The organism is Neptunomonas qingdaonensis (genome assembly GCF_900113275.1).
Classification (GTDB): Bacteria; Pseudomonadota; Gammaproteobacteria; order Pseudomonadales; family Balneatricaceae; genus Neptunomonas; species Neptunomonas qingdaonensis.
The window spans coordinates 57,672-115,342 of record NZ_FOOU01000003.1 but is presented as its reverse complement, the minus strand read 5'-3'; the positions used below and the strand labels follow the sequence as shown (position 1 = coordinate 115,342).

Here is a 57,671-nt window from a genome sequence, read left to right as displayed (position 1 = left end):
TCACCCATTTTAGTCGCTGCACTTAATCCCAACAGGTCATAAACCAGCCAATTTGCTAATAAGGTAAAAACTTCCAGCATGTCGTTTCCTCAAAAATTCGTACAACGATACCCCGCAAACCAGAACACCCCGGGGTGTCCATGTAGGTATCAATACATCCGATAAATATTTACTTAATTAGCATAACCTGATTCACAACCGCTCAACATTGACTCAAGCCAATCTAAGGTTAATAAATGTAACAACTAAACCAGAGAGAAATTTTTCGTCTTTTATCAACCAAAACAATGTATTTCATTCAAAGATTGCGCTAATGGGAAAATTATTCTTTGTCTTTCGGCCCTGCTCGAATAAAATACAGTTCGCCTTCACTCCTATTACGGAGTTGAATTTCATTCAATGCGTTATTTACGCGGTCTGCAACGGTTGGAGAATTACGACGTTGTCATCGAACGGTAAAATCACATTACAAGGGTTTAACAACCTAACCAAAAGCCTGAGTTTCTGCATCTACGATGTTTGCTATGCGCAGACAGCAGAGCAGAAAGCCGAATATATTGAATACATTGACGAGCAATACAATGCTGATCGTCTCACTGAAATTTTAAGTGAGGTTTGCGATATCATTGGTGCTAACATCCTCAATATTGCACGCCAGGATTATGAACCTCAAGGCGCCAGCGTTACCATCCTGGTTGCAGAAGAGCCTCTTAAAGACTCAGAATATGTTGATAAAACAGAGCAGCCCGGGCCGCTTCTACCTGACTCTGTTGTAGCTCATTTGGATAAGAGCCATATCTGTGTGCATACTTATCCGGAAAGTCACCCCGATGATGGTATTTGCACCTTCCGTGCTGATATTGAAGTATCTACCTGTGGCATCATCTCGCCACTAAAAGCGCTGAACTATCTGATCCACAAACTGGAATCCGATATTGTCACCATTGACTACCGTGTACGGGGCTTCACCCGCGACATTAAAGGTGTGAAGCACTATATTGACCACGACATCAACTCTATCCAGAATTTCATCACTCAGGATATCCGTGACCAATATCAGATGCTGGATGTAAATGTCTATCAGGAAAATATTTTTCATACCAAAATGATGCTGAATGACTACGATCTGGACCAGTATCTATTTGGTACAACACGTAATAACTTAGCGGAAGCTGAAGCGGAAGAAGTGTCTGAGCGTCTTTTCAAAGAAATGAACGAGATTTTCTACGGCCGAAACATGCCGGATATGAAAAATCATAAACATTGACGCTCTCATTGAGCACAATCCTTAATTAAACCACATATTAAAACTACACAATAAGGCCAGTTGCAAAACAACTGGCCTTTTTATATAAGATCATAACCCCGATCAGAATCTTCCCTACTCCTTTCCTCGCACAAAAAAATGCAGCCAATGCCAGAAAACACCATATTCCAAATTAATATATGGTTATAATGAAATGCATTTATGGATTATCAATAACGGTGTTTTGTAGTGACCCGGCGAACACAACACCCAGACACAAGGACTAGCAGCATGCTGAAACGTTATTTGCCGATTCTGGAATGGGCGAAAATTTACGATCGCAACATGCTCAGCAGCGACCTGATTGCCGCGCTGATCGTAACCATTATGTTAATCCCGCAATCACTGGCCTATGCTTTACTGGCCGGTTTACCCGCAGAAGTCGGCTTATATGCCAGCATTTTACCTTTGATTGCTTATACTGTTTTTGGCACCAGCCGCACGCTGGCCGTAGGGCCGGTAGCCGTCGTGTCATTAATGACAGCCGCCGCCGTTGGAAATATCGCTCAGCAAGGGACAGACGCCTATGTACTCGCTGCAATAACACTCGCCTTTATCTCTGGGGTGATACTGATCTTGATGGGAGTTTTCCGACTGGGATTGCTGGCAAATTTTCTCAGCCATCCAGTCATATCCGGTTTTATTAGCGCCTCCGCTATTATTATAGCCGCCAGCCAGTTAAAACATATCTTCGGCGTAGAAGTGAGCGGCCACAATTTATTAGATATTCTGCTCGGACTGAGCAAGCAACCGGAACATATCAACATACCCACACTTATCATTGGCATCAGCGCTATCACCTTTCTATTCTGCAGCCGCACATACCTTAAAACCATCCTGTTGCGCATGGGAGTTAAAGCACGACTTGCCGACATTATCACTAAAACGGGCCCTGTACTGGTCGTTATAATCACAATACTAGCCACCTGGATCGGTGATTTAGAAAATCAGGGAGTCAAGGTAATTGGAGATATCCCGCAAGGCCTGCCTTCACTGGCGCTCCCTCAGTTTGATGCAGAGATCTGGCAACAACTCTTCATCTCGGCCTTGCTGATCAGCATCGTGGGGTTTGTCGAGTCGGTATCGGTTGCGCAAACATTAGCCGCTAAACGGCGTCAGAGAATTTCACCTGATCAGGAATTAATCGGTCTTGGTGCATCCAATATCGCCTCTTCTGTCTCTGGTGGCTTCCCCGTTACCGGCGGCTTTTCTCGCTCCGTTGTCAACTTTGAAGCAGGGGCAGAAACCCCGGCAGCAGGCGCTTTTACAGCGGCGGGCATTGCTTTAGTAACACTATTTTTAACACCCCTGATTTTTTTCCTGCCTAAGGCTACGCTCGCCGCTACCATTATCGTTGCTGTCTTATCACTGGTCGATCTCGCTGCACTCAAACGCACCTGGATATATTCCCGGAAAGATTTTTCTGCGATGCTGGTCACCCTGATAATGACGCTGCTTCAAGGCGTAGAGATCGGCATTATTGCCGGTGTAGGCCTCTCCATTTTTCTTCATCTGTATCGAACCAGCACACCGCATAGCGCACTGGTCGGCAGAGTCCCTGGAACGGAGCATTTTCGGAATATAGATCGGCATAAAGTCGACACGCAAAAACATATGTTAACCTTACGTATCGACGAAAGCCTTTACTTCGCCAATGCACGCTATCTGGAAGACAGGATATATGCATTAGTTTCGCTCAACCCCGCCGTAAAACACCTGATCCTGATGTGCCCTGCCGTCAATCTCATAGACGCCTCAGCTTTAGAAAGTCTTGAGGCCATCAATGCTCGCCTAAAAGACAGCGGGGTAACCTTCCACCTTTCCGAAGTAAAAGGTCCTGTCATGGATAAATTAAAACGCAGTCATTTTCTTAATGACCTGACAGGCCAAGTCTTTCTCAGTCAATATGATGCGTGGCAAGCATTACGCAACACAGCAGGAACTGCGTCTTTAGATGTATAAAAACACACCTTTTAGCGCATTGTTTACGACAGCATAAAGGCTCACATTATCTTGTCATACCTTGATCCTGAAGGCTGGGGCAGATGCGGTTTTATATATCAGCAGTCGACAAAAACTTAATCACAATATTAAGCGTATTCCTTACTCTGTTACTCAGCGTGTATGTCCAACTGACGCATGCCGCCACTCATACTGATAACCAAAGCACAGCCGCCGCCTCCACAGGCGAGCAAAGTACGCTGAATAAAGATACGCTGCCCATCACCGCCCTCTTCCCAAAAAACACTCGCATAGGCGACAAGCAAACAGACCTTCCGGTATACCCGGTATATCAATTAGACCAGCTACTGGGATATGCATGGCTCTCTGATGAGATCAACGATCTTGCCGGATTCTCAGGCCGCCCAATCAGGCTTCTCATTGGCCTGCAAGCCGATGGAACCTTCAGTAAAGTGATTGTGATAGAGCACCACGAGCCCGTGTTTTTACATGGACTTGGCAATGAAGCACTGGATCAATTTGTCGCGCAATACTCAGGACACTCGATCAAACAGCAGGTGATCATATCCAGCGCGCAAAAAAACAAAGCAGGTAGCGGTTCTGCAGGGGCGGTTTTTTTCGACGGCGTCACCAAAGCGACTATCTCAGTTTTGATTGTCAATGATGTCGTGCTGTCCACCGCACTGCAGGTAGCACGTGACAAACTGGAAGGCTTTTCCCTTCCTGCACAATCAGCGCTGCTGGAAAAGGATGTCGAAATAATGGACTGGCCAGCACTGCTCTCATCAGGACTGGTTCATCAGTGGTTAGTCTCCAGCGACGAAGCCTTTACGTCACTTGGGCGTAAATATTCAGATTATAAGCATCTGTTTGATAGCAATGATGATCCTGACTCTTTTACTGAGCTCTATTACGCTTACCTAAATGCGCCCGATGTCGGCATAAGCCTGTTAGGAGAGTCCGCCTATGCCAGCCTTATGGCGGACCTGGCAGATGGCGATCATTTAATCTGGATTGCTTCCAATGGGCTATATCGTCATATTTCAGACGACTTCATGCCAGGCACGGTACCTTCGCGTATATCAATGAGCCAAGGGGGCCTGAATACTGAAATAAAAGACACAAATACATCGGCGGAACTAAAAAACATAGTCGCTAAAAATGCACCTGAGTTTTCAGAAAGCTCCATTTTCAGAATCAAAGGTATCTCTAATTTTAATTTAGGGGGCGAAACAGCGATAAAACTGAACATTAATCTACCACGTAACCATCTGATTACCGACTCACTCGCCTTAACAGATCACTACCAACTCCCTAAGTCACACTGGACAGCCATCGAAGTTAAGCAGCAAACAGCCACCCCGCTCTGGTTAAGAATCTGGCTGGACCGAATCCCGCAAATTCTCACCTTAGTGATATCACTCATCATTCTGATAACCGTTTTTATTAAACAAGATAAACTCAGTCGTAACGCGGTACGTATGCATCAGTTTCGCTGGGGTTATCTATGGTTTACACTGTTATTCACCGGCTATTACGCTCAAGGGCAACTATCCGTTGTTAATATTTTCACTCTGCTACACGCCATAAAAGACGGTTTTGATCTCACTATATTCCTGCTTGATCCGGTTATTTTCATTCTCTGGATCGTCACTTTTGTTAGTCTGTTTATCTGGGGACGAGGGCTGTTCTGCGGCTGGCTATGCCCGTTTGGCGCACTTCAGGAAATGGCATCCTGGTGCGGAAAAAAACTCGGAATAAAACAAATTCGCATTGCTGAAAATAAGCACAGAAAATTAATCTACCTGAAATACCCGATACTGCTGGGATTAATAGCCGTGTCATTTTATGAGCTAAGTCTGGCGGAAAGACTGGCTGAAGTGGAGCCCTTCAAAACCAGCATCACGTTAGTCTTTGTCAGGCACTGGCCATTTGTGCTGTATGCGCTTGCGCTACTCGTAGGCGGAATGTTTATCCACAAATTCTACTGCCGTTACCTGTGTGCATTAGGCGCAGGATTAGCCATCATTGGCGCGTTAAGACGCTTTGAATGGTTAAAACGTATCCCCTTCTGCGGTACTCCCTGCCAAACCTGCCATCACCGCTGTGAAATCAAAGCGATAAAACGCGACGGTGAGATTGATTACAACGAGTGTATACAGTGTCTGGAGTGTATTGTGATTTTGAACAGTGAAGATCAATGTGCCGATACGTTATTGAAACGTAAAAAACAAAACCTGATCAACAGCGTCAATGTTTGATGTTTTCGTAGGATATGAGTAAAGCGGTTAGTATATTGGTCGGAATGATAGGATTCGAACCTACGACCCCTTCACCCCCAGCGAAGTGCGCTACCAGGCTGCGCTACATTCCGACAAAAGTACTAACTCTTTACTTGAAAGAGGAGCGATATATTACCCTAAGGTAATGATTTTGTGAAGTTTTATTAACGCCCGGATTTCAAAGTTTTTAAAATATCTTCTAAGCCGGTAATCGTCTGTCTTAGCAATTGCCGATAACGAAGGTTTTCATCATTGCCTTGCTGACTACCAAACCATTGCTTGGCACCGCTAATAGTGTAACCCTGCTCATGCAGTAAGCTTTTAATCTGGCGTATGAGCAATATATCCTGCTGTTGATAATAACGCCGGTTATTGCGTTTTACCGGGTGTATCTGCTCAAACTCCTGCTCCCAGTATCTCAGCACATGTGCTTTTACGTCACACAATAGAGCCACTTCACCTATGGTGAAATAGCGTTTGCTGGGTATGGCAGGCAGATCAGGCTGGTTCGGACCTAGTGTCTGCATAGGCGTCTACACGGTCCTTAAGTTTTTGTCCTGGACGAAAAGTAACAACCCGACGGGCTGAAATCGCGACTTCATCACCCGTTTTTGGATTCCGGCCAGGACGCTGGCGTTTATCGCGCAGGTCGAAGTTACCAAAACCCGATAACTTCACCTGCTCGTTGGTTGCGAGGCTTTCACGTATTTCATCAAAAAAGGATTCCACCATATCCTTGGCTTCGCGCTTGTTAAGACCTAGCTCATCACACAAACGTTCTGCCATGTCTGCCTTTGTTAAAGAACTCATGAACTTTACCTTTGCTATTTAATCTCTTAATGTTGCTCCTGCACCGATATTCAGTGCTGAAACGACAGACTGTACAGCCGAATTAATTTCTTCTTCATTAAGAGTGCGCGATGGATGCTGCCAGGTCAAGCCCAAAGCCAGACTTTTTCGTCCCACTTCAATACCTTGGCCCTGGTATACATCAAACAGCGTTACCTGTTTCAGATATTCCCCTGCGTTTTCGACTGTAATTTGGCGTACTGTGTCATAAGCAGTTGCTTCATCAACGATCAGTGCCAAATCACGTCTGGATTCAGGGAATTTAGACAATTCAGAAAAACGTGCCACATGCCCCTGCAACAAGCTTTCCAGGCTCAACTCAAACAGAAAAACCGGGCCGTTCAGATCCAGCTTTTTAATTAACGAGGGATGCAATGCGCCGACAAAACCAACCACTTCTCCTGCCCGATCTATGCGTGCCGTCTGCCCCGGATGCAAAGCGACATGCTTATCTGCCACAAAGCGATATTGATCACCGGCACCGCCAAGGTTAAGAATCGCTTCGATATCCCGTTTTATGTCGAAGAAATCGACCGGTGATGATTTGCCAGTCCATGATTCAGGATCACGGGCACCTGACAACAAACCAGCCAGTACATTTTCCTGAACAAGCTCATCATTAATCGGCAGAAAACGCTGCCCGGTTTCAAATAAGCGCACTCGCGATTGCTGACGATTCTGGTTATATTGCAGTGCTTTTACCAAGCCCGGCCAGATCGTTGTTCGCATCACAGCCATTTCAGCAGAAATAGGATTCGCTAATGCCAGTGCTTCATACTGATCATCAAAGAGCTTCTGCAATCCAGATTCGATAAAGCTATAAGTGATCGCTTCCTGATAGCCAAAAGAGATCAGGGTTCGGCGCAGATCATGAATGCCAACTTGCGATTCATCATTGGGCGTAAAAGGCAGCGCCGATGTCGGCAATTTAACCGGCAGATTGTTATAACCGTAAACACGAGCCAATTCTTCGATCAGATCAACTTCGATACTGATATCAAAACGATATGATGGAATAGCAACCGTCCAACTTGCATCGGCGGCTTTTTCTATCTGCATGCCTAAGCGGATTAAGATCTCTTCAATTTCAGCTGCAGGCATGTCAAAGGCCAGCATCGCATTGACCTTGCTATGACGTAAAGTCACTGTGCGTGCTTCAGGCAGAAATTCTTCGCTGACCGCCTCAGTAACCGGACCCGCATCACCACCCACGATATCCAGCAGTAACTGAGTCGTCCGCTCAATTGCCTGATGCTGCAATTGCCAGTCTACGCCACGCTCGTAACGATGCGATGCATCCGTATGCAACCCGTATGCGCGCGCTTTACCCGCAATAGCGATCTGATCAAAGAATGCACATTCTAGGAAAATATCTTGCGACTCCGTCGTTACACCCGTGCTATCGCCACCAAAGATTCCCGCCATAGCGACCGGACCGTTGTCATCAGCGATAACCAGTGTATCGGTGTTTAATGCGACTTCATTACCATCAAGCAATGTCAGCTTCTCGCCGGCTTCAGGCATACGCACCTGAATGCTGCCCGCTAGCTTATTAAGGTCAAACGCGTGCAGTGGCTGGCCTAACTCAAGCAGAACATAGTTAGTGACATCCACAACAGGATCGATAGAACGTATACCTGAACGGCGTAACTTTTCCACCATCCATAACGGAGATGCTGCGGCCATGTTTACATTACGAATCACACGCCCCAGATAACGAGGACAAGCCGCAGGAGCTTCCAACGTCACGGAGAAGGTATCATCGATGGTTGGCGCGACAGGCTGTATATCAACAAAAGTAACGGGTGCCTTATTCAGCACACCTACCTCACGCGCAAGCCCTTTAAGACTCAGGCAGTCGCCACGGTTAGGCGTCAGATCAACATCAATAACTTTATCGTTTAAATTCAGATAATCACGTATGCAGGTGCCGACTGGCGCATCCGCCGCCAGCTCCATAATACCGCCGTGATCCTCAGAAATACCCAGCTCGTCTTCAGCACACAGCATGCCGAAGGACTCAACGCCACGCAGCTTAGCTTTTTTAATCTTAAACTCACCACCTTCTGGTGTTGGCAGCAATGCACCGACGGTTGCATAGGCTGTTTTCAAGCCTGCACGCGCATTGGGCGCGCCACAAACAACCTGATAAATCTCGTTACCATCAGTAACGGTACATACCTGCAGTTTATCCGCATCGGGATGCTGTTCTGCGGTGAGAATTTCACCGACGATAACACCGGAGAAGTCACGAGCGACTGACTCAACATCGTCGACTTCCAGCCCTGCCATAGTAATTTGATCGACCAGCGCCTGTGTATTGATGGCTGGATTAACCAGTTCACGTAACCATTTTTCACTGAATTTCATGCTACTGTCCTGAAAATCTTTATTTCACTGCCTACCATTGAAATTAACCGCCCAAAATCAGTTAAACTGACCGAGGAAACGCAGATCATTTTCAAAGAAAAGACGTAAATCGTTCACGCCATAGCGCAGCATCGCTAATCGCTCAACACCCATACCAAATGCAAATCCGGTATATTCTTCAGGATCGATACCCGACATTTCAAATACTTTAGGGTGTACCATTCCGCAGCCTAAAACCTCAAGCCACTTACCATCACCGCGATCAATATCGACTTCAATCGATGGCTCGGTAAACGGGAAATACGACGGACGGAAACGCACCTTCACATCTTCCTCAAAGAACTCACGTAAAAACTGCTCCAACGTGCCTTTAAGGTCAGCAAAGCTGATATTTTTATCAATCAGCAAGCCTTCAACCTGATGGAACATAGGTGAATGCGTCTGGTCATAATCGCAACGATAAACACGTCCCGGGCAGATAATACGAATCGGTGGTTGCTGAGTTTCCATCGTGCGCACCTGCACGCCGGAGGTATGCGTACGCAGCAACGTATTCGCATTAAAATAGAAAGTATCATGCATCGCACGTGCCGGATGGTGCGAAGGAATATTTAACGCTTCAAAGTTATGATAGTCGTCTTCAATCTCAGGGCCTTCAGCAACGCTGTAACCAATACCGGCAAAGAAAGATTCGATACGCTCAAGCGTTTTAGTCACCGGGTGCAACCCACCCAAATGCTGACCACGCCCCGGCATAGTGACATCAATCGTTTCCGATGCCAGCTTCATCTCCAGTGCGGCCGCTTCAAGCAGCGCTTTACGCGCATTGATCTGATCAGATACCTGCTGCACGACTTCATTGATTTTGGCACCTGCTGCAGGGCGTTCTTCAGCCGTCAGCTTGCCTAAACCTTTACGCAGCGCCGTTAACGGACCTTTTTTACCCAGGTAATCAACACGTACCTGATCCAGCTCCTGAACACTGTTAGCGGCAGCAACAGCGGCACCCGCTTGTTCCAGAAGACTTATCATGTTTTCCATTTCCGGCTCCAATTGATTGGGAGGAAGATGAGCGCTATAGACTCTTTATAAGTTATATATACAGTTATTCTGCTGAATTATTGTCACCAGATGATCACACAGAATTCAGCGCAATAACCGAAAAAATAGGGGAAGAGTTTGCACCCGTCCCCTATTTAAAATAACACTGCTATCTCAATGAATAGCGACCTCAATAAAGAGGTGGGTGCATTACGCTAAAGCAGCTTTCGCTTGCTCAACAACAGCAGTAAATGCAGCCTGTTCGTGAACAGCCAGATCAGCCAGTACTTTACGGTCGATTTCAACGCTGGCTTTTTTCATTCCAGCGATCAAACGGCTGTAAGACAGACCATTCAAGCGTGCCGCAGCATTGATACGTGCAATCCACAGCGCGCGGAATTGACGTTTTCTTTGGCGACGGTCACGATACGCATATTGACCTGCTTTGATAACAGCCTGTTTAGCTACACGGAATACACGGCTACGAGCACCATAGTAACCTTTAGCTTGTTTTAATATCTTTTTGTGACGGCGACGAGCCTGAACACCACGTTTTACACGAGCCATTCTTTACCTTCCTATATTCAATTCTGTTAGTGAAAAAACGACTAGATGTACGGCAACATACGACGGATCAGAGCCTGATCTGCAGCATGAACCTGTAGCATCGGACGAAGCTGACGCTTACGCTTAGTGCTTTTCTTGGTCAGAATGTGACTTTTGAAGGCCTGCTTGTGCTTGAAGCCATTTGCAGTTTTTCTAAAACGCTTTGCCGCACCGCGGCAAGATTTAATCTTAGGCATTACAACTCTCCACGCATTCGTTAGTTTTTTAATCCGAAAAAACGACAAAACCCGTTACTACCTGAAAGGCAGATACGGGTTAAGCTGCTTTACAAATTACTTTTTCTTCTTCGGGGCGATCACCATGATCATCTGACGGCCTTCCATCTTTGGACGCTGTTCAACAACCCCCTGTTCTTCCAGATCTTTTTCGATCCGCAACAACAAGTTCATGCCCAGTTCCTGATGAGCCATCTCACGGCCGCGGAAACGTAAAGTCACCTTAGCCTTATCCCCTGCTTCTAGGAAACGTACCAGGTTGCGTAGCTTTACCTGATAATCCCCATCTTCCGTCGCAGGACGGAATTTCATTTCCTTAACCTGAGTCTGATGCTGTTTCTTCTTAGCTTCAGCATCTTGTTTCTTCTTCTCGTATTGGTGTTTACCAAAATCCATTAGTTTACACACTACCGGATCCGAATCAGAAATCTGTACCAGGTCAAGTTCAGCCTCTTGCGCCATGTCAAGAGCCTGATTAATCGATACAACACCTACTTGCTCACCATCAGCACCAATCAGGCGTAGTTCATGAGCTTTGATATGTTCGTTAATGGGTGTGCGATTATCACGACGCCCACCTCTTTTATTATCGCGCTTAATTGTTATATCTCCTAAAGATTATTCGTAACCCTTCTGATCCACATCTTTTGTCAGAAAGTCGGTGAATGTTTCTATACTCATTGAGCCGAGATCTTCCCCTGTGCGTGTTCTTACTGCTACACAGCCAGTCTCAACTTCTTTATCACCAACTACCAAAAGGAAAGGAACCTTCTGAAGAGTTCGCTCACGGATTTTAAAGCCGATCTTCTCGTTTCTCAAGTCCGAAACAACTCTAAATCCATTATTTCCCAGTGTTTTTACCACATCCTGACAATATTCAGCCTGTTTATCGGTGATATTCATCACAACAGCCTGTACTGGTGAAAGCCAGGCGGGTAATGCACCTGCATAGTTTTCAATCAGAATGCCAATAAAACGCTCAAAAGAACCGAGAATTGCACGATGCAGCATGACCGGCGTTTCGCGCTCGCCTGCTTCATTAACAAACTGAGCTTCCAAACGACCCGGCATTGAGAAATCAACCTGAATTGTACCACACTGCCAGACTCGTCCTAGGCAATCTTTTAAAGAAAACTCTATTTTAGGGCCATAAAATGCGCCTTCACCCGGCAACTCTTGCCACTCAAGCTCAGCAGCGTTAAGCGCATCGGCTAATGCCTTCTCAGCTTTATCCCAGACTTCATCAGAACCGACGCGCTGATCAGGGCGAGTGGAGAGCTTATAGATAATCTCGGTGAAGCCGAAATCAGCATAAACTTCATGCAAGAATTCGATAAAATTAGCGACTTCAGACTGGATTTCGTTTTCAGCACAGAAGATATGCGCATCATCCTGTACAAACCCACGTACACGCATGATGCCGTGCAGAGCACCAGAAGGCTCATTACGGTGGCAAGAACCAAATTCAGCCAAACGTAACGGCATCTCACGATAAGAGCGCAGGCCCTGATTAAATACCTGGATATGGCAGGGGCAGTTCATGGGTTTAATAGCGAAATCTTTGCTTTCAGAATGCGTAGTGAACATCTGATCAGCAAACTTATCCCAATGACCGGATTTTTCCCACAAGCTACGCTCAACCACCTGAGGTGTTTTAATTTCTTGGTAGCCATGCTTAATTTGCTTAGTACGCATGTACTGTTCGATTTGCTGATAAAGCGTCCAACCGTGCGGGTGCCAAAACACCATACCCGGCGCTTCTTCCTGCAAGTGGAATAAGTTCAGCTGCTTACCCAGTTTACGGTGGTCACGCTTCTCTGCTTCTTCTAAACGATGCAGATACGCTTTTAATTCTTTTTTATCGCCCCAGGCGGTTCCATAGATACGCTGTAACATGGCGTTATTGGAATCACCACGCCAGTATGCACCGGCAACTTTCATCAGCTTAAACGCTTTAATATGTCCGGTAGAGGGAACATGCGGGCCACGACACAGATCGATAAAATCGCCCTGCGAGTAGAAAGACAGATCCTGATCAGCAGGAATAGCACTGAGCAGCTCAACCTTATACTTCTCACCCATTTTTTCAAATAGAGCAACACTTTCATCACGGTTCATAACCGAACGCGATACCGGCAAATTCTGCTTCGCCAGCTCTGCCATTTTCTTTTCAATCTTTTCAAGATCTTCAGAGGTAAACGGGCGCTCGTAAGCAAAGTCGTAATAGAAGCCGTTTTCAATAACTGGGCCAATCGTGACCTGCGCGCCAGGAAACAGTGCTTGCACTGCCATCGCCATCAAATGTGCACATGAATGACGAATCACCTCCACACCCTCTTCATCACGCGCCGTGATAATCGCCAACTGGGCATCATCATTAATAACGAATGAGGTATCAACAGGCTGACCATTCACTTTACCGGCCAGTGCCGCTTTGGCCAGACCTGCGCCAATATCTGCAGCAACGTCAAACACGGAGACGGGATTAGCAAACTCGCGTTTACTTCCATCCGGGAGGGTAATAACAGGCATCTTTATTCCTTGTTTATCAGTGGTGACCCCTACGACAGGCCACTTCTTAACTATCTATATTTAATACGCATCGTACAAACCAGGTACGTAGCGCTGGACGCGCATTTTAACAAACCCTGACGATAAATCTATGCCTGCTGTTCGATCAAGTTATTCGCCTGTTATCTTACTAATCCGTACTTTCCAATAAATTACGTGTGTAAATGATATGTTCTGAAGCCACTTTGCGTGCCTGCTCAGGATCGCGCTGGCGAAGCGCCTGATATATTTGCTCGTGCTGCATGCGTATCCCGTCAGGGTAACGACCAAATTTAATCAAGGTGCGGTTCAAGACGCCATAAATGGCATTAAAATAACGATTATAAAAAAGCTGGCTAAAAGAAGTGATCAGCACATGATGGCTGGACTGTGCAATCATCATATGAAAACGCAGATCCGCTTTAGCCTTATCAAGCGTTGTCAGGCCTTTACTACGCAGCTGCATTTTATCAAACTCTTTTTCTATTTCGATGAGCTGCTGATCAGTGGCGCGCTGTGCTGCAAAATAGGCGGCTTCGCCCTCCAGAAAAGCGCGTGCTTCCATCACCTGAAGCTGAAAAGCCAGATTATCGCCGATCCCTTCTACCGGTAATTCGATATATTTTGCCATCGTATTCCGGCAAATACTTCTGCCACCCTGTGCTGTCGAAATCAGGCCGTCCAGCTCGAGCAACTGCACGACTTCTCTTACGCTAGAGCGCGCCAAACCAAACTGATCGACTAACTGTCGCTGCGACGGCAGTGCCTGACCAGGAATAAGGCTGCCAGAAATTATTTTTTGTCGCAGATACCGATCAAGCTGCTCTTTTTTAGTTAGCGACGCTTTTTTAGTTAGCGACGCTTTTTTAGTTAACGACTCATTTTTAGTTAACGACTCTTTTAGCAGCCGCTCCTTTGTCCGCTCATCGCCCATGCAAGAATTCCTCCCTCACCCTGGTCAGACCAGTTCCTAATGTAGCATATATTTTGTACAGATCTTTACCTATCTTGGCAGGCATACATACATCGCATCCAATAAAAACTAAGGAGACATTGCACGAGCCGAAATTTTGTTTTCTGGTAAAGCGAAAACGCACGGAATAAGGGAGTTTATGTTTATAAATGACCGAATGAGTACGTTTTTAACACCACCAGAAGCCAAAGGAGCAATTGTGTAAAGGTCTCGTACGAGAATTCAGGTAAACACTATGCACGCATCCAAAAAGCCCATGAAGGTTGGCCTCTTTGTCACCTGTCTGGTTGACATGTTTCGCCCCAGCATCGGTTTCGCAACCATCAAACTATTAGAAAGCGCGGGCTGCGAAGTTTCCGTACCCGAAACACAAACCTGCTGCGGACAACCGGCCTTTAACTCAGGTGACAAGAAGACAACCCAGCAGATCGCTCGTCAAACCATCGAAGCATTCGACGGTTATGAATATGTTGTTGGCCCTTCTGGCTCTTGCATAGGCATGTTGCATCACTACGCCGATCTATTTGACAATAACGATCCCTGGAGAGCGCGCGCTGAGAACTTAAAAAACAGAGCTTTCGAGATCACATCATTCCTCACTGATGTTATGGATTTCGACAGTATCTTGTCTAGTTATGAAGGCAAGGTTACCTATCATGATTCCTGTGCCGGTTTACGTGAACTGGGTGTAAAACAGCAACCGCGTAAACTCCTGGCTAAAGTAGCCAACCTGTCACTCACCGAGATGGAAGATGCTGAAACCTGCTGCGGTTTTGGCGGGACTTTTTGCGTCAAATATCCTGAAATATCCAACCGTATGGTGGAAAATAAATCCGCCAATGTTGAACTCTCTGGCGCCACGACATTGCTCGGTGGCGATCTGGGTTGCCTGTTGAACATGGCAGGTAAGCTTAAACGTCAGGGCCATAATATCGAAACACGGCATATTGTAGAGGTACTTGCCGGTATGACTGACGAGCCCGCGATTGGCGAAGCTGCTTACGAACTTGGCCAACCGGCGTAGGAGAGACAGACATGGAAATTCATAGCCCTGAGTTTAAAGAAAAATCGCGTATCGCACTGCATGATGTCAACTTACAGAAAGCCCTTAGCAACCTCAAAGCAGGCTTTCCGGTTAAACGCTCTACTGCAGTTGCCCGCATGCCTGAGTTTGAGCAACTGCGTGATGAAGCAACCGCGCTAAAAAACCACATTCTGGAAAATCTGGATATCTATCTGGAGCAGTTCGAAGCGAATGTCATCAAAAATGGCGGGCATGTGCATTGGTGTCGCACCCCGGATGACGCCTGCAAAAAAATTCTGGAGATCTGTAAAGACGTCGATTCAAAAACCGTCACCAAAGGTAAGTCGATGGTCTCGGAAGAGATCAACCTAAACGATTATCTGCAAAAGAACGGCGTAGAACCGATAGAAACCGACTTAGGTGAGTACATCCTGCAATTACGTGGCGACCACCCCAGCCATATTATTGCACCGGCGATTCACTTAAATCTGGAAGATGTCTCAGAAATCTTCCACGAAAAACATAAGCGCCCAAAATCCAGCGATCCTGCCGTGTTGATGCAGGAAGCCCGCGAAATGCTTCGCGAGAAGTTTGCCGGTGCGGATGTCGGTATTACCGGCGCAAACTTTCTGGTTGCGGAAACAGGCTCCACCATTATTGTCACCAACGAAGGTAATGGTGACCTGACACAAACCCTGCCAAAAACGCATATTGTTGTCACCTCTATCGAGAAAGTCGTTCCGACCCTCGAAGACATGACACTTTTCCTGCGCCTGCTGGCTCGTTCAGCCACAGGGCAGGAATTTACCGTGTACAACACTTTATCGACAGGTCCACGTAGAACAGGAGATCAGGATGGACCCGAGAACTTCCACGTGGTCCTCGTCGATAACGGCCGAAGCGAAATGGTCGGGACTGAGTTTCAGGAGATGTTACGCTGTATTCGTTGCTCAGCCTGCATGAACCATTGCCCTGTGTATGGCGCTGTCGGTGGCCATAGCTATGGCTGGGTGTACCCCGGGCCTATGGGATCAGTCTTAACACCACAGATGATTGGTATCGAACAAGCAGGACTACTGCCAAACGCCTCAACATTCTGCGGAAAATGCGAGTCTGTCTGCCCCGTGCGGATTCCGCTTCCCAAATTGATGCGCCACTGGCGGGAAGATGAATTTTCCAAGCACTTAAGCCCTAAAGCAGTTCGCTGGGGCATCGGTGGCTGGGCATTTTTCGCCAAGCGCCCTGGGCTATATCGCCTGCTCTCCACCAGCTCCAATCTATTTTTACGTGTAATGGCAGGTAAAAAAGGACGCATTAAGAAAATACCGATGGCAGGCGGCTGGACAGATTGGCGGGATATGCCCGCACCGAGCGGCAAAACCTTTATGTCGCAATACAAATCACGCAAACAGAGCTAACGGAGGAATTGTTATGAGTAAAGCAGAGATCCTTGGCAATATCCGCCACGGCCTGAAACGCGGTGAAGCCAGCCAAGAGCAAAAACAGGCCGTGATCAATCGCATCAACGCACATACGCGAAATCTTGTGCCGCAACGCGCCCAGCTACCGCACGAAGAACAGGTCGCACTGTTCATTGCCATGGCAACCGAAGCCGCCGCTGAAGTTTATCAGCTGGAGAGCATTAATGAAGTGCCGCAGATCTGCGCCAACTGGCTGAAAGAACATAATATCAGCTCCTTGGTCACCGCCAGTGATGCATCCATTCTGGCGTTAGATTGGAATTCAGTGAGTGATCTTAGCTGCGAACAACGGGTTGCACAGGTAGGAGATGCCGCCAGCCTAACCAGCAGTTTTGCCGGTATCGCTGAAACTGGTACATTGATGCTGCATTCGGGCAAAGATAGCCCGACAACGCTGAACTTCTTGCCGGATAATCATTTTGTTATCTTGAAAAGATCCGATATCGTCGGCCCTTACGAAGATGCCTGGCAGAGGCTACGCGATAAAACCCAGGGCGATCTGCCACGTACCGTTAATATGATTACCGGACCTTCTCGCAGCGCGGATATTGAACAGAAATTACAGATGGGGGCACACGGGCCAAAAGATCTGATCATTTTGCTGATTAATGACTAAACCGGGTCACAGACAATAAAAAAGGGTACCAATGGCACCCTTTTAATATTCAGTTCTATTGATGCTTTTTAGCCGCCTTCTCAATCGCCTCACCACCTTTTTCAATGTCTTTGCCTAAACCTTCGACAGTGCTGCAGCCTGAGATTCCTACGCTTAACGCAAACGTCATCAGAACGATATATAATTTTTTCATAGACACCCCTAAATAATGCTAACCGATGATTCGCTTATTATTTCTTGTCTCGCAGTAATGTATCAAGCTCATCAACCATTTCGGACCAATCCGCATCATTAGCACGACTTTCACGAATGAACTGGGATTGCGCCTCATTCCAGAACGCAGCATCCTCAAGAGCAACGCCATCATCCAGTGAGTGTTGTTTCACAAACGCATCGATATCTTTGCTTTCTGCAGACAACCCCAGCTGTAAAAAAAGATTGGTGAGATTATGCTTAACTGTATCCATGTGCTCCTCCTTTCAGAACAAACTGATTCTGTTACAGTAAAATGTAACTGCGCCTAAATCAAATCAAATATGCGAAATGAGACCCTGGCGACTAATATAAATCACTTCAAGGCCCGTATCATCCGTTCAGAAAATATCAGGGACTCTGCTATCATTATCCCCTTTACAACTAATACAGACGGTACGCATCATTGCCCGGATCCTTGGCCGACACCTTAGCCGATTCCTTTTATCGGAAACCGATCGCGACAACTGAAACGCTCTATGAAATTAAAAAGAGCCGTTTTTATGTATCGATAACACCACTTTCTACTGTTGCAGCGGCACGTGCTTGTATCCAGCAGGCTAAAAACACCACCCCTCAGCCAATCACCACTGCAGTGCTTTTATAACAGGATCGCCCTTGGCCGAAGAAGGCTTTGGCTACAGTGATGACGGAGAGCCCTCTGGCACTGCAGGCAAGCCGATGTTTAATGTACTGCAAGGAAACAACGTGGGTGAAGCCTGTGTCATCGTCACACGCTTTTTTGGAGGCATAAAATTGGGTACCGGCGGCTTAGTACGCGCCTACTCAACCAGTGTAAAAGAAGCGATTGCACAGGCCCAATTTGAAGAAGTCCACCCACGCTGTCAGATAAAAATCGAATACCCCTACACACTATCCGCCATTGTGGATTCGGTCCTGCATAACAGCAAAGTTACGCTGATCGACAGCCAATACAGCGACACAGTTATGCTACACATCAGCTTGCCCGCAAATGAAACCAATGCATTACTGTCGGCTTTACAAGAACGCAGCAGCGGACAAGTAAACGTGACAAAATTATAGAGAGCTAATGCGCTTTGCCTCCTTCACGTTTTCATTATCCCCTCGAAAAGGTATCTGTTAATCAAAGATCAGAGAATATTCCTGCCTTGTTCAGGCTCACGCGCGGCAGCCGCCTGCTGGCGTATTTCGTCGGTATCACTGCTTAAGTCCTCGTGCTCACTGATTTCAAGATCAGCTTCGATCTGCGCCCGATCAGATACAACGCCTGGTACAATTCCTGACGGATTAACCGAAGCGCCAGCCGCTTCAGAATGACGAGTAGCCGTCAATTCAGTAGTGGCTGCCGCTTTCTCATGCATCACAACAGGCACACCTTTTGGAAAAATAATCTCTCGTGAATCATCCGGCATACTAATGCCATTGCGCTCCAGTTCACGCATAATCAAACGCATCATGGTAGACCCTACCTTAGCGCCACTGTGCTTACGCTGATCAACCCAATAATAGATTCGCAGATTAATGGTGGCCGAACCTAACGATTCCACCATGACTTGCGGCTCAGGATCTGTCATCACAGCTTCATGTTGCGAGAGCAACTGCATTGCCAGTGCTTGTGATTGACGAATACTGGCATCATAACCAATACCCAAAACAAAACTCCCCCGCGAGAATGGGTTAGCCGTCCAGTTTTTAATCACGTTGGTATAAATAGTCGCATTCGGAATTTGAATATGGTTGCCATCGAAATCGATTAAGGTGGTGGCACGCGCCGTCATTTTTTGCACAACGCCTTTATGGTTACTGACCTCGATCACATCGCCCATCCGAAAAGGACGCTGCACACTCAATAACAAACTAGCGATAAAGTTTTCCGCAATATCTTTAAATGCAAAACCAACCACCAGCCCAATAACACCCGTACCACTAATAATAGCCACGGCAACCTGTGTTAAACCGGCAATATTCAGGAAAAAATAAAAGCCAAACAACATGATAAACAGCATGATGGCACGGCTTAATACTACCTGCACCAACTGGCTTTTATTTTCGCCACTAAAAGGCTTCATTAAAATACTGGTCAGCGGTCGCGCCAGCATAAAGCAGATGATCAGCACCACTAAACCAATCACTACCATGGGAAACACTTTCAACGCAGAATACCAAAGCCGAATCAGCTCGCCGCGTAGCGGAGCCAAATCCAAGACACTCTTTTTAACCATCGAGATATTGTTAATAACAGCGACGACACCTTCGGTATTTTTAGCAATATCCGTTGCCCATCCGACAAAGTGCTCATCAAGGGCCTGCCCGCCAAGAAACACCAGCCCCTGTCGCGACTCAACCGTTAAATCTGTGTATTTCTCAGCTGTTGTCAAAATCCCCTGAATTCTGGACTGTATTTGTGCATCCTTGATGGGCTTATCGACACCAATCACCCGCTCGGTATTCTCGAACGTAGCGGGCTGGCTAACTGCCTCACTGTTCAACCCCTCAGTTTTAGCGGTATCAGCGCTCACTAACAGCGGCCCACCACATAACAAGAAAAACACCAGAAACAGACGACCGAATGATCGCAGCAGAGAATTACTCATTAAACATCCTTTTTATCCATCGCATGATTGGCAGAGTACTATAAAAAAAGCTTATACACTCTTTTCTGTGTCATGTTGACACCTTAATAATTGACGGTCATTGTCTTTCACTCAAGTGTCTGGTTACATTTAGCTAACACATTAATTTCAACATCAAAAAACGGAGATCACTATGACCGATAAAATAAACGATGATGCTTTGCTGGCACTGAAGATCGCTTTTACCTATATGCCTAAAGCCATTGAAGTGACTAAATATGAGTACGGTGATCGCTATGAAGCGGTACTGGAGCACATTGAAAAAGTAAGGGAAACTTTACTGATCAACGATGTTGATCCTGATGAGGTGTATGGCGAGATCGATCCTCACAATACGCCTAACTCATCCTACTAGGCGCACAAAATGCGATTCACTATGTTGCGCCGGTTGATCAAACAGTATCCTTAGGACAACTTCTGCAATGCCTCGATAATATCGTTCGGCTCTGAGCGTGTCCGATAATCAACGTCCACATAGCGCCAGGTGACGACCCCGTCACGCCCTATTACAAATGTGGCGGGAATCGGTAACACACTGCCGTTGCCGTTATTGATGGCGCCAAGGTCAAGCTGACGATCCACCCTCATGTGCTCCACAAGATACTCGGGCACTTTCCAGGCAACGCCGTATAGTGATGCGACTTTTGCATCTTGGTCAGACAAGACAACAAAATCCATTTCACTAATTTCATTTTTTTTCATTGAGCCATCAGGCACTTGTGGACTGATGGCTACCAATTCGGCACCCAGCGCATGAATTTCGCCTAAGCGTGCTTGCAAAGCTCTGAGCTGTAAGTTGCAGTACGGACACCAACTACCGCGATAAAATGTGACAACCAGGGGGCCTTTTGCTAGTAAATCAACCAGCGATGTTAATTTACCTTGTTGATTCGGTAGTACAAAATCAGGTACTTTCTCACCAGGCCCGATAGCATAGGCACCTTGTTGAAAGGCTTTAGCCTGAACAATAATGTCGTCGACGGCTTCCATAAACGCAGGGTTAGCCTGTCGTGACTCTTCAATCTTAGCGATGGTTTGTTCTTTTAAACTTTTCATGCTTTTCCTCTAACGTACTCACGGTGACACCCATATTTAATCAAGCTCGGGTAGCCTATGTGAAAACCTGAATAATCAACAGATACTCAGGCTTTGATCAGTTTCATTGCCCTTGTTTGGATGAACACGCTCAATAGAAAATGGCTAACCAAACCGTAATTTCATCAGATGATGTTTCTATCACCCGGTGCTTTTCATGGGCTTTGATATTTAAGTAATCACCTTGTTTAAGAGTGACCTTAACACCATTTTTATACTCAATGACACCGTAACCAGATAAAACAATCACCCATTCATTTTCACGCTGATCGTACCAGCCAGCGTTGGGAGATGTTTGTCCCTTTGATACGATCCGCTCAACTCTTAGCTTTTCTGTATTGATAATATCTTCGAATATTTCATCGGGTAATTCTGATGGAATATTGCTGAATATATTTGCCAATAGCTCAATCCTTTAAATTACATAACGCAATAAATAAGTGATGAGTAGCATGGGGCTTAGTCTGCCCGCAATCAAGCTGACAAGCCACGCTGCTGTTTCAACTACTTCAGGTCGGCATCAAAATCATCCACTGCGATAGCCAGCGCCACAGCTTGCTCGGCCTCCTTCAGGAGTTGAGCTTCGGCTTCTGTGATCAACTTTTCTGACAGTGCCTGCTCTATCGTTTGTTTGCCACTCAATTTTTCGCGCAGTTTTTCTGTGTTAATAACAGCGATGAAGGCCTGCTCGATACGATCAACGCCATCCCCGGGGTTGCCGGTGAATACTGCATCGGTCAATCGGCGGCGGGTTGGCGAATCCGACAGTAACAGCTCCGCGCATTGACGGGTCAGCTCATCCGCAGGTGGCGTATGACCGGCACCAAAAGGCATTACCAGCATACGCATCAACCAGCCCAACGGCCGGATCGGAAAATTAGCCGTGACTTCAGCCAGACGTTGTCTGATGGTATTGATACCCGTATGCATGCACCAGTCTAACAAAGGACGGCTCTCTTCAGGACAACCTTCATCGTTGAAACGCTTTAAGACACAGCTGAGCAAATATAACTCGCCCAACACATCACCGAGTCGCGCCGAAATCAGCTCTTTGCGTTTTAATGCGCCACCCAGTGAAACCAATGCGATTTCTGTCACCAGAGTCAACACTGCCGAATAGCGACTCAAGCTTCGATAATGGCCAGCAAGGTTTCCCACATTGGAGGGTGCACTGGCGAACCGGCCAGATGTCCAGGTATGCAGCACCGCCCTACCTAAGGTCGCACACTGAAAACGCAGATGTTTAAACAAGAGTTTATCAAACTGTTTCACGGCTTCCGCTTCATCGGCCTGTTCAGCGACTTGCATTTCTTGTAACAAATACGGGTGGCAGCGGATAGCTCCCTGACCGAAAATAATCAGGTTACGCGTTAAAATATTAGCCCCCTCCACCGTAATCGCGACAGGAATAGAACGATAAATATTTCCCAAATAATTAGCCGGCCCATCGCATACGGTTTTACCACCGTGTACATCCATCGCGTCATTCATAGTGTTACGCAGTCGATAGGTGGCCTGGGATTTCAATATGGCCGAAATAACCACTGGCACCTTACCTGTCTGCAACACACCCATCGTGGTTTTGCGTGCAGCATCCAGCACATATGCCGTCGCCGCGATTTGCGCGAGGCACTGCTGTACCCCTTCGAACTTACCCACTGGAATGCCAAACTGTTCACGAATCCGGGCATAGGCACCGGTGGTTCGCGCGGCCAATATCGCGCCACCCACGCTGAGCGACGGTAATGAAATACTGCGCCCGGCAGCCAACGCAGTCATTAACATTTTCCAGCCCTGACCGATGCCGTCCTGGCCACCAATCACCTGATCCATGGGGATGAAGACGTCGTGACCCCAATTGGGCCCATTCTGAAAAACCTGCATGGCAGGATAGTGGCGCCTGCCGATATCAATGCCCTCAAGATCAGTCGGCACTAACGCAGCGGTAATGCCCCACTCTTCCCTGTCACTGATCAGATGATCCGGATCGTAGAGTTTAAACGCCAAGCCCAACAAGGTCGCCACAGGCCCCAGTGTAATGTAACGTTTGTGCCAGTTTAGTTTGATTCCTAATACACGCTCGCCGTTGTGCTCTTGATAACACACGTCACCACGATCAACCATTGCCGCCGCATCGGAGCCTGCTTCGGGACTGGTCAGCCCAAAACAGGGAATTTCACGACCATCGGCCAGGCGTGGCAAGTAGTGATCTTTTTGCGCTTGCGTACCAAACTCCATTAACAGCTCGCCGGGGCCGAGAGAATTGGGAACCATCACTGTCACCGCTACCGCAATACTGCGGGTGGAAATCCGCACCACGACTTCAGAATGTGCGTAAGCAGAGAATTCCAGGCCACCGTACTGTTTGGGAATAATCATCCCAAAAAAGCGCTTCTCTTTTAAAAATTGCCAGATAGCTTCGGGAATACGCCGCTGTTCGGCCGAGATGGCCCAGTCGTCAATCATGCTACATAGCTCTGCGACGGGACCATCCAAAAAGGCCTGCTCCTCGGCGGAAAAGACCGGCTCGTCTAATGCCAGAAACGACGACCAGTCGGGCTTGCCGGACAGGAGTTCGGCATCCCACCAAACATCACCCGCCTCCAGCGCCTCGCGCTCGGTATCTGATATGGGTGGCAGTACCTTTTTAAGCCGCCGTAAGAGGGGTGCACTGATATAACGTTGACGCCAGCTATTCATAGTCATGACCTTTGCTGAACTATTATTCAAACCTTATCATTACTGCACTATCAGGGGAATACAGGAGAATAGTGTAAATCCCGACAGAGGTATGGAGCGTGAATCCAGGACAAATTCATCGTGCAGCCGACAACGCCAGAAAAACAAAAACCAGCGTATCCACGGACCCTAGAGCTGATTCTGCCACTTCAGTTACTCAGGATTACTCTACCACGTCTGTTAGATTTGTGTGACGGCTCCGGCCGGTCGAGTTGCTAAAGCCCGCGATAGGAGTAAAATTTTCAGTGGGTATCAGGATTTAAAATCATGGATAAATAGCCTTACTAAACCCGCCAAGACTATTTTCCTGAAACCACCCGCAAGAAAAACTCAACACAAAAAGGAGTAATGTATCAGCATGAAATTTCAGGTTAAAAACGGCAGTGTCGAATGCATACGTACTTATTCCAATAACAAGCAATCCGTCATCGTCCGTTTTGACGAGAATCTTAAAATTGCCGCCCCGCACGTCATAAGCAAGTTATCCCAGGATGAGTTACTAAGCCTCGACGAATGGCTCGCAGAGCGAGAGCTTATCAAGGATGCGCCAACCGGGGATAACCTTTTATGCTTACTCCCTAGCCTGATGGATAAAGCCATCACCGCTTTAGATCATACCGACAATATTGATCAAGAAGCTTACTCTTTGCTACTGGCTGCGAGCGAAAAACTTCACGAGAAATTACTCAGCGTTGAAGATGTGGTTGTAAAAAAATCGAGCAAGCTTACTGCCATTAATCGCACTGAAGCCAATAAAGAACGAATCAAGCAGGTTAAAAAAGATCTTTTATAAACACTACCCATAATTAAGACTGGGCAAGCGAGTACTACGCAATCCTAGCCTTAACTGAGAACACGGGGTAATCCTGCTTTTTAGTGAGGTTGAATCCATCACTATTAATTTTTGAGGGGATTACCAGAACACTTCGATCCTTGTGATAGTTATATTAGCAACAACTGTGATCTGACCCCATTTTCAAAAGTGCGGTTTTTGATGGTCTTGTTACATGCTTATTCGGGAAAGCCATCATATTTTTTCGACTTTATTCCAGCCTCATACCAAGATGCATGTTCGCCCCAAAATATATTATCTTGAGGTGTAATATCTGGTGCCGAATCTAAAACACCGGCCGGTATAATAAGAGACTTATCTGAATCAGAAATATAAGGTACAGGGGACCCACAGTTGACACAAAACGCGTTGGAAATCGATCTGCCAGGCACATCATATCTTTTAATGAAATCTTTTCCGGTTATCCATTCAATATTGTCAGCCGCTGTGAACAAGTTGGAAACATGAGCTGACCCAGTAGTTTTTGGCATTGTGAACAATGACATAAATGAAACTGCGAAAACTCATTTTCACATTTGAACTGGACATCTCCACAAAGGCAGCTGCCAAATATTATTCCCATTAGTTCTCCTCCACGTATTACGTATTTGACATGTAACGCCTCAAGGGCATTAATCGCAACTAGTTCTTTAGACGCTTCTCAGCCGTCTCTCAAATTGGGTGTGGCCAACAATTACGTGCCATCAACCACCTCTTAGAGAAACTGATGATCAACAGAACAATGTAGCTATATTAGCAACAACTGTGATCTGACCCCATTATCCCATAAAGCAAAAAAGCCCCTGTGTTTAATTACGACAGTGGGCTTTTTAAAGGGGGGAGCTCACTCCCATAATAGATTACTTACCTGAGGTGAATTCCGGGTAGGCTTCCATACCACACTCGTACACATCCATACCTTCCATCTCTTCCTCTTCGCTGGCTCGCAGACCCATCGTCGCTTTGATAATCAGCAATACGATGTACGACGCGATAAACATCCAGGCAAAGGTTACCGCTGTACCGATCAGTTGCCCCATAAAGGTTGCATCAGGGTTTGAGATCAGCACCGCAAAGATACCCCAAATACCGGCGGCACCGTGTACCGAGATCGCACCGACAGGGTCATCCAGCTTCAGCTTGTCCAACGCCAGTACTGAGAGCACTACAACCAAACCACCTACGCCACCAATGAGAGAAGCCGTTCCGGCATCCGGTGCCAATGGCTCAGCAGTGATTGCCACTAAGCCTGCGAGTGCTCCGTTGATCGTCATTGTCAGGTCGGTTTTGCCAAATAAAGTGCGTGCAAAGAGAGCAGCAACAACCATACCCGCCGCTGCAGCCGCATTGGTATTTACAAAGATTTTAGCGACGGCGTTAGCTTCCTCAACATTAGCAATTTTCAGCTCAGAACCACCATTAAAGCCGAACCAGCCCATCCACAGGATAAACATACCCAGCGTTGCCATGGGTAGGTTGGCACCCGGAATTGCACGTACCTGACCGTTAGGGCCATACTTTCCTTTACGCGGCCCCACCAAAATCACTGCTGCCAGTGCGGCGGCAGCTCCTGCCATGTGTACCACAACCGATCCTGCAAAATCCTGAAAACCGAGTTCATCAAGGAAACCACCGCCCCACTTCCAGTAACCCTCTACCGGATAGATAACAGAGACCATCACAACAGCGAAGATCAGAAATGGCCACAGCCGCATCCGCTCAGCAACAGCACCCGACACAATTGACATCGTCGCGGCAGCAAACACGGCCTGGAAGATAAAGTCGGCCATGTTTGAGTAATACGGGGCATCATCGCCACCAGCAGTCACCGACTCAATGGTATTATCCGCGCCCAGCAGGAAATCTAATCCGGGAATGACCGAGCTAACAGGGTTAGCCGGATACATAATGTTGTAACCTACCAACAGATAAGCAACACACGCAATACCGTAAAGAAGCGCGTTCTTATTAAGTATCTCTACCGTATTTTTACTGCGTACCAGCCCGGCTTCGAGCATAGCGAAGCCTGCGGCCATCCACATAACCAACACGGTACACATTAAAAAGTAGAATGTGTCGAGCGCGTATGAAAGTTCAATTGTCAGATTACTCATCTATATCTTCTATAATGCAAAAACGCCGGAATCACCGGTGCGAATTCTGAAAACCTGCTTAATCTCTGTAATAAACAACTTACCATCGCCAACATGCTCGATTTTGACGATCCCGGAAATCGCATCAATAACCTGGTCTACCAGCTATCATCAGCCGCAATTTCCAACTTTATCTTGGGTACAAAATTGATACGGTACTCTGTGCCTCGATAGAGTTCGGTGTGACCCTGTTGGCGTTCAAACCCTTTAACCTCAGTCATGGTAAGACCGTTCACGCCAATAGAGTGCAAAGCCCCTCTGACCTCTTCCAAAATATGTGGCCTGATAATGACGGCTATTAAATTCATTTGATCTCCGATCCATGTGATTTGAATATTATATTCCTATTGGGAATAAGTAATATTCGTGCCAACATTTTTTTATTGTTTTAATTCAGTACCTTAAATTAAAAAAACGCATAAATTCTAATCAAAATGCACAATATCAGAGCATTACTCACGCCTGCACCCGACTGATGCACACTAAAGCTGGGGCATAGCGCCCAATACATCGAACCCGGTCTATAAAAAAACAACAACAGCGAAAAATATGTCGCTGATTGCGAAGGGAGTGGAAGATACTCCAGCCTGAGTGTTTGATTTAGGCCAGTAAAAAATTTTATGGCGGGCGGTACTGTTGAGAGTGCCGACTGATCCTTCAAATTCACGCCGGAGCGCTCTAGCCGGATTGGTCTTTAAAGTAGGAGGTTTGTACTTATTAAAAAAGGAGATAAATAATAGCTAGAGTGGGCTTGGTCTTACAAATGACACGGACGACGAGTTAATGCAGGTAGCAACCTTAGCTTGTGCTGAAGGCGAAACTATTCATACGTGACAGTTAATCAGTGACAGCCTCATTTGGGACGTGTCAAAGAAAACAAAAAAAGGCGAACCATTGCTGGTTCGCCTTTTATACATTTTATGACTAATGAGTCACAAACTTAATTACGCTCACAAACTTCATTAAACCAGTCACAAACTATATTGTGAGCTGACAAATGCTTATGCTTCGTCCTGATAAGACTCAATGGGCGGGCATGAGCAGATAAAGTTACGATCGCCATAGACATTATCCACACGGTTTACAGCAGGCCAGAACTTGTTCTGACGTGTTGCAAACGTTGGGAATACAGCCTCTTCGCGAGAGTATGCACGGCCCCATTCAGCCGCGGTAATATCAGCCATGGTATGCGGTGCGTTGTGCAGTGGGTTGTCTTCTAAAGACCACTCGCCGCTCTGTACTTTTGCCACTTCCTGACGAATCATCACCATCGCTTCGATGAAGCGGTCCAGCTCCATTTTAGATTCTGATTCCGTCGGTTCGATCATCAAGGTACCCGCTACCGGGAATGACATGGTCGGCGCATGGAAACCATAATCCATCAGACGCTTGGCAATATCTTCTTCGGTAATACCCGACGCTTCTTTCAGTGGGCGGATATCAACGATGCACTCATGCGCAACTTTATCGTTTCGACCACGGAAAAGAATCGGGTAATGCTCACCCAGCTTTACTGCCAGATAGTTAGCACCCAGAATCGCATTTTGTGTAGACGCTTTCAGCCCGGATTTACCCAGCATGCGGTTATACATATAGCTGATAGGCAAGATCGCCCCCGAACCATAAGGTGCCCCAGAAACCGCACCGACGTTTGATTCAGAGCCTTGAACCGGTGTTATTTTGTGGTTTGGTAAGAAAGGTGCCAAGTGGCTTTTCACACCAATAGGTCCCATACCAGGGCCACCACCGCCATGTGGAATGGCAAAGGTTTTATGCAGGTTAAGATGAGATACATCTGAACCAATCAGGCCAGGTTTAGAAATACCTACCTGCGCGTTCATGTTGGCACCATCCATATACACCTGGCCGCCAAACTTATGAATTAATGAACAGATCTCAACGATATCTTCTTCATATATACCGTGAGTTGATGGGTAGGTAATCATCAGGGCAGACAGGTTTTCTGCATGCAGCTCTGCTTTTTCAGCCAGATCCGCTACATCAACGTTACCTTTTTCATCACACTTAGTGACGACGATTTTCATATCCATCATGGCAGCAGACGCAGGGTTAGTCCCGTGCGCAGACGATGGGATCAGGCACACATTACGATGCCCTTCACCAATAGATTCCTGGTACTTACGGATCGCCAGCAAACCAGCATATTCACCGGACGCACCTGAGTTAGGCTGCAATGAAACTTTGTCATAGCCGGTAATTTCTACTAACTGCTCTTCAAGCTCCTGCAACATCGCATGGTAACCTTGCACCTGGTCATCGGGTGCAAACGGATGGATGTTGGCAAATTCAGGCCAGGTCACCGGCAGCATTTCAGCTGTCGCGTTTAGCTTCATGGTACAAGAACCCAGCGGGATCATACCGTGAACCAAGGAGTAATCTTTGTTTTCCAGTTTTTTCAGGTAACGCAGCATATCGGTTTCTGAGTGATAGCTGTTAAATACCGGATGAGACAGGATCGCATCTTCACGACGTTGTGCATCACTAATACCCGTCGCGCCAGCGGCGACACGTGCATCAATCGCAGCGACGTCTAAACCATGCTCATTACCCAGGAAGATAGTAAACAATTCAGCCACATCAGCAGCCGTCGTTGTTTCATCCAGGCTAACGCCGAGTTTATCTGCACCGATACGGCGCAAGTTACAGCCTTTATCCAGTGCCGCTTGATAAATAGCCGCCTGCTTATCAGCAACATTCAGCGTTAATGTATCAAAGTAACTATCGTTACCTTGTACGCCTTTGTCTTTTAAGCCGGTTGCTAAAATAGCGGATAAACGATGAATACGTTCAGCAATCGTTTTCAAGCCATTAGGACCGTGATAAACCGCATAGAAGCTCGCCATATTGGCCAGCAGTGCCTGAGCTGTGCAGATGTTTGACGTCGCTTTGTCACGACGAATGTGCTGTTCGCGTGTTTGCATCGCCATACGTAATGCTGGATTACCGCGGGCATCAACCGATACACCGATAATACGGCCGGGGACAGAACGCTTGAGTTTATCGCTAGACGCAAAGAAGGCCGCATGCGGACCACCAAAGCCCATCGGTACACCGAAGCGCTGGGTAGAACCTAATACAACATCAGCACCCAGTTCGCCTGGTGATTTCAGCAAGACTAACGCCATCGGATCAGCGGCAACAGCCACCATCGCTTGTTGAGATTTTGCTTTTTCGATCAGTGATTTGATATCAGTAACATCACCAAAAGTGCCAGGATACTGTAGCTGAACACCAAATACATCGTGCTCTGCCAATTCAGAATGAGGCGCAACCACCACATCAAACCCGAAATACTCAGCACGTGTTTTAATCACGTCAATCGTTTGTGGATGAACATCGTCAGCCACAAAATAGGTATTACTTTTCTTACGGTTAGAACGCTTACACAGCGTCATTGCTTCTGCAGCAGCGGTAGCTTCATCCAGCATGGAGGCATTCGCCAGATCCATACCGGTTAAATCCATCACAACCTGCTGGAAGTTCAGCAATGACTCTAAACGCCCCTGAGCAATCTCTGGCTGGTAAGGCGTATAAGCCGTGTACCAACCTGGATTTTCCAACACATTACGCAAAATCACATTCGGAACCAGGGTATTGTGGTAGCCCATGCCGATGTAAGACTTGTTAACTTTATTCTGTACCGCCAAAGACTTCAGGTAGGCCAGAGCTTGTGCTTCTGTTTCCGAATCAGCCATATCCAGCGCATCATCCAGACGAATTGATCCAGGCACTGTTTGCTGAATCAGTTCATCAAGAGAAGATACACCCAGGCTTTCCAGCATCGCTTGCTGATCTTCACCGTGAAGACCGATATGACGACGTGTAAAGTCATGCTGCTGTTCGAGTTCACTCAGAGTACGTTTTTCCACGTGCGTCTTACCCCTCTTCGCCTACATTAGCTTCGTATGTTGCAGCATCCAGCATATCGTCTAGTTCAGATGCATCAGACAGCTTAATTTTAGCGATCCAGCCATCTTCAAAAGCGGATTCATTGATAGTTTCTGGTGAGTCTTCAAGTGCTTCGTTTACAGCAACGACTTCACCGGTGACAGGCGAGTAGATATCAGATGCTGCTTTTACTGACTCAACCAAAGAGAACTCTTCGCCCTTATTAACAGCGCGGCCAACTTCTGGTACTTCAACAAACACCACATCACCTAGTAACTCTTGAGCATGGTCTGTAATACCAACAGTAACGGTACCGTCACCATTATCCAGAACCCATTCGTGTGAAGCGGTATATTTCAAGTTTGCTGGAACACTACTCATGATGATATTTCCTATCTTAATAATCAGAACTAGGTGAGATGCGGATACAACTCATCTGTGTATTAAATGATTTATATTTTATCTGCTAATGATGCTACTACCAATAGCACATCTAACGATATAACGGGAAACGTTGGCACAACTCAGTCACCTGAGCACACACCGCCGCTTCTACTTCTGGATTACCATCCGGGTTAGCCACCAGGCCATCCAGTACATCATTGATCAGGTTACCGATCAGACGAAACTCCTCAACACCAAAGCCTCGGGTCGTGCCTGCGGGTGTTCCCAGACGAATACCCGAGGTTACCATCGGCTTTTCAGAATCAAATGGAATACCATTTTTATTACAGGTAATACCGGCGCGCTCCAGCGCCACTTCAACCTGATTACCTTTCAACCCTTTAGGGCGCAGGTCAACCAGCATCAGGTGCGTATCTGTACCATCAGTCACCACCGCACAACCACGCTCGATCATGACGTCTGCCAACACTTTTGCATTGGCTACAACACGGTCAATATACGCGCTAAACTCTGGCTGTAACGCCTCACCAAAAGCAACCGCTTTAGCAGCGATCACATGCATCAACGGGCCGCCTTGCAGACCTGGGAATACGGCAGAGTTAATCTTCTTGCCCAATTCCAGATCATTCGACAACACCATACCACCACGTGGACCACGCAAGGTTTTATGCGTTGTCGTCGTGACCACATGCGCATGCGGCAATGGGCTAGGATGGGCACCTGTTGCCACCAATCCGGCAATGTGTGCCATGTCTACCATCAGGTAGGCACCCACTTTATCGGCTATTTCACGGAAACGCGCAAAGTCGATTTCACGCGGAATTGCTGAGCCTCCTGCGATAATCAGCTTTGGCTGACACTCAACTGCCAATTTTTCAACTGCATCATAATCGATTCGCAATGTATTTTCAGCAACGCCGTACTGTACCGCATTAAACCATTTACCCGACTGAGCCGGGCGCGCACCATGGGTTAAATGACCACCCGCATCTAAAGACATACCCAGAATCGTATCACCCGGCTGTAACAGTGCCATAAATACGGCACCATTCGCCTGAGCACCGGAGTGCGGCTGTACGTTGACATATTCGCAGCCAAATAACTGCTTAGCACGGTCTATCGCCAGCGCTTCCGCTTTATCAACAAACTCACAACCACCGTAGTAACGGCGGCCAGGGTAACCCTCTGCGTATTTGTTAGTCAGCACGGTACCCTGCGCTTGCATAACCGCTTTAGAGACGATGTTTTCAGACGCAATTAATTCTATTTGATTATCCTGGCGATGAAACTCTTCCTCAATAGCGGCAGTGATAGCGCTATCGCTTTCTGTCAGATCGCGGGTAAAAAAAGTAGCATGTTCAGTATCGCTGTACAGATCAGTAAGGCTCATATTTTTATTCTCGTTTGAAAGTTTTTTTGAAGTGTTAGCATCAACATGCCACAACATTGACGGCTAATCCGCCTGTTGAGGTTTCTTTGTACTTATCTTGCATATCAACGCCCGTTTGGCGCATCGTTTCGATGACGCTGTCCAGAGAAACATGGTGCTCCCCACTGCCACGCAGTGCTAAACGTGATGCATTAACCGCTTTAATAGCACCCATGGTATTACGCTCTATACACGGCACTTGAACTAATCCACCAATCGGATCACAGGTCAGGCCAAGATTATGTTCCATACCAATTTCAGCGGCGTTTTCAACTTGCTGGTTAGTTCCGCCCATCACCGCACACAGAGCTGCGGCGGCCATAGAGCAAGCAACGCCGATCTCACCCTGACAACCGACTTCTGCCGCCGAAATTGACGCGTTTTTCTTATAGATCATGCCAATGGCTGCTGCCGTCGCTAAAAACGTTTTAATGCCGGCTTGATTACTACCCGGCACAAAACGCACGTAATAGGCGAGTACGGCGGGTATCACACCTGCCGCACCGTTCGTCGGGGCGGTCACTACACGACCACCCGCCGCATTTTCTTCGTTAACCGCCATGGCATAGAGGTTGATCCAGTCGAGCACGGTTAATTGGTCTTTCAGGCTGGTCTCAGGATTGTTAACCAACTCCTGACGCATCGCGTGAGCGCGGCGTTTAATTTTCAACCCGCCGGGTAATACGCCGGTTTGCTGACATCCCCGGTTAATACAATCATTCATCACTTGCCACAAGCCGAGCAAACCATCATGGGTCTCTTGCTCACTGTGCCATGCCGCTTCGTTCTGAATCACGACATCAGCAATACTGATGCGGTTATCTTCTGCGTATTTCACCAGCTCTGCGCCGTTCTCAAACGGATATTTAAGTTCGACGGTCTCTACTGCATTACCCTTCCCATGCTCATTCGTTTCTGCATCACTGAGTACAAAGCCGCCACCCACGGAGTAGAAAATGCCTTCATGCAGAATAATGCCGGCGTCATCAAATGCCTGAAAACGCATCCCGTTAGGATGCTTGGGCAACGAAACACCAAAATTAAAAGGGATATGCTCTTCTTTAACGAAAGGGATTAACTTTTGACCTGCCAGTCTCAACAAGCCCGTCTGCTTAATCAGCTCGATATACTCAGAGACTCTATCAGGATCTATCAAATCGGGCTTTTCACCCATCAACCCCAGCATGACAGCCACATCGGTCGCATGTCCCTGGCCCGTCATCGCTAATGATCCATACAAGCCCACCTTGACGGCGCTAACTTGCTCAAGCTGGCCACGCTCTATCAAACCACTGAGAAATCGATTAGCCGCAACCATGGGGCCTACGGTATGCGAAGAAGATGGACCGATACCGACTTTAAACAGATCAAAAATACTCAACGCCATCGTGCTGTCTCCACATTTTTTATCGTTATACAAACAACTATATAAACGCCAAGGGGGTCTGAAATACTAATTTCAGATTAGATTATCAATTTTGTTTCCTTAAATCAAAATTAATTTCCTATAGGAAACTTAAGTTTTTTCACTGATACAACATCTATATGATTTCTCTCAGTTTTTAGCGTTTATCCCGACAAATAGACAAATCATAGTCGCAATCAAACACGCCGGTTTCACATTTGAGTGTTGCATGCATGATCTCGATAAGATAAATTTGTTTCCTATTGGAAACCCATTTCTTGTAAATCAGATGTATTTCCAAATACCAACGAAACTCACTAATCGACTATAAAAATAAATTGTGAAGTAACCGCTACCGCACAATTCAATATTGCTTACTACAAGATTTCTGGAGAAATAAAATGGCTGAGATTCAATCAGGTGATCTACATAAAACAGCGCTGTTTGACCTACATGTTGAACTCGGCGCAAAAATGGTGCCATTTGCCGGCTTCGAAATGCCCGTTCAATACCCGTTAGGCGTTAAAAAAGAACATATCCACACGCGCACTCAGGCAGGCTTGTTTGATGTTTCTCACATGGGTCAGGTAAAACTGACCGGCGCAAATGCAGCTGCCGCCCTGGAAACACTGGTACCCGTTGATATTATCGATTTACCGGTAGGCAAACAGCGCTACGCTCTGTTCACCAATGCCGAAGGTGGCATCATGGACGATCTGATGGTCGCTAACTACGGTGACTGGATCTATGTTGTGGTTAACGCTGCCTGTAAAGAGCAGGATATTGCCCACATGCGTGCCAATCTGGGCGAAGGCGTACAAATTGAAGTACTCGATGATCGTGAGCTGATCGCCATTCAAGGCCCGACAGCCGCCGCCGCATTAGCACGCATCCAACCTGAAGTAGCCAGCATGGTATTCATGGATTCTCGCCAAATGAGCATCGACGGTGTCGATTGCATCATCTCTCGCTCGGGCTACACAGGTGAAGATGGTTACGAAATTTCAATTCCTACCGCTGATACTGAACGCTTAGTTCGCTTATTCCTGGCTCAGCCAGAAATTGAAGCGATTGGCTTAGGTGCGCGTGACTCACTGCGCCTTGAGTCAGGCCTTTGCTTATACGGCCACGATCTGGATAACACCACAACACCACTGGAAGGCAGTCTGATTTGGGCTATCTCTGCATGCCGTCGTGCAGGCGGTGAGCGTGCCGGCGGATTCCCTGGTGCAGATAAAATCCTTGATCAGATCAGCAATAAAAACTGGACACGTAAGCGCGTTGGTTTATTAGGCGCAGGCCGTGCTCCCATCCGTGAAGGTGCTGAGTTATTTGATGCAGAAGATAACAAAATCGGTATCGTCACCAGTGGCACCTATGGCCCGACTATCGAAGCTCCGGTGGCGATGGGTTATGTAGCAACCGCATTCAGCGCACTCGATACTCAGGTCTTTGCTGAAGTCCGCGGTAAAAAGCTACCGATGACGGTTGCACGCATGCCGTTTATAGAACAACGCTATTTCCGCGGATAAGTTCAGATAACACCGAGCCTGCTCGTATGCTCTTATAACATGAGACCAGCTCACCCAAGATCCGGTCGCGACAGCCATTGTCGCGGCTTTTTCTATGCCAAATCATTAAACAAAATTCACTGCCCTAACGGCCCCCGAGTGTTGCGGAGAGCATGATGCGTGAAAGCCAACAAAGACTGTCGATTAATCCTCTGGTACATATCACCATAGGCACTCACGTTAATCAGGAAAACCGGTTACAAAGCATCGTCGTTCATGAGCGATCTTTTATCGGAAATCTGCAGTTGGATTCTGATCCTGACGACTTAGCTTTACTCATTGCTGTCGGCGAAATGCTGGGCGTCAAGCAACCACTGAGTGCTTGCAGGATCAGCTGTCTTGGTCCGCTAGCCATCTTATGGCTTGACCATAGTCGCTGGTTGGTTCTGCGCTCGCCTGGCGAACAAGCGACGCTATCGGAACTGCTGATACAGACCTGGGGTAATGATTTGACACTTACTGAGAACGAAGGACAACTAAGCGCCCGCTTAAACACAGCGGCACTAAGCTATCTTCTTAACTCCGGAAACACTCAGGATTTTCATCTCAACAGCGACCTCTACCGCGCACAAAGTCTCGAATGCTTGCAACACAATCCGATTCAGATCCTGTCAGTAGAAACGCCTGATAACTATGAAGTTCTGGTACGTAAAAGCTGTGCTGATACACTGCTGAACTGGCTAAACGTCAACTAAACAGATCGCGCTGCGTGGCAATCAGGCTCTGGAGAGATTCTTCTTTAAAACATAGAATCGAATCAATAACAGGTTCTAACTGCTTTTCGACATAGTGCTCATAGTCAATCGGCGAGCGTACCTGCTCAATAGGTTCGGGACCATTGACGGTCATGATGTAGCTCACGTGCTGGCCTGGTTGATAAGGACTCTGAAGCTGCTGCTGTTGCCAGAATTTTTCTGCTTTTATGGCCGCCTGTACATGCGGTGGCTTCATCCGCAAATAATCAGCCAACGGTTGGCGCAAACGACGCCGGTAGACCAACTGATCATCTAGCTTTCCCTGGCGTAAATCTGCCACCAGTTGCTTCAAAAAATCATGATAGGGTTGATCCCTGAACACCGCTTCATACAATTGTTGCTGAATGTTCCGGGCTAACGGTGTCCAGTCAGAACGCACATTCTCCAGCCCTTTGAATACCAGCTTCGCCTCTTTGTCCGGGCGCTGCTGCAAACCGGCATAACGTTTTTTACTGCCCTTTTCAGAATGCCTCATACGCGGCATCAGAAAACGGGAATAATGTGTTTCATACTCCAGCTCAAGATAATTTTCAGTATTAAAGCGTTCTTCCACCTGTGCCGACCACCAGCTATTCAGATAGTCTGCCAGCGCCTTTCCTTGAAGATCCGCATCGCTGCATTCATCACCCAGCAGAACAAACACCGAATCTGTATCACCATAGATCACCCGATAGCCAAAGGTGCGTTCGATCTCATCGCGGGTTTGTTGCAATATCTGATGCCCTCGCAGGGTAATAGAGCCTGCCAAACGTGGATCAAAAAAACGACAGACATTCGAGCCAAGCACACCATAAAAAGCATTCATGATAATTTTAATCGCTTGTGACAGTGGCTTATTGCTGTTGCGCTTGGCCTGATCGCGCGCGACCCACAACTCTTCAATAATGGTCGGTAAGATCGCCTTACTTTTACTGAAAATAGCTCCACTAAAGCCGGGAATCAGATCCTCTTCGCGGGCAGCTGCCTTCAACCCTTCAGCCAGTCCGGCCGGATCTATTTTAAACGTGCGGATAATACTCGGATACAGGCTCTTAAAATCCAACACCAGTACATGCTGATAAAGGCCCGGTTGAGAATCCATCACATAGCCACCCGGTGCGCCAATCCCCCGGTCGCCAGACGCAAACTCTGGTGCTACATAACCGCTTCGATGCAGGCGTGGCAGGTATTGAAAATCAAATGCGGCGGCAGACCCTCCCACTTTATCAAGCGACAATCCCGTTAAACGCGTTCGCTCAATCAGATATTCCATCAAACGCGTTTCATCAAAAATATCCTGAACCAGCTTACAGTCTTCGAGGTTGTAGCGCGCCAGCGCAGGCTTATCTTCACGATAAAGACGTTGGATTTCTGCACCACGGTCATTCGCCTGATGTATCAACTTGCCGCGCTTAAAAAGCGATTGTGAGACATATTCCAGTGAGTAGCTTTCAAAGTGAAAAGTCGCACCTTTTAGCGTATCGATACCATCGATAACCAGCCGCCCTTCCAGGCGCACATACCATTTGCCCAATTCAGATTGCACTACCCGAAGCGACTGATCATCCCGTCCTAAACGCAGCGGAACCTTAAGTTTATCGGCGCGCTCAGCTAAAACCCTGAAATCAAAACCGACAACATTCCAGCCAATAAATATATCAGGATCATAACGGCAAACCTGGCGAACAAATGCCTGTAACAGCGTTCTTTCATCCGGATAGAAGCGCAGAGTTTCACTATCCACACCTTCGCCACGCATCAGCACCAGCGCTATATCTGCGCCATATAAACCAATTGAATGGATTCGGTCCGCCTGCATGGTCGTTTCAATATCAACGGAGAGAATTTTCAGCGTCACCGGAAATTCGCAGGGGGCAAAGCGCGACCTGACAACGCCATCTGACAGCGCCGATTGAGTGACTTCGACACCGCCAAAAATAAACCGCTCCATGAGAAAGCGATCCACCGGGCGAATATCTTCTTCCATCATGGGAATAGCCGCTGCTGAGAGCAGCGCAATGACATCACGTTGTAATTTCAGGGAACGACAATAAAGAGCATGCACACCTTGCTGCTCCAAATCACGTAATTGGACTTTTTCAAGACGCCATCCAGTGAGACCTTTGAGGCGGTCACGTGTGCAATCCAGTTGAGCGTCATGCACAAAAAAAACGGACTCTTGCCCGGTCACAGATACCAGTGAGATGTCCTGTTGGTTTTTGATCCAGTATCTGAGCTCGATACCGTCGGGTTGGTCTTGCTGATGGCGTGTTAATACAAAACCGCGTATCTGAGTCATCCGCTAATCGGCTGCGTTTACGGACTCAGACGCCAGGTTAGTTTTGCTATCCTCGGCAAACGGTGCCACCACTTCCAGGTCGGGAAACTCCGTCTCAAGCAGTAGCTGATCTTTCGCCTTAAATAACAACTTCAGGTTCGGGCCGGCATCCATCGTAAAATAAACCTCGACACCGGCTTCACGCAAAGCCCACACCCTCTGCATCGCGGCCACTGATTCAGCCTGCCAGTAAAGCAATGGCGGCCAGGAAGCAATCATAGTGGCATGCATAGACATGGCGTTATGCTCAGCCGTAGCACCCAACTGAGAAAAGTCATCGTCAATCAGTGCCTGATGTATTGTTTCAAGATCCCTGGCTGCCTGAGCCGGCCAGCTCTGATAAAGACCCGACGTTTCAACCGTGCGCTTCATACCTGCACGCGAATCAACCGCTTTCTGCGCGCTACTGACTTTTACCAGACCGACACGTAAATCAGGCCAGCTAACATCCAGTGGAAAGGCATGACTATCCATACCATCTTCCTGTTGCCCCATGCGCCATTCAACGAAACCTGTAAAAACCGAACGCGAGGCACTACCACTTCCCATGCGGGCAAAGGCGGACAATACCGTATCCGGGAGCGCTAACTGAAAATACTGATTCAGTGCCAGGGTTAATGCAGCAAAACCGGAAGCCGATGAAGCCAGGCCCGCCGCTGTCGGGATATTATTACGCGTATCGACAATCAGCGGGTAATTCTGCTGGCCACGAAACAAGTTAACAAACGAAATTACCTTAGCGGCGAATGGCGTGTCAGCCGTGAGTACCTGACCGTTTAAGATGACTTGATCTTCACCGCTGGTTGCCGGACGGATCTGTGTATGACTACCCAGGTGTGCCAATGAAACAGACAAGCTCGAATTAACCGGCAAATTAAGCTCATTTTGCCTTTTACCCCAATACTTACACAGCGCGATATTACTCGGAGCAAACGCTTCAGCCTGATCAACAGCTATCAATTTTTTTGGCAGATAACGAGCAACGATATCCGCTTTTGTTAATTCGTTACGTAACATGACTCGCGACCTCCACTTCTACTCCATCACCACTCACGGCTACCGCTATTGACTCATACCCCAATGACAGTGACTCATCAGTTCCCAGTGCAATCACACAATCACCTAATCCTGAACCCGAAATTTTCGCACCCAGAATAGCGTCGGATCGGCGTAACGAATAAACAATATCAGAGAGCACTGCATCATTCACACCCAACGCATCCATCAACCCCTGATAGACATTCATCAACGAGCCAAGTTCAGGCCAGTTCTGTTTTTGAATAGCATCCTCCGCTTTAATCGTGGTGTCATGCATCAACTGATAAAGGCTGGAGTAAAGTTCAGGAAATGCCTTGGTATGCTCAGCCACACGCGCCAGGACATCGGCTGTTTTAGTTTTATAACCAGCATAAAATAACGAAATAGGAGGAAGGCCATTCAGCGCGGATACCTGCTGCGGCTTCACTGTGTAACCAATCAAACCACCATAAACACTGGCGGCCAGATCAGTGCCTGAACCGCGCCCCTGCACGCCATGAATAACCGCCAACGCACGTTCAAACAGCATGCGACGTGGCAGCTTTTCTTTCTGATATATGGATAACGCTTTCACTAGCGCGGCAGTGACTGCGGCAGACGAGCCCAAACCGACCGTATGTGAGAACTCTGAATGGATATCTACTTCAAAACCATTAGGCAGATCTGCAGCCACCTGGCGGATAGCAAATATCACAAAATTCAGACGGGAGTCCATTTCAAGATCATCAAGAGTTGAGTGATAATCGGCAAGCGCTGAGCGAATCACAACCACCCGATCCGCTCTGGGCATCAGACTCACCTGCATTCTTTTATCCACCGCACAGGCGATCGCCCGATGACCGAATAAAACCGCATGCTCACCCATCAGCATGATACTGCCAGGTGCGGTAACCTTAATCACCGATGTAGCGTGCTCCACAAGCATCCTCCTCAACGTGTCCCCAGATGTACTCTTGATAATCATCCATCAGAACATCAATACTCTTAATCATGCCCTGATCCGGTAGATAGGCCAGCACCAACCCGCCAGCCTCGCCTTTGTGTGCCCCGGCGCCACTGATTTTTGCAGCGCCGCCAAGGTCTTCAATTCGCTTAATCAAGTTGCAAGCCGAGTGCGGAACGACACCGATCCGACATAAAAGGCGATGATTAGCTTTGATTGTGTCTATGAGGGAAGCGCCGCGTTCGAGTTGATCGATCATACTCGCCGTCACGGCTGAAAACTCAAGCCACAGCGGTTTATCACTCTCATACCGATCACGCACAAAATGCACACACTCGCCCGTACTGACTTGTGGCTTACCGGTGAAAATCCAATACCAGTTGCTCCCCAGAGAGAGATCCAGCTGTTTCACACAGCCATTTTGAATATGGTTGATACCACCATACGTGACCGCCGCTGCATCGATAGCGCTGCCACGCCCATGCTGTAAGCGCTCACAAAAACGTACCATTTCAAAACGCTGGTCAATGCCTAAAGGCTTATCAAGGAGATGTTCAAATAGCACCAGTGTGGCCGCAATAGCCGAAGCGGAAGATCCCATACCCGATCCCAGTGGAAGATCGCTCGTACTGGAAAGTCGTCCTGGCAAAGGCAGATAACTATGGCTTGAAGCCCGCCCGGGAACGGGTAAGTGATGCACCAAAGCAGACAAGGTGTACATCAGGAGATCATCCGGCTTTGACAGGATTTTCTGGATGGGCAGTACACCCTGGGCAAAAGACTCGAAACGAGAATCCAATTTATCTTTTAAAGATCCCAGCGCATGCAAGGGGTAATGAACACCCGAGGATATACCAGCGAAGAGCGTATTGATGGTGTTACTTTCAGTCAATGGTTTAAAGCTGACGGTGGTATGTTTCTGAATCGCAACAGCAACGGCCTGCGCACCGTAGACAACAGAGTGTTCACCACTCAGTATGATTTTTCCCGGAGCACAGGCACGCATCAAATAACTACATATTCACGCTTATGATGCGAAATAGCCGCAAGACGGAAACGCCCCTGCGTATCGGCCTCAATAGTATGAGTTTCACCATCTTTGGGATCCGGTGCTTCATAAAGGTTCAGGTATTCGTCATAACTAACTTCTTGACGCTTATCCAGCATCGCCTGATGTTGCGCCTGAAATAAAACGTCCTGATAGCCTTCCACTACCGTGCCCGAGAAAAACTCAGCGACACACCCGGAACCATAACTGAAGAAACCAATACGTTTTCCTGCCAGATTATTCCCACAGTTTTCCAGCAGCGACGACAAGCCGATATACATGGATGCCGTATAACTGTTACCAATAATCCGGTTATAGGACAGCGTATCAGCAATCTGCTGCTCCAGTTCAGCCGCCGTCAGTTCACTTTTATTGACACGTGCTAAATGCTGATGTGCTTTTTGCGCCATACGACTAAAAGGCAGGTGATAACAAAAATGAGAGAAGTCATTGAACGACAGCGAGCTACTTTCGCGGAAGTGTTCCCACGATTTTTTCAATGCTTTAAGATAAATTTTGGTAGAGTATTTACCATCAACTAACGCTGTTTTACGATAGTTAGGACGCCAGAAGTCCATGACATCTTCAGTATAACTACCCACTTCCGGATCAATACTCAGTATACGTGGCTGCGCAGTGACCATCATAGCGACGGCGCCACATCCCTGCGTGGCTTCACCCGGTGTATTCAGGTCATAACGTGCCACATCAGAGGCGACGACCAATACCTTTTTCCCGGGTTGTCTTGCCACCAGCGCACAGGCCATTTGAACAGCCGCTGTTGCACTGTAACAAGCCTGCTTTAGCTCGACAACACGGCAATTATTGCTAAGTCCCAGCAAGCGATGTACATAAACACCTGCCGCCTTAGACTGGTCAATGCCGGTTTCTGTGGCAAATAGCACGGTTGAAATTTGCTCGCCTTCGCCATTCTGAACCAATGGATATGCAGCATTTGCCGCCATCGTCACGATATCTTCATCGTGCGCTGCCATGCCCATTTTTTCCTGGCCAATCCCTTGATAGAACTTCTCAGGGTCGGTCGATTGAAGCTGAGCTAACGTTCTCAGATCCAGAAAATAGTTAGACGTATAAAAACTGATTTGATCGATACCAACTGATGACATATTTGAATATGTTCCTCAACGCTCTTCAAGAATGAGTGATTCATTTCTGAATAGCGACGCCACATCAGGCATTCCCAGTAAAAACATTGCTGTTACGAACTCTCGGCGTAAACGCTCAATGACTTCGATAACCGCTTCTGCCGACTCCATAGCGGGTTGTAATAAAGGAGCCGCCACTCCACAAAACGAGGCGCCGAGTATAACAGATTTCACCATATCAATCCCATCCCTTACACCACCACTCGCGACAAAAGTAGCTTGCGATTGATATGCATCTAATAACTTAAGCGCCAAGGGTGTAGGAACGCCCCAATCCTGAAAAGTAAGCCCCAGATTATCGCCTGGGCTGACGCGACGCTGATGTTCAATCCGGCTCCATGAAGTACCACCACTGCCAGCCACATCAAAATAAGAGATACCCGCTTGCAAGCCTAACTGAACATCGGCAGGTGATAAGCCAGCCCCAACCTCTTTCAGCATGACCGGAACCGATAGCTTAGGACACAAGTCTGCAATTTTGGCGGCTAATCCTTTGAAGTTAGTATCTCCTTCAGGCTGCACCGCTTCCTGCAAAGGGTTCAGGTGCAGATACAATGCATCAGCCTGCAACACATCAATGGCCGCCTGACACTCTTTTTGCGTAAAAGCATAATTGAGCTGTACGGCGCCAATATTAGCGATAAGAACCGTCGACGGCGCATACTGTCTTAATTCAAAGCTACTGCGAGCCTGCTCATCAACAAACATGACCCGCTGAGAACCCACCGCCATGGCAACCTGACAATGCTCGGCAGCAAGCGCCAGATTAGTGTTAATTTTCCTGACCAGATCGTGATTACCTCCGGTCATAGAAGAGATCAGCAGTGGAAAGCTTAACGTTTTGCCAAACCACTGTACTGAACTATCAATTTCTGACAAATCTATCTCGGGCAAAGCGCGATGCAACAAATGAATCCTATCGAAATAGCGTGCATCTCTTTCTATCGCCGGGTCACGATCAAAAGCACGGATATGCTCAATCTTTCTATCATTTGTCGAATCAATCATTATCTTTCCAGCTTAAGATGCGCTTCCATTAACTCGCCCGGATTGGTTTGCGCTGCTAACAGCGAAAGCTCTCCACACAACACCGTCGCCGCACAGATAGCAGCCAGACGGCGTGCATTGTCTCCGGGTTCACGGGAATCTTTACAACCCAGCCTGATCAGATTTTCTTCCACAAAACCCAAGCCTTTGCCATTGCCAACACTGCCAACGATTATATTCGGAAGCGTACAGGAGAAATACAGATCACCATCGCGCACTTCAGCATGCACAATCCCCTGCGAACCTTCGATGATATTGGCCGCATCCTGCCCGGTCGCCAGATAAAAGCCCAGTAGCATATTAGCAAAATGCGCATTTGCGCTGCGCAAGCCACCGGCGATCATGGTACCGATCAAATTCTTTTTAATATTCAGATCGACAATTTTTTCCGGCGTGGTCAACAAACGACGTTCGCAAAGTTCGCGTGAAATAATGATTTCACTGACGACATATTTACCGCGCCCAAGAATACCGTTCACAGCCGTCGCTTTTTTATCTGAGCAGTAATTACCGGAAATGGATGAATAGCGTAAATACGGGTATTCAGTCAGTAACCAGGGAATAATCTTATCAGCCGCATTGGTCACCATATTATGGCCCGATGCATCACCGGTATTAAACTCAAGGCGAAGATAGATCAAATTACCGACTATCTGGCTATGCATATCGATTAATTTTGCAAAGCGACTGGAGGTCGAAACCACGCCATTTAAATCATCACGTCGGGATTTAATCGACACAACTGCCTGATGAGCAGCCAGGGCATCATCTGCTTCCAGTAAAACAGAACGGGTCATACGCTCATCGATGACTGTCGTTTTAATGCCTTCAGTCAACACAGAGACACGCGCGCCACGGCCCACAGAATGCCACAAGGGCGTTTCATAGGTCGCTAAAGGAACGGATACCTTTTCATTTAATACATGACCTGAAATTTTAAGAGGTCCGACCCAGCGCATCGGTACCGGCGCTTGTAAAATTTTATGTGATTTCATATTGACCCATATAAACGAAAAGGGCTGCCTCTCAGCAACCCTTTCAAAGACTTCATCAAGCAGGCGCGATTTTATCGGCGAAGCCCTTATATTGCAAACGCACCGCTAACAGACAAAAATCATTCTGTTAATATTTTGGCGTTGTTTGCCCTGTTCTGATCTTGTCTTCTGGTAAAGCAGTTGAGGCTAAAGGTTCAAGATCAACTTTAAGCAACTCCAGCATCTCCCCCATACCATTAACCAAGCGGTACTGAGCGAGCAGGTAATCATACTTTGCGGCTATTAAGGCATTCTTGGAAGAAAACACCTCATTTTCTGTATCTAACAGATCCAGCAATGAGCGCTGGCCAATATTGAATTGCTTCAGGTAAGAGTCACGCGTCTGCGAACTGGAGTCCACATGCTTCTCGAAAAAAGCTAACTGACGCCCCAGAATTTCGTAGGCGTTCCAGGAAAGGCTGACACCTTCAACGGTTTGGCGTAAGGCATTATCCTTAATGTCTTTGGCTTCATTAATCTGGTGGCGGGTCTGGCGAATTCTGGCTTTGTCAGACCCACCATTGTAAATATTATAACGAACACGAAACATTGCCGTCAGGTCTTCATTATCACCTTCAACGCCATCGATATTATTATTCCAGTTGCGGTCTACTTCAAAATTCAGCTTAGGGTACATCAGACTACGCGCAGAATCATATTGTGACTGAGCGGCCTGAATATCGGCCTGAGCTAATTTTAATGTTGGATGATTAACGGTTGCGCGTTTTACAGAATCACTTTCACTCTCAGGCAAAGAAGACAAATTAAATAGCGGAGTTTCCAGTGTATCCGGCGCCTTATCTCCCACGACACGCTGGAATGTGACTTGCGCATCACGCAGGTTATTCTCAGCAGACAGGACATTCACTTCGGCCAGCGCTAATCGACCTGTCGCCTGCTGGATGGATGCCAATGTTCCCAAACCTGATTCCGAACGTTTTCGAATTTGCTCATATACCCGCACATGGTTATAGAGGGTTTCGTTCGCCTGATTCAACAACTCCTGACGTTTAATCACCTCAAGATAAGCGCGTGTAGTTTCCAGAGCCTTCTCTTCAGCCACTTCTCTCAAATGGTGATTATTTGCTTCCAAACGGGAGGCATGACGATCCACTTCACTATCGGTCAAAAAGCCATCAAACAGCATTTGGCGCAGGCTGATACTGGCTTCACGCCGCCTCAGCTCTACATCGCCATCACCGACATTTTGCGTGGTGGTATTTTTTGTCCATTCATAGCCAACGCCTGCAGCTATATCGATTTTTGGATAAAAACCACCGCGGGCCTGACGGACCTCTTCATAAACAGCATTGCGGGCATCCATGCTTCGCTTAACCTCAGGGCTGGACAGCACTGATCTGGTCACGATCTCTTCTAACTGGCTCGCATAAGTCGCCTGCACTGAGCTGAACATGACAGCTACAACCAGCAAGGTTCTTTTTAAAATCACCAGACTCTCCTTATATAAGTTTTACGCTGTTTGATGTGCTAATTTAAGAATCAATAACACGCGGTCCTTTGTGCCCGTCTTGTGTAATAATGACGCCACATGCGCTTTTATTGTCCTTTCTGTTATTCCCAGTTCTCTGGCTATCTCTTTATTCGATGCGCCTGTTATCAAGATATCAAGCACCTGATCTTCACGATCAGTAAATCCATATTGATCACTATCGTGCTGAACATGAGTAATGTCATGCTCCAGATCACTGCGCAATGGGGCAGCTAAATACTGTTTCAATAAACGCTGGGTTAAAGAGGGGCCAGCCCAGATATCATTTTTCATAACCACATTAAGAAGCTCATGAAATAATGACTTCGTTACATAGGTATTTATATAACCGCGAAAGCCGCTTCCTAAATAAGAAAGCCCTTCGGCATCACTTGGCTGATCACTCAGTGCCACCCACTTAATCAATGGATATTTGACACATAATTGATCGAGCAGATAATCTTTTACCGGACTATCTTTTACCGGACTGTCTTTTACCGGACTGTCTTTTGCCGGACTATCTTTTGCGCTATTTAATGAACTGATATGAATAAGCCCACAACCATGATCATTAAATTTTCGCAATGATAGCTGATTTACGTCAACAACTTCAATTGAATATTCGAGCGCCTCTGCAAATCCAGCCCAGCGAGAAACAACTTCCTTATTGGCAGAAACAATATACAGTTTCATCTGAATGCCCCATTAATTACAACCATTCCAAAGCATAGTAGAAAAATGTACCCCTGCCATTTCAGACAAATTTTGAAAAGCGCTGTAAATATTGCACATGCTGACTTAACGCTCTGTTAATGCGCGGTTTTTACCTTTAAGAATAGGCTTTAATAAATAATCCAAGACTGTTTTTTTACCGGTCAATATATCGACCCCGACGGTCATACCACTAATCAGAGGCAGGCGTGTTTGATCTTTACCAATATAGGGCTGGTCGGTTTTCAAGCGGACAATATAATGAGGTAATCCCTCCTCATCTAATACCGTACTCGGAGAAACAAAACTCACTTCAGCCCCGACGCCTCCATAAATACTAAAATCATAAGCCGATACTTTAATAATAGCTCTTTGACCTGCACTGACCTGAGCAATATCAGAAGGTTTTAATTTAGCTTCAACTAAAAGAGTATCTTCCCAGGGAATAATATTAATTAATTCATCCCCCGGTTGAATAACGCCTTCAACCGTATTGATTAACAACTGTTTTACGGTTCCTTTAACAGGCGAGCGAACTTCGGTGCGGGTTATTTTATCCTGCATGCCCCCCAACGCTTCTTTTAAACGCGCGGCTTCAGATAAAACTTCATTCAGCTCTGCTCTGGATACACTGATAAACTGAAATTCTGCTTCTGCCAGTTTTTGTTGCGTTTCACTCATCCCCGATTTAATCCGCGGAATACTCAGACGAATACCATCCAACTCTCCAGCCAGATCGTTCACTTGTCGCCTCAGACGCAGGAATTCAACCTCAGAAATAACCCCTTCGCCGACAAGCGGCTGGGTGATCCTCATCTCCCTATTCAACAAATCAAAACTGCGGGAAAGCTGCGTTGCCTTAGATTCAGCCTGACGCAACTCCTGTCGTTTCTGCGCAATTTGTTGGTTTAAAATATCCAGAGTGGCATTTAATTCATTCTTTCTCGCCAGATGCAGCGTTTGTTCCTGCTCAACCAAAGATCTGTATTCTTCAGGAAAGTCTTCTGGCACAACGAATGGCTGGCCGGCTGCTTCCGCTTTTAAACGAGCGGCTTTGGCCAGCAGCTCAAGCTCTCGTACCCGGCTCTCTTTAAAAGAACTGGCAAAACGCGTGTCATCAATGCGTAACAACACCTGCCCTTTCTCAACGAGCTCGCCTTCAGAGACTAAAATCTGAGAAATTATCCCCCCCTCTAAGTTCTGCACGACTTGTAGTTGCTTTGAAGGAATAATCTCGCCTTCGCCACGACTGATTTCATCCAGCGTAGCCCAACTGGCCCACAGAATAGCGATAACAACAAAAGCAACCATACACCAAAGTAAAGTGCGCGCCCCTTTAGGCGCCTGCTCCAATAATGCTTCACTAACACTGGGCATATAATGTAAATCATCCGCCGCTGCATTTTGCTTCTGAGTCATACCACTTCCTTAACGCTGAATATGCAGACGACCTTGTTTGAGGGCATCCAATACAACTGCTTTAGGCCCATCTGCCACAACCAGACCACTATCCATCACAATAATTCTATCGACCAGCGAGAGCAGCGACATTTTGTGAGTAACCAGCATAATAGAGCGATCCTTGCCGTAGGCGGCCAACTGACTTCGGATAAACTCTTCGGATGCATTATCCATCGAGTTGGTAGGTTCATCCAAAATCAAAATGGCGGGTTTATGAATTAACGCCCGGGCAATGGCCACAGCTTGGCGCTGCCCACCCGAAAGGGCGGCACCTCGCTCACCGACAGGCAAATCAAAACCCAATGGATGGCGATGCACAAACCGGTCAACACCCGCTAATGCAGCCACCTCCAGCAGAGTTTCATCCCTGACTTCAGGTGAGCCCATGACGATATTATCCCGTACCGTGCCATCAAAAAGCATAATATCCTGCGGCACATAACCAATATGCCTGCGCAGGTCGACAGGATCTATCTGATTCAGATCAATATCATCCAACCGGATTGATCCTTCATCGGGCTTATATAACCCCATCATCAATTTTTCTATCGTCGACTTACCTGAACCAATACGGCCAATTAATGCGACCTTTTCTCCCGGCTTCAGTGTGAACGATACCTTTTCTAATGATAGCTGCTCTGTGCCCGGATATTTAAAACAGACATCTTTAAATTCAATCTTTCCCTCTAACTCGGGACGATGCACAAATTGCCGATCCTTATCTCTTTCATCCGGCAGCTGCATAATACTATCCAGCGTATCTAACGCCGTTTTAGACTGATGAAAGTTTGTAACAAGACTCGCCACTTGCGCCATCGGCTGCAATACCCGCCCCGAAAGGATCACACAAGCGATCAAAGCACCCATCGACAACTCACGTTCAGCTATCAGGTAGACGCCATAAATCACAAGCGAAACAGAGCAGAGCTGCGTCACCAAACCGGCAACATTCATCACTGAAACAGACAGCATTTTCGCCTGCATGCCCCACTTAGCAATATATCCGACGGCCTGCTCCCAGCGTAACTGCAGAGACGATGCGGCACGCTGGGTTTTAACGGTTTCCATCGCTGTAAGACATTCAACCAGCGTGGCATTTTTTTGCGCTGAGGAAGCAAAGGTTTTTTCTACCGCCGCTTTAAGCTTACCGGTGACAAACAGAGAGTAAATAATAATAATCGGGATACCGACTAACGGCACGATGACCAAAGGTCCACCGAGCATCCCGATCACGATAAGAAAAATAACAGCGAACGGAAGGTCTATCAGAATAGAATTGGTGGTAGAACTAAGAAAAGCGCGGATACTTTCAAACTCACGCAAATTACTCGAAAACGCGCCCACTGAACGCGGCATGGAGCCGTACTGTAACGACATGACTTTTTCGAACAACATAGAGGATAACAGGATGTCTGTCTTTTTACCGGCCAACTCAATAAAATAGGCACGCAACATCTTCAAACCAAAATCAAACAGGTAAACAACGAATACACCAATAGCCAACACCCAGAGTGTTTCAATGGCATTATTCGGCACCACCCGGTCATAAACATTCATGACGAAAAGCGGGTTCGCTAATACAAATAAATTAATCAGAAACGAAGCGACCAGGACATCCCGGTAAATTTTTGCAGAACGCCAAATAGTTCCCCAGAACCAATGCCCCTCTTGCTGATCTAAAACACGGGATACCCGCTCGGTAAACCTATATTCCAAACGAACAAAGATTGCATATCCGGAGTAATCAGCGTCTAAGGCGCTCATGGATACCTGGTGAACCCCACCACTTTCCGGCTGAATAATGACAGCATCACCCGTCTGCGGATCAATTTCCTGAAAGATGCAAGCCTGGTCATCGTTTAACAGAAGTACGACGGGTAGCGTCAGCGTTGATATTTTTGACAGGTCTCGTTTCACAATGCGTGAAGTAAAACCTGCTCTTTTTGCAGCTCTGACAAATAGCTTTGGGGTTAACTGATGATTAACAAGGGGCAAGCCTTCCCGAAGTGCATCCGCCGACATGGGACGATGATTCTGTTGGGTCAAATGCACTAAACAATTAAGAAGAGAGTCGTGTGCTGCTTCCATTTTCTTGACCAATATCTACAAAAGCCTACATACTAACATGTATCTAAGTAACTGAAAGAAGATGATTTATGTTATATGCTCTGCGCAATACGCAAGGCCGCATCATCAGCCTATCCGAAACAATGCAAGAAGGCGCGGAACCCGCCGACCTTAAGCATCCTGATGTGCTGGCTTTTTTATCCGTCAACGATGATACCGTAACGCCGGACGCATACCTCGGGCATTCGGACTCAGCAATTGCGCGTATCGTTGAAGACCTTATTGAGTTATTAGTGTCTCGCAACTTGATTATTTTCACCGATCTTCCTGATGCTGCACAGCGAAAGTTGCTAACGCGTAAATTGGCAAGGACGATTATTAACCAGGATGACGACAATAAAGATGAAGGTAACGAGGCAAATACATCGATACTTTCAGATGATGAACCCTGGATTTAACCATCTGGCTTAAGAGTTCACAGTCAGGAGCTGGTATAACCAGAAAGTTATTATAAGCAACTTATATAGCTAGGAGCGGGTATAAATCGCAGAGTAACGCTGCATGAGTGCTTTATAGCGCTTTTGTTGTTTAACAGAAAGCACACCAAAATGCAGCCGATTTAAACAGGCCAGGCAAGCTACCCACTGCTCTACCGAGACGTTATTCCCGGCGAGTGATTTACGCTCGATAATAACTTGTGCAAAATTCAATATCACTGAAACACAGTCTGCATCAGCATTATCCGCCTGAAAAAACAGCTCGGCAGCCCGCTCCAGATCTCCCTTCTTATAATGCTGCAAGCCCGCACGCATCAACTCAACCCAGGACTCGGCATTGACCTCTTGTAACAGCTTCCCTTTGATGGATTTGACTGTCTCAATACTCGGCTTGCCGTCTGCTGCATCGGTCATCCAATCCATCCAGCGCCACTGGTCTTCAGCTGAAAACTGCTCATATAAGCCTACGGCTTGGGCCAACTCTGCTTCAGCCATTACCTCAAAATCCAGCACACTGCGAAGTTCTGCCAGCAGCAGATGCGCCCGGAACTTGACGGTTATATCACCGACAAAATCCCGGACCACACTTTCCATGACACGCAGTGCCTCAAGCTCCAACTCTTCTTTATTGCCATTTTTGACCTGGTGTTGCGCAATTAAACAACGCACTAATGAAAAGTAGTGGTCGGGTTCCTGGAATACGGAATAGCGGGAATATTTTAGGACATCACGAAATGCATCTATCGCCAATGGCCAATCCTCAGCGCTAGCTGCCAAATTACCCATTTCTGACTGAAGCTGTGGAACAGAAGGCTGCAACAAGACAGCTTTACGCATCAACACGATGGATTGAGTCAAATCACCCGATACATGCAGGCTTCTCGCCAGCCAGGAAAAAGCCTCAACAGAGATATGCTGTTGCACAACAACCTGCTGCAGTACATTGATTGCCTCCTTATGCCGACCCAAATAATAGAAAGCCATCCCCTGCCCCACCTGAGCCCATACCTGTTTTCGCGACATGACTATGCGGCCAAACAATACTTCAGCTTCCTGATAGCTCCCCGACTCCAGCAGACAGATACCTTGTAACCGCTCAAGATAGACTTTCAAGCCAGGATAAATATCAATCAAACGGACACAATACTCTAACGCCCGACTCCACTGTGCGTTATCCATCGATTCTTCAACACGCAATACCGCTTTTTTTACACGCTGTAATTTTTCAAGGAGGTTTTGAATTTTAGCTCTATCATAGGGACGAGAAATATATGCATCCGGGGCACTCTCAAGTGAACCAACCAGCAGGGAAGAGTATGCGGAATCAATAATCAGTAAAAAGAGTGTTTGAAATACATTCAGTTTTTCCGCAAAGGCCTCCTGAACAACCTGCAAACCGTTTTTTTCAGCCTTGCCTAAATCATAAGCGACCAGGACAACATCAAACGCCTGCTCACGAAGGTAACTGACAGCCATATTAACAGACGAGGCGGCTTCCACTTGCTCAAAACCTAAACCAGACACGATACTTCTCAGCCTGGAAAGCTCTTCAAGTTTATAGTCGATAATCAGTACTGATTTTCCGAAACGGCTGTTAGGCATTCACTCGCATCTTAAAAAACATAAACCAATATAAATCAGCCTATTAGAAAAACGCTTTTTATACAAAAAAACCCGCTAATGAGCGGGTTTTTCATCATCGTTCACTTTTGATATTCAGTCTTCAAGTAAATTCCGGCCTTTGCTGGAAGCGATACGCATACGCAGAGCATTAAGCTTGATAAAGCCCTCTGCATCTTTCTGATTGTATGAACCCGCATCATCTTCAAATGTCGCAATGCTTTCATCAAACAAACTATCATCTGAGCGGCGACCTACAACAATAACGTTACCTTTATACAACTTCAGACGAACATCACCATTAACATAACGTTGGCTATAGTCGATCATCTGCTGCAGCATTTTACGCTCCTCAGACCACCAGAAGCCATTGTAAATCAGCTCAGCATAACGCGGCATTAATTCATCTTTCAGATGCGCTGCTTCACGATCCAGTGTGATGGATTCAATAGCACGATGCGCTTTCATCATGATGGTACCACCCGGTGTTTCATAACAACCGCGTGCTTTCATACCGACAAAACGGTTTTCTACGATATCTAAACGGCCGATGCCGTTAGCACCACCAATTTTATTCAGTTTTTCTAAAACAGTCGCCGGAGATAACGCTTCACCATCAATAGCCGTGATATCACCATTAAGATAGGTCAGTTCGATATAGGTTGGTTCATCAGGAGCTTTCTCCGGAGAAACCGTCCAACGCCACATATCTTCTTCCGCTTCAGCCCACGGCTCTTCAAGAACACCACCCTCAAAAGAGATATGAAGTAGGTTAGCATCCATAGAGTAAGGCGATTTTTTCTTCTTCGTCGAGAAATCAACAGGGATATTGTGTTCTTCACAATAAGCCATCAAGGTTTCACGTGATGTCAGATCCCATTCGCGCCATGGCGCAATAACCGCCACGCCGGGCTTCAGTGCATAAGCACCCAGCTCAAAGCGAACCTGATCATTTCCTTTACCGGTTGCGCCATGAGAAATCGCATCAGCACCTGTCTCATTGGCAATTTCAATCAAACGTTTTGCAATCAAAGGGCGTGCTATCGATGTGCCCAGCAGGTATTCGCCTTCATAAATGGTGTTGGCACGAAACATCGGGAAGACAAAATCACGTACAAACTCTTCACGCAGATCGTCGATATAGATCTCTTTTACACCCAACGCTTCTGCTTTAGCACGCGCGGGTTCTACTTCTTCGCCCTGACCAAGGTCGGCAGTAAAAGTAACGACTTCGCAATTATAAGTTTCCTGCAACCAGCGGACGATAACCGATGTATCCAATCCACCAGAATAAGCCAGTACTACTTTTTTAATATCGGACATCAATCAACTCCACTGAATCACGGTAATGTCATCACACTACCGATCGAATAAAGATTTAAAGGGCAATATTGTAGCAGCTCTTATACAGAAGAAACACTTCTGTCAGTCCCGCTCCAGGCGAATCGTCACCCGGCGATTGCGTTCGCGATTTTTAGCCGAATTATTGGCAACAACCGGATAGCGTTCGCCATGATAGCGCGTCGTAATGACATTCTCGTCTATGCCCTGGGCTAGCAAATAGCGGCTAACCTCCTCGGCACGCTGTTTTGAAAGGTCCCGATTCAGCAAACGCCTACCGGCGTTATCAGAATGGCCATCCACATAAACCGACGCCACTTTTGTATCTGTTTTTATGTACTGAGCAATCAGATTCAGACGCTCTTTGGTCGCATCTGACAAACGCCACTGAGCTGGCGGAAATAGCACCGCTGTTCTGGCCACCTGACGATAGTTAACCGGTAGTAACTGATCTACACATTCAATATAACTGGAATAAGATTTCTGAAAATTGGCTGCTGATAATGCCACACGCATTACTTCATCGCTGCCCAACCAACCCTGCATCGTAAAAGTAGGTGACATACCCCGATATAAAGAAACCAGCATTTCACCCGCATAATCGGACTTTACAGTGATCTGCTTATCAGCAGCACTCACCTTTAGTGCGCCGATCAGGACAGGAGCGACTCCCGGCTGCCACGGCGAGGCCTCTGCCACCAAACGAACACTGCCGCTAACCGCCCCCTTTTGCGTGGGCAACAATTGAAACACCGCCTTTTCTCCCGCTTCATGAAAGAAACGGGCAATACCATAAGAAGGCACAACCTGTTCCAACTGACACGCAAAAGGAGACACCTCTACAGTCCATTTGGATTGATCAATATCCACCCTGAAAGTAACGCCACTAACTGCCTGTGATAACAAAGTAAACAGCGCTAAAAAGAGAACTTTTATTCTTATTTTCATAATCCAGACAACTATTTAAGAGAAAATCTTACGATAACGTAACGCTAACTACCCGCACTGCCAACATTAGCAACACTTCTGTTTGGCTAACACCAATTCCGGCTGTTAGAATGTCCCGAATGAAAGAACATTTCAAGCAGTCATTGTTAAGGATTCCTTTTGAGTAATAACACCATCTCTCAGTTAATGGCTGAGCGCTTTCGCGGTTATCTACCTGTCGTCATTGATGTAGAAACTGCCGGCTTCAATTCCCGCACCGACGCATTGCTAGAAATTGCTGCTGTAACGCTAACCATGGATGAGCAGGGATACCTGATTATCGACCAGAGCTTTATGGCTGAGGTCGAACCTTTCGAAGGCGCCAACTTAGAGAAAGCAGCCTTAGACTTTACAGGTATAGACCCTTACGATCCGAATCGCGAATCCATTCCTGAAATTGAAGCGATGGAGCAGATTTTTAAGCCGATTCGTAAAGCCGTTAAAGCTCACGGCTGCAAACGCGCTATTCTGGTAGGGCATAACGCTTCTTTCGATCACGGCTTTGTCAGCGCAGCTGCCGCCCGCTCCGACATAAAACGCAATCCATTCCATCCATTTTCAACCTTTGATACGGCAACACTGGCAGGCCTTGCTTACGGACAAACCGTGTTGGCAAAAGCGTGCGATGTAGCTGGAATCCCTTTTGATGGAAGGCTGGCACATTCGGCGCTTTACGACACTGAAAAAACTGCCGAACTGTTTTGTGGCATCATCAATCGTTGGAAAGATCTTGGCGGATGGGACATGGTACTGGCATTGCAGGATCACGATTAATACAGACAAAAAAAAGGGGGTTAGCCTGCCCCCTGTTATATCCACTGCCACACGATCTATTTTTAACAGACCTTCTTACAAAAGATCTGCTTACAACTGACTTACTTTCATAAGGCTCGTGCGTTAATCATTAAGATTAAATACCACGCGACGGTTGCTGGCACGCCCTTCATCCGTTTGATTTGATGCTATTGGCTGTGTTTCTCCGTAACCGATGGCAGTCATACGCTCAGACGCGACGCCGGCAGCCTGTAAATAATTTAATACCGACTGAGCCCGCGCCAGAGAAAGATCAAGATTATATGCTTGTGAAGCAATAGAATCGGTATGCCCTTCAATAACAAAATTCACGGACGTATTATTCAACTTTTCCACAGCAGCATCTAAAATTGACTTCGAATCATGAGTCAGTCCACTGGATTTATATTCGAAATTAACACCTTCCAAGGATATCTTAGCCACTACCGGGCAACCCGTTTGATCAACGATCGTATTCGCAGGCGTCATCAGACACGCATCTGATTTATCCAGCACACCGTCTTCGTCTTCATCAACACATCCAACCGAATTCACACGAGCGCCCAGAATACTATTCGGACATTCGTCGCTGCTATCATAGACACCGTCACGATCTGAGTCAGATTCACAACCGTATGACGTTTGTACTTCACCGCCCTCACATACAGATCCTGCATCACAAGCAAAATAAGCAACTCCAGCACCTAATAAGACACCCAGCGCCGCCTTATTGTCTGCTGCACCGGCTACAGCACCCCCTGCCAACGCCCCAGCGACAACGCATAAAGGCTTACTTTGCTGCCATTTAACAGAAGGCCGTTCTGCACACCCTGTAACAAAAACCAGCAGAGTCAGCATTCCCAGTAAACTCTTCCCTTTAACGTTCATTTTCATCCTCTCACAACAACGTAAGCAACAATTTAACACACCTACTTAACGCACTTACTCAAATAGCCTCATGCGCTTTAAGCAGACACTTTTTATAAAATTTCAGCTGGCAATCATAGTGCACTTAATGTGAACAAAAAAAAACCCGTACTATTTACAGTACGGGTTTTATTAATATATGAGCTTTTTACAGCTTATCAGATTCTTCAGACAGGTATTTTGCAACGCCATCAGCAGAGGCATTCATACCTTTATCACCTTTGTTCCAGCCAGCCGGGCAAACTTCGCCGTGCTCTTCATGGAACTGCAGCGCATCAACCAAACGGATAAGCTCATCCATATTACGTCCTAACGGCAGATCATTAACGATCTGCGAACGTACATTACCTGCTTTATCGATCAGGAATGCGCCACGAAAGGCAACACCTGCTTCATGCTCAACATCATATGCTTTACAGATTTCATGCTTAACGTCAGCAACTAAGGTATAACCAACCTGGCCAATCCCGCCTTCATTGATAGGCGTATTACGCCATGCGTTATGGGTGAACTGAGAATCGATTGAAACACCAATTACTTCAACGCCACGCTCTTTGAACGCGTCCATACGGTGATCCAGTGCGATCAACTCAGAAGGACAAACGAAAGTGAAGTCCAGTGGGTAAAAGAACACCAAACCACATTTTCCATTGATCGCTTCTTTCAGGTTGAAACCATCTACAATCTCACCGCTAGCCAGTACAGCTGCAGCTGTAAAGTCAGGAGCCTG

Annotated in this window: 51 protein-coding genes, 1 tRNA gene and 2 pseudogenes (2 of these 54 cut by a window edge); 14 read left to right on the top strand and 40 right to left on the bottom strand. The window is 46.9% G+C overall.

The annotated features are described in order from the left end of the window. On the bottom strand, positions 1-80 hold the beginning of the coding sequence (locus tag BM099_RS05530; protein ID WP_090725546.1) for a permease. 913 nt of this gene lie to the left of the window's left edge; only the first 80 of its 993 coding nucleotides appear in the window; it begins with the start codon at positions 78-80; its stop codon lies beyond the left edge, outside the window. Positions 81-442: 362 nt separating this feature from the next. On the opposite strand from BM099_RS05530, the gene speD reads away from it, so the two are divergent. The 3 genes from speD (at position 443) to BM099_RS05515 (ending at position 5,529) form a co-directional block, all read left to right on the top strand. Further along, positions 443-1,267 (top strand): adenosylmethionine decarboxylase, encoded by an 825-nt coding sequence (speD, locus tag BM099_RS05525; protein ID WP_232348841.1) that lies wholly within the window; start codon positions 443-445, stop codon positions 1,265-1,267. Positions 1,268-1,537: 270 nt separating this feature from the next. After that, the gene (locus BM099_RS05520; RefSeq protein WP_090725541.1) at positions 1,538-3,268 is read left to right on the top strand and encodes a SulP family inorganic anion transporter; all 1,731 of its coding nucleotides are present in this window, start codon (positions 1,538-1,540) and stop codon (positions 3,266-3,268) included. 83 nt (positions 3,269-3,351) lie between these two features. Further along, positions 3,352-5,529 (top strand): 4Fe-4S binding protein, encoded by a 2,178-nt coding sequence (locus BM099_RS05515; RefSeq protein WP_090725540.1) that lies wholly within the window; start codon positions 3,352-3,354, stop codon positions 5,527-5,529. 36 nt (positions 5,530-5,565) lie between these two features. Here the strand turns inward: BM099_RS05515 and BM099_RS05510 are convergent. The 10 genes from BM099_RS05510 to BM099_RS05465 form a co-directional block, all read right to left on the bottom strand. Next, positions 5,566-5,642, bottom strand: a tRNA-Pro gene (locus BM099_RS05510). Positions 5,643-5,714: 72 nt separating this feature from the next. After that, a complete protein-coding gene (locus BM099_RS05505; protein WP_090725537.1) occupies positions 5,715-6,077 on the bottom strand; it encodes a MerR family transcriptional regulator in 363 nt (120 codons plus the stop codon). After that, positions 6,049-6,378: an integration host factor subunit alpha gene (ihfA, locus tag BM099_RS05500; protein ID WP_332311442.1), complete on the bottom strand. Its 330-nt coding sequence runs from the start codon at positions 6,376-6,378 to the stop codon at positions 6,049-6,051. The genes BM099_RS05505 and ihfA overlap by 29 nt, the downstream gene beginning before the upstream one ends. Then, complete coding sequence (pheT, locus tag BM099_RS05495) at positions 6,379-8,769, bottom strand: phenylalanine--tRNA ligase subunit beta (RefSeq protein ID WP_090725532.1); 2,391 nt, start codon at positions 8,767-8,769, stop codon at positions 6,379-6,381. It lies immediately after the preceding gene. 57 nt (positions 8,770-8,826) lie between these two features. Continuing rightward, positions 8,827-9,810, bottom strand: a complete 984-nt coding sequence (gene pheS / locus BM099_RS05490) for a phenylalanine--tRNA ligase subunit alpha (protein ID WP_090725529.1) — start codon at positions 9,808-9,810, stop codon at positions 8,827-8,829. A 210-nt stretch (positions 9,811-10,020) separates the two neighbouring features. Continuing rightward, a complete protein-coding gene (rplT, locus tag BM099_RS05485) occupies positions 10,021-10,377 on the bottom strand; it encodes a 50S ribosomal protein L20 (RefSeq protein WP_028471400.1) in 357 nt (118 codons plus the stop codon). 41 nt (positions 10,378-10,418) lie between these two features. After that, positions 10,419-10,613 (bottom strand): 50S ribosomal protein L35, encoded by a 195-nt coding sequence (gene rpmI, locus BM099_RS05480; protein ID WP_090725528.1) that lies wholly within the window; start codon positions 10,611-10,613, stop codon positions 10,419-10,421. A gap of 96 nt (positions 10,614-10,709) precedes the next feature. Beyond that, positions 10,710-11,204 carry a translation initiation factor IF-3 gene (infC, locus tag BM099_RS05475; RefSeq protein WP_425319907.1) on the bottom strand — a complete coding sequence of 165 codons (495 nt, stop codon included), beginning with the start codon at positions 11,202-11,204 and terminating at the stop codon, positions 10,710-10,712. Positions 11,205-11,270: 66 nt separating this feature from the next. After that, positions 11,271-13,184: a threonine--tRNA ligase gene (gene thrS / locus BM099_RS05470; protein ID WP_090725523.1), complete on the bottom strand. Its 1,914-nt coding sequence runs from the start codon at positions 13,182-13,184 to the stop codon at positions 11,271-11,273. A gap of 169 nt (positions 13,185-13,353) precedes the next feature. Further along, complete coding sequence (locus BM099_RS05465) at positions 13,354-14,136, bottom strand: FadR/GntR family transcriptional regulator (RefSeq protein WP_090725520.1); 783 nt, start codon at positions 14,134-14,136, stop codon at positions 13,354-13,356. Between the two features lie 274 nt (positions 14,137-14,410). Here BM099_RS05465 and BM099_RS05460 point away from each other — a divergent pair, with 274 nt between their 5' ends. From BM099_RS05460 to BM099_RS05450, 3 genes are read left to right on the top strand one after another with little or no spacing between them, the layout of a single operon-like run. Next, positions 14,411-15,199, top strand: a complete 789-nt coding sequence (locus BM099_RS05460; RefSeq protein ID WP_090725518.1) for a (Fe-S)-binding protein — start codon at positions 14,411-14,413, stop codon at positions 15,197-15,199. An 11-nt stretch (positions 15,200-15,210) separates the two neighbouring features. Beyond that, a complete protein-coding gene (locus tag BM099_RS05455; protein ID WP_090725516.1) occupies positions 15,211-16,617 on the top strand; it encodes a LutB/LldF family L-lactate oxidation iron-sulfur protein in 1,407 nt (468 codons plus the stop codon). Between the two features lie 13 nt (positions 16,618-16,630). Beyond that, positions 16,631-17,296, top strand: a complete 666-nt coding sequence (locus BM099_RS05450; protein WP_090725513.1) for a LutC/YkgG family protein — start codon at positions 16,631-16,633, stop codon at positions 17,294-17,296. A gap of 55 nt (positions 17,297-17,351) precedes the next feature. Here the strand turns inward: BM099_RS05450 and BM099_RS05445 are convergent, their stop codons facing one another. Continuing rightward, complete coding sequence (locus tag BM099_RS05445; protein WP_090725511.1) at positions 17,352-17,489, bottom strand: entericidin A/B family lipoprotein; 138 nt, start codon at positions 17,487-17,489, stop codon at positions 17,352-17,354. Between the two features lie 37 nt (positions 17,490-17,526). Further along, a complete protein-coding gene (locus tag BM099_RS05440) occupies positions 17,527-17,763 on the bottom strand; it encodes a DUF2789 domain-containing protein (RefSeq protein WP_090725508.1) in 237 nt (78 codons plus the stop codon). 364 nt (positions 17,764-18,127) lie between these two features. On the opposite strand from BM099_RS05440, the pseudogene BM099_RS20780 reads away from it, so the two are divergent. Next, positions 18,128-18,346 (top strand): annotated as a pseudogene (locus tag BM099_RS20780) (IMPACT family protein); the annotation flags it as partial. Between the two features lie 9 nt (positions 18,347-18,355). Next, positions 18,356-18,592, top strand: a complete 237-nt coding sequence (locus tag BM099_RS20775; RefSeq protein WP_280522133.1) for a DUF1949 domain-containing protein — start codon at positions 18,356-18,358, stop codon at positions 18,590-18,592. A 68-nt stretch (positions 18,593-18,660) separates the two neighbouring features. On the opposite strand, the gene BM099_RS05430 is transcribed toward BM099_RS20775, so the two are convergent. Continuing rightward, positions 18,661-20,124: a mechanosensitive ion channel family protein gene (locus BM099_RS05430; RefSeq protein ID WP_090725502.1), complete on the bottom strand. Its 1,464-nt coding sequence runs from the start codon at positions 20,122-20,124 to the stop codon at positions 18,661-18,663. A 172-nt stretch (positions 20,125-20,296) separates the two neighbouring features. Between BM099_RS05430 and BM099_RS05425 the strand changes: the two genes are divergently transcribed. Further along, entirely contained in the window at positions 20,297-20,518 is a 222-nt protein-coding gene (locus BM099_RS05425) for a penicillin-binding protein (protein WP_090725499.1), read from the top strand. Positions 20,519-20,568: 50 nt separating this feature from the next. Here BM099_RS05425 and BM099_RS05420 read toward each other — a convergent pair whose 3' ends face one another. The 3 genes from BM099_RS05420 to BM099_RS05410 form a co-directional block, all read right to left on the bottom strand. Beyond that, positions 20,569-21,219 (bottom strand): peroxiredoxin-like family protein, encoded by a 651-nt coding sequence (locus BM099_RS05420; RefSeq protein ID WP_090725496.1) that lies wholly within the window; start codon positions 21,217-21,219, stop codon positions 20,569-20,571. Between the two features lie 130 nt (positions 21,220-21,349). Then, positions 21,350-21,661, bottom strand: a complete 312-nt coding sequence (locus tag BM099_RS05415) for a cupin domain-containing protein (RefSeq protein WP_090725493.1) — start codon at positions 21,659-21,661, stop codon at positions 21,350-21,352. 101 nt (positions 21,662-21,762) lie between these two features. Then, positions 21,763-23,958: an acyl-CoA dehydrogenase gene (locus tag BM099_RS05410; RefSeq protein ID WP_090725490.1), complete on the bottom strand. Its 2,196-nt coding sequence runs from the start codon at positions 23,956-23,958 to the stop codon at positions 21,763-21,765. Positions 23,959-24,355: 397 nt separating this feature from the next. Between BM099_RS05410 and BM099_RS05405 the strand changes: the two genes are divergently transcribed. After that, positions 24,356-24,790, top strand: a complete 435-nt coding sequence (locus tag BM099_RS05405; protein WP_090725487.1) for a hypothetical protein — start codon at positions 24,356-24,358, stop codon at positions 24,788-24,790. Between the two features lie 218 nt (positions 24,791-25,008). On the opposite strand, the pseudogene BM099_RS05400 reads toward BM099_RS05405, so the two are convergent. The 7 genes and pseudogenes from BM099_RS05400 to BM099_RS05370 all read right to left on the bottom strand — a co-directional run bounded on the left by BM099_RS05400 (position 25,009) and on the right by BM099_RS05370 (position 34,112). Continuing rightward, positions 25,009-25,412: pseudogene (locus BM099_RS05400) on the bottom strand (GFA family protein). Positions 25,413-25,689: 277 nt separating this feature from the next. Then, positions 25,690-26,943: an ammonium transporter gene (locus BM099_RS05395; protein WP_090725484.1), complete on the bottom strand. Its 1,254-nt coding sequence runs from the start codon at positions 26,941-26,943 to the stop codon at positions 25,690-25,692. A gap of 137 nt (positions 26,944-27,080) precedes the next feature. After that, on the bottom strand, positions 27,081-27,290 hold the full coding sequence (locus tag BM099_RS20895; RefSeq protein WP_415860131.1) for a P-II family nitrogen regulator: 210 nt from the start codon (positions 27,288-27,290) through the stop codon (positions 27,081-27,083). A gap of 693 nt (positions 27,291-27,983) precedes the next feature. Beyond that, complete coding sequence (gcvP, locus tag BM099_RS05385) at positions 27,984-30,872, bottom strand: aminomethyl-transferring glycine dehydrogenase (RefSeq protein WP_090725482.1); 2,889 nt, start codon at positions 30,870-30,872, stop codon at positions 27,984-27,986. Positions 30,873-30,879: 7 nt separating this feature from the next. Next, complete coding sequence (gene gcvH, locus BM099_RS05380) at positions 30,880-31,272, bottom strand: glycine cleavage system protein GcvH (RefSeq protein ID WP_090725479.1); 393 nt, start codon at positions 31,270-31,272, stop codon at positions 30,880-30,882. A gap of 112 nt (positions 31,273-31,384) precedes the next feature. Then, on the bottom strand, positions 31,385-32,686 hold the full coding sequence (locus tag BM099_RS05375) for a serine hydroxymethyltransferase (protein ID WP_090726147.1): 1,302 nt from the start codon (positions 32,684-32,686) through the stop codon (positions 31,385-31,387). A 40-nt stretch (positions 32,687-32,726) separates the two neighbouring features. Then, entirely contained in the window at positions 32,727-34,112 is a 1,386-nt protein-coding gene (locus BM099_RS05370) for an L-serine ammonia-lyase (protein ID WP_090725476.1), read from the bottom strand. Positions 34,113-34,531: 419 nt separating this feature from the next. Here BM099_RS05370 and gcvT point away from each other — a divergent pair, with 419 nt between their 5' ends. Beyond that, positions 34,532-35,662: a glycine cleavage system aminomethyltransferase GcvT gene (gene gcvT, locus BM099_RS05365; protein ID WP_090725473.1), complete on the top strand. Its 1,131-nt coding sequence runs from the start codon at positions 34,532-34,534 to the stop codon at positions 35,660-35,662. A 155-nt stretch (positions 35,663-35,817) separates the two neighbouring features. After that, positions 35,818-36,396, top strand: a complete 579-nt coding sequence (locus tag BM099_RS05360) for a sarcosine oxidase subunit gamma family protein (RefSeq protein ID WP_177201095.1) — start codon at positions 35,818-35,820, stop codon at positions 36,394-36,396. Here BM099_RS05360 and BM099_RS05355 read toward each other — a convergent pair. From BM099_RS05355 to BM099_RS05305, 11 genes are all read right to left on the bottom strand, one after another. Continuing rightward, entirely contained in the window at positions 36,389-38,734 is a 2,346-nt protein-coding gene (locus BM099_RS05355) for a DNA polymerase II (protein WP_090725467.1), read from the bottom strand. The two genes, BM099_RS05360 and BM099_RS05355, sit on opposite strands and share 8 nt — an antisense overlap. 3 nt (positions 38,735-38,737) lie before the next feature. After that, positions 38,738-39,790 (bottom strand): diphosphomevalonate decarboxylase, encoded by a 1,053-nt coding sequence (mvaD, locus tag BM099_RS05350; RefSeq protein WP_090725464.1) that lies wholly within the window; start codon positions 39,788-39,790, stop codon positions 38,738-38,740. After that, positions 39,780-40,730, bottom strand: coding sequence for a mevalonate kinase (gene mvk / locus BM099_RS05345; RefSeq protein ID WP_244889918.1), 951 nt, complete (start codon positions 40,728-40,730; stop codon positions 39,780-39,782). Before mvk ends, mvaD begins: the two co-directional genes overlap by 11 nt. Further along, positions 40,705-41,760 carry a mevalonate kinase family protein gene (locus BM099_RS05340; protein WP_090725461.1) on the bottom strand — a complete coding sequence of 352 codons (1,056 nt, stop codon included), beginning with the start codon at positions 41,758-41,760 and terminating at the stop codon, positions 40,705-40,707. Before BM099_RS05340 ends, mvk begins: the two co-directional genes overlap by 26 nt. Then, positions 41,760-42,929 carry a hydroxymethylglutaryl-CoA synthase gene (locus tag BM099_RS05335; RefSeq protein WP_090725458.1) on the bottom strand — a complete coding sequence of 390 codons (1,170 nt, stop codon included), beginning with the start codon at positions 42,927-42,929 and terminating at the stop codon, positions 41,760-41,762. The genes BM099_RS05340 and BM099_RS05335 overlap by 1 nt, the downstream gene beginning before the upstream one ends. Before the next feature lie 15 nt (positions 42,930-42,944). After that, positions 42,945-43,976, bottom strand: coding sequence for a type 2 isopentenyl-diphosphate Delta-isomerase (fni, locus tag BM099_RS05330; RefSeq protein WP_090725455.1), 1,032 nt, complete (start codon positions 43,974-43,976; stop codon positions 42,945-42,947). Continuing rightward, positions 43,976-45,010, bottom strand: a complete 1,035-nt coding sequence (locus tag BM099_RS05325; RefSeq protein ID WP_090725452.1) for a hydroxymethylglutaryl-CoA reductase — start codon at positions 45,008-45,010, stop codon at positions 43,976-43,978. The genes fni and BM099_RS05325 overlap by 1 nt, the downstream gene beginning before the upstream one ends. A 127-nt stretch (positions 45,011-45,137) precedes the next feature. Further along, positions 45,138-46,499, bottom strand: coding sequence for a TolC family outer membrane protein (locus tag BM099_RS05320; RefSeq protein WP_244889917.1), 1,362 nt, complete (start codon positions 46,497-46,499; stop codon positions 45,138-45,140). 21 nt (positions 46,500-46,520) lie between these two features. After that, positions 46,521-47,231: a response regulator transcription factor gene (locus tag BM099_RS05315; RefSeq protein ID WP_090725450.1), complete on the bottom strand. Its 711-nt coding sequence runs from the start codon at positions 47,229-47,231 to the stop codon at positions 46,521-46,523. A 105-nt stretch (positions 47,232-47,336) separates the two neighbouring features. Next, positions 47,337-48,668, bottom strand: a complete 1,332-nt coding sequence (locus tag BM099_RS05310; RefSeq protein ID WP_090725447.1) for an HlyD family type I secretion periplasmic adaptor subunit — start codon at positions 48,666-48,668, stop codon at positions 47,337-47,339. Between the two features lie 9 nt (positions 48,669-48,677). After that, positions 48,678-50,798 carry a type I secretion system permease/ATPase gene (locus BM099_RS05305; RefSeq protein WP_177201094.1) on the bottom strand — a complete coding sequence of 707 codons (2,121 nt, stop codon included), beginning with the start codon at positions 50,796-50,798 and terminating at the stop codon, positions 48,678-48,680. A 68-nt stretch (positions 50,799-50,866) separates the two neighbouring features. Between BM099_RS05305 and BM099_RS05300 the strand changes: the two genes are divergently transcribed. Beyond that, a complete protein-coding gene (locus tag BM099_RS05300; protein ID WP_177201093.1) occupies positions 50,867-51,235 on the top strand; it encodes a hypothetical protein in 369 nt (122 codons plus the stop codon). Between the two features lie 69 nt (positions 51,236-51,304). On the opposite strand, the gene BM099_RS05295 is transcribed toward BM099_RS05300, so the two are convergent. From BM099_RS05295 to BM099_RS05285, 3 genes are all read right to left on the bottom strand, one after another. Then, positions 51,305-52,876 carry a tetratricopeptide repeat protein gene (locus BM099_RS05295; RefSeq protein WP_090725441.1) on the bottom strand — a complete coding sequence of 524 codons (1,572 nt, stop codon included), beginning with the start codon at positions 52,874-52,876 and terminating at the stop codon, positions 51,305-51,307. A 114-nt stretch (positions 52,877-52,990) separates the two neighbouring features. After that, positions 52,991-54,217 (bottom strand): argininosuccinate synthase, encoded by a 1,227-nt coding sequence (locus BM099_RS05290; RefSeq protein WP_090725438.1) that lies wholly within the window; start codon positions 54,215-54,217, stop codon positions 52,991-52,993. Positions 54,218-54,319: 102 nt separating this feature from the next. Next, a complete protein-coding gene (locus BM099_RS05285; protein ID WP_090725436.1) occupies positions 54,320-55,183 on the bottom strand; it encodes a flagellar protein MotY in 864 nt (287 codons plus the stop codon). Between the two features lie 186 nt (positions 55,184-55,369). On the opposite strand from BM099_RS05285, the gene rnt reads away from it, so the two are divergent. Continuing rightward, entirely contained in the window at positions 55,370-55,996 is a 627-nt protein-coding gene (rnt, locus tag BM099_RS05280; RefSeq protein ID WP_090725433.1) for a ribonuclease T, read from the top strand. 123 nt (positions 55,997-56,119) lie between these two features. Here the strand turns inward: rnt and BM099_RS05275 are convergent, their stop codons facing one another. Continuing rightward, positions 56,120-56,902: an OmpA family protein gene (locus BM099_RS05275; RefSeq protein WP_177201092.1), complete on the bottom strand. Its 783-nt coding sequence runs from the start codon at positions 56,900-56,902 to the stop codon at positions 56,120-56,122. Positions 56,903-57,089: 187 nt separating this feature from the next. Further along, positions 57,090-57,671 carry the 3' portion of a peroxiredoxin gene (locus BM099_RS05270; protein WP_090725429.1) on the bottom strand. 21 nt of this gene lie beyond the right edge of the window, so 582 of the gene's 603 nt are visible here — the last part of the coding sequence; the start codon falls outside the window, past its right edge; the stop codon is at positions 57,090-57,092.

Coding starts and splice junctions, on each gene's coding strand:
- BM099_RS05520 (WP_090725541.1), top strand. CDS start 1,538: ATGCTGAAACGTTATTTGCCGATTCTGGAATGGGCGAAAATTTACGAT.
- BM099_RS05515 (WP_090725540.1), top strand. CDS start 3,352: ATGCGGTTTTATATATCAGCAGTCGACAAAAACTTAATCACAATATTA.
- BM099_RS05505 (WP_090725537.1), bottom strand. CDS start 6,077: ATGCAGACACTAGGTCCGAACCAGCCTGATCTGCCTGCCATACCCAGC.
- pheT (WP_090725532.1), bottom strand. CDS start 8,769: ATGAAATTCAGTGAAAAATGGTTACGTGAACTGGTTAATCCAGCCATC.
- pheS (WP_090725529.1), bottom strand. CDS start 9,810: ATGGAAAACATGATAAGTCTTCTGGAACAAGCGGGTGCCGCTGTTGCT.
- rplT (WP_028471400.1), bottom strand. CDS start 10,377: ATGGCTCGTGTAAAACGTGGTGTTCAGGCTCGTCGCCGTCACAAAAAG.
- rpmI (WP_090725528.1), bottom strand. CDS start 10,613: ATGCCTAAGATTAAATCTTGCCGCGGTGCGGCAAAGCGTTTTAGAAAA.
- thrS (WP_090725523.1), bottom strand. CDS start 13,184: ATGCCTGTTATTACCCTCCCGGATGGAAGTAAACGCGAGTTTGCTAAT.
- BM099_RS05465 (WP_090725520.1), bottom strand. CDS start 14,136: ATGGGCGATGAGCGGACAAAGGAGCGGCTGCTAAAAGAGTCGTTAACT.
- BM099_RS05460 (WP_090725518.1), top strand. CDS start 14,411: ATGCACGCATCCAAAAAGCCCATGAAGGTTGGCCTCTTTGTCACCTGT.
- BM099_RS05455 (WP_090725516.1), top strand. CDS start 15,211: ATGGAAATTCATAGCCCTGAGTTTAAAGAAAAATCGCGTATCGCACTG.
- BM099_RS05450 (WP_090725513.1), top strand. CDS start 16,631: ATGAGTAAAGCAGAGATCCTTGGCAATATCCGCCACGGCCTGAAACGC.
- BM099_RS05445 (WP_090725511.1), bottom strand. CDS start 17,489: ATGAAAAAATTATATATCGTTCTGATGACGTTTGCGTTAAGCGTAGGA.
- BM099_RS05440 (WP_090725508.1), bottom strand. CDS start 17,763: ATGGATACAGTTAAGCATAATCTCACCAATCTTTTTTTACAGCTGGGG.
- BM099_RS05430 (WP_090725502.1), bottom strand. CDS start 20,124: ATGAGTAATTCTCTGCTGCGATCATTCGGTCGTCTGTTTCTGGTGTTT.
- BM099_RS05425 (WP_090725499.1), top strand. CDS start 20,297: ATGACCGATAAAATAAACGATGATGCTTTGCTGGCACTGAAGATCGCT.
- BM099_RS05420 (WP_090725496.1), bottom strand. CDS start 21,219: ATGAAAAGTTTAAAAGAACAAACCATCGCTAAGATTGAAGAGTCACGA.
- BM099_RS05410 (WP_090725490.1), bottom strand. CDS start 23,958: ATGAATAGCTGGCGTCAACGTTATATCAGTGCACCCCTCTTACGGCGG.
- BM099_RS05405 (WP_090725487.1), top strand. CDS start 24,356: ATGAAATTTCAGGTTAAAAACGGCAGTGTCGAATGCATACGTACTTAT.
- BM099_RS05395 (WP_090725484.1), bottom strand. CDS start 26,943: ATGAGTAATCTGACAATTGAACTTTCATACGCGCTCGACACATTCTAC.
- BM099_RS20895 (WP_415860131.1), bottom strand. CDS start 27,290: ATGAATTTAATAGCCGTCATTATCAGGCCACATATTTTGGAAGAGGTC.
- gcvH (WP_090725479.1), bottom strand. CDS start 31,272: ATGAGTAGTGTTCCAGCAAACTTGAAATATACCGCTTCACACGAATGG.
- BM099_RS05375 (WP_090726147.1), bottom strand. CDS start 32,686: ATGAGCCTTACTGATCTGTACAGCGATACTGAACATGCTACTTTTTTT.
- BM099_RS05370 (WP_090725476.1), bottom strand. CDS start 34,112: ATGGCGTTGAGTATTTTTGATCTGTTTAAAGTCGGTATCGGTCCATCT.
- gcvT (WP_090725473.1), top strand. CDS start 34,532: ATGGCTGAGATTCAATCAGGTGATCTACATAAAACAGCGCTGTTTGAC.
- BM099_RS05360 (WP_177201095.1), top strand. CDS start 35,818: ATGCGTGAAAGCCAACAAAGACTGTCGATTAATCCTCTGGTACATATC.
- BM099_RS05355 (WP_090725467.1), bottom strand. CDS start 38,734: ATGACTCAGATACGCGGTTTTGTATTAACACGCCATCAGCAAGACCAA.
- mvaD (WP_090725464.1), bottom strand. CDS start 39,790: ATGTTACGTAACGAATTAACAAAAGCGGATATCGTTGCTCGTTATCTG.
- BM099_RS05340 (WP_090725461.1), bottom strand. CDS start 41,760: ATGCGTGCCTGTGCTCCGGGAAAAATCATACTGAGTGGTGAACACTCT.
- BM099_RS05335 (WP_090725458.1), bottom strand. CDS start 42,929: ATGTCATCAGTTGGTATCGATCAAATCAGTTTTTATACGTCTAACTAT.
- fni (WP_090725455.1), bottom strand. CDS start 43,976: ATGATTGATTCGACAAATGATAGAAAGATTGAGCATATCCGTGCTTTT.
- BM099_RS05325 (WP_090725452.1), bottom strand. CDS start 45,010: ATGAAATCACATAAAATTTTACAAGCGCCGGTACCGATGCGCTGGGTC.
- BM099_RS05315 (WP_090725450.1), bottom strand. CDS start 47,231: ATGAAACTGTATATTGTTTCTGCCAATAAGGAAGTTGTTTCTCGCTGG.
- BM099_RS05310 (WP_090725447.1), bottom strand. CDS start 48,668: ATGACTCAGAAGCAAAATGCAGCGGCGGATGATTTACATTATATGCCC.
- BM099_RS05305 (WP_177201094.1), bottom strand. CDS start 50,798: ATGGAAGCAGCACACGACTCTCTTCTTAATTGTTTAGTGCATTTGACC.
- BM099_RS05300 (WP_177201093.1), top strand. CDS start 50,867: ATGTTATATGCTCTGCGCAATACGCAAGGCCGCATCATCAGCCTATCC.
- BM099_RS05295 (WP_090725441.1), bottom strand. CDS start 52,876: ATGCCTAACAGCCGTTTCGGAAAATCAGTACTGATTATCGACTATAAA.
- BM099_RS05290 (WP_090725438.1), bottom strand. CDS start 54,217: ATGTCCGATATTAAAAAAGTAGTACTGGCTTATTCTGGTGGATTGGAT.
- BM099_RS05285 (WP_090725436.1), bottom strand. CDS start 55,183: ATGAAAATAAGAATAAAAGTTCTCTTTTTAGCGCTGTTTACTTTGTTA.
- rnt (WP_090725433.1), top strand. CDS start 55,370: ATGGCTGAGCGCTTTCGCGGTTATCTACCTGTCGTCATTGATGTAGAA.
- BM099_RS05275 (WP_177201092.1), bottom strand. CDS start 56,902: ATGAACGTTAAAGGGAAGAGTTTACTGGGAATGCTGACTCTGCTGGTT.